Genomic DNA, 57,671 nt, shown 5'->3' with positions numbered 1-57,671 from the left:
ACTCCAGCAGGTTGGCGCCGGCGCTCTCCACCAGATGCAGGAAAGGCAGCTTCTGGGCCAGCGCAATATCCATGACACGCAGCAGTTTGTCCGTGGAGGTGGTGGTCATGGCGCCGGCGTTGATGCCAGCGTCATCCACCACCACCATGCAGCGCGCACCGGCAACGACACCGATGCCGGCAATGTAGGACGCGCCGGGCACAGAGGTATCGGGATCGTCCGAGTCCACCAGGTAGCCGGCCATGTTGGCGATCTCCAGGAACGGGCTGCCGCGGTCGAGCAGGCGAGCCAGGCGCTCCCGGGGCAGCAGCTGTCCGCGTTTTTCGAAGCGCGGACGCGCGGCATTTGACAGCGCCGCGGCCCGGGCCAGGGCAGACTGCAGTTGCTCGATCAGTGCCTGCTGCGCGGCTTCATTGGCCGCAAAATCCGCCGACGGCTTACGCACGCTGGAGACAAATCCGTTGCCCAGTGTCATTGGCTGGCATCCTCTCTGTGGGTGACGGTCAGGCCGTACCGGGAAGCCAGCGACGCCGGCACCGGGACGGCTAGCGCCAGCAGCACCTGCGCGTAGGCCTTGCCCTGGGCATCGAGTCGCAGGCTGGCGATGCCGCCACCGCCGAGCACGTTGTGCAGAAGAAAATTGAGCGAGCTGGTGCCTGGCAGGTAGAAACGCTCCACCGGTCGCGCCTGCCCCGGCGCCAGGAAGTGCGCGAAGCACTCGGCCACAGCCGCCTCCGTCAGGGCTGCCGCGATGTAGGGTAGAAATTCCGGCTTGCGCGCGATAACGCCGATATTGGCCTTGTCACCCTTGTCGCCGCTGCGCGCCCAGGCCAGCGCCTCCAGCGAAACCCTGACCCCCGACTCGTCCGCCGCGGCAGGCAGGGGCAGCTGCGGAGCCGGTGGCAGGGCCGGCGGCGACACGGCGGGCGACGGCACCAGCTCATGCTCACCGTCGTCCATTGCCACCACGGACGGAACACCGGCTGCGGGCACGGTAAACGAAAACAGGCGAACCACCGGTGATGGTCTGGCCCGCGCTCCGGCAAAGCTGCACAGCCCCGGCGGCGCCGCCAGCGCGTGACCGGTCATTTCCTTGAGAAACACGGCCACGCCCTCGGCAGTGGGATGCTTTACCGCAATTTTCACGTTGACCTCGCGCCGGGCTGACTGACGCGACAGCGGCGGAAACTGGGACTCGCCGCCGGGCAGCTCAATGCTGGTTTCGCTCAGCGGCGGCAGCCCGGCGGCCACCAGCGCCTGCTCGGTGCGCTTGAGTACGCCCCGCGCAAAGGCTCTCGCCTTGCCCTCCGCATTGCGCCCGACCAGCGTCCACAGGTGCCCGGCACGAAAGCCGTCGGCCCAGGTGGCACACACCTTGAGAGTTTCGGGCCGCCCGGCGCCACGGGCACCACTCACCCGCACCCGATCCTCGCCGACCTCGGCAAACTGCACCTCGCTGAAATCGCAGATAACGTCGGGCAGGATGTAGCGGCGCGGATCGCCGATCTCGTACAGCATCTGCTCCGCCACCGTGCCTACCGTCACCCGACCACCGGTGTCCGCTGGCCGGGTCACGACGAAATCACCGTCGGCTGCGATCTCCGCCAGCGGGTAGCCCGCAGCCCAGAGGCCCTCCGCCACAGCTTCCCAGTCGGTAAAATTGCCGCCCGTGGCCTGCGTGCCGCACTCCAGAAGATGCCCCGCAAGACTGCCCTGGGCGAGCCGGTCCAGGTCGTCCAGTGACCAGCGGAAATAGTGGAGACAGGCGCCAAGAGTCACGGCGCTGTCCACGCAGCGTCCGGTAATGACGATATCGGCACCGCGATCCAGCGCGGCAGCGATCCCGCTGGCGCCGAGGTAGGCATTCACGCTGGACACACGCTCAGGCGGCGGAAAACCCTCGCCGGTGAACATCTCCCGCACAGGCGCCTGACCGGCGTGCCCGGCAAACTCCGCCGTTCGCATAGCGAGATCGTCGCCTTTCACCACCGCCACTCTGAGAGCGAGCCCCTGTTCCCGCAGCAGGTCCCGCAGCGCCTGCGCGCAGGCATCCGGATTGACGCCGCCCGCGTTACTGATCACGCGAACGCCCTTCTGCGCAATGTGCTGCAGATTCGGCGCCATGGCGGAAGTGACGAAATCCGTTGCGTAACCGGCTTGCGGATCGGCGGCCCGGGCGCGGGCGAGAATCGACAGCGTTATCTCGGCCAGGTAATCATAGACCAGAAAATCCAGGCTCTCGTGAGCCAGCAACTGCGCGGTGGCTCCCGGTGCGTCTCCCCAGTAGCCGGAGGCGCCGCCAATGGTAAGAACCGATCCCGTCACCCGATAACCCCTGTTTGCTGTTCGCTTCACCCCAGATTATGCGTTGCTCGATTTTTATCAAGCACGACTTGATCACAAAGCACACCGCCATGGCCAGCATTCGCCGGCAGTTTACCCGCGGCCCTGCGCAGGCTATGTTGCCTCTTTATTTCGACGCATCGGGAACTGCCCCATGGCCGGCACAGCAAAAACCTCTACCCGTGAGCGCCTCGAGCGGCGTGAGCAGGACATACTGAGGGCCGCTACCGAGCTGTTTGCCAGCGCAGGGTTTCACAGCACGTCCACACGCCGCATCGCCGCGCAGGCAGGCGTTTCCGAGGGCACGGTATTTCACTATTTCGGCAGCAAGCATGAGCTGATGCTGGCGATACTCGACCGCTTCTACACACAGACACTGTGCAAGGGGGCAGAGGCCATCCTCGACGCCGAGATGGACACGCGGCAACGGCTGCAGGACCTGGCAATCCACCATGTGCGGTCTCTGGCGGCAGACCAGGCGCTGATGATGCGACTGCTGCAGGTGTATATCGGCATCGACATAGAGCAGCTCGACCCCGCCGCTCAGTCGCCCGTGCGAACCCTCAATCGCCGGTATGTCGCTTATCTCGATCGCATGCTTCGCGAGGGCATTGAACGCGGGGAAATCGGCGCCGGTACCGATCTTATCGCTTTCCGGGACCTGTTTTTCGGCGGTCTGGAATACGGCATGCGCACCTACCTGTATCGGCACAAGGGCTCGGCAGGAAGCGGTCTGGCCGCCCATGTCAAAGCGCTGGTGGACCCGCTGTGGGTGAGCCTGTCAACGGGCGCATCGTGCGCCGGATCACCAGCAGCAGGTGACAGCCCCGGGCGACTCGATGCGGTGGCGACGCGCCTGGAGGCTGCCGCGCAGCAGCTGGAACAAATGGTGACCGTGTCCCGGCGAGACGTTGATTAATCGGGCTGGCCGTCGGGGCTGACGCGTTTGCGGGTCGCCCGCCGGCGCGCCGGAGTGGTCTTGCGGGCACGGGCAGGCGTCTTCCTGCGCTTCGCCGGCGTTTTTACCCGCCGGGCCGCGGTCGTCCGCTTGCCGCTTTCCGGGGCAGTCTGCAGCGCCTCGCGCATGGCATCCAGCGCCTCGTCGAAGCAGACCATCAGCACATCGATATCCGGGGCAATTTCGCGGGTCGAAATGACGTTGAAACTCACCCGCCCGTTGTAGCTGGGGGTGGCGATAAACAGGCCCATGCCGTCCGCCAGCGGCGCCAGCCCGAAATTCCGCACGGCACAGGCACCGTTCATATACAGCGGTATCTGCGGACCCGGCACGTTGGAGATAAACACGTTGCAAAGGCGCGCTGCGAGGCCGGTCTGCAGCACCAGGCGGCTGGCCAGCACCTGCGTGGCGGCGGGCACATGCTGGGTCAGATCTGTCATCAGTCGTGCGGGGATGCCAGCGCGGGCTTCCTTGCTGCGCCGGGTAGACTGTGAAATCCGCCGCAGCCGCTCCACGGTGTCGGCCTCGTTTGTAAAGATGGGCGCGGTCATGGCCGATATCCGGTTGCCGGCAGCGCCACCGTCGGCATCAGCCCCGGCACGGGCGCGCGCATTGATGGGCACCCAGGCCACCAGGGAGTCTTCCGGCAGCTCATCGTGCCGCTGCAGATAGCGCCGTAGAGCATCGCTGCACACGGCGAGGATAACGTCGTTCACCGTCGCACCGGGCACGAGGACGCGCGCGGCCTGGAGGTCGGCAAGCGGTACAACCCGGGCGTCAAATACCTTGTGTGGTGATACTGCAACGTTGAAGCGCGTATGCGGCACCGGGTAACGGGGCCGCGGCGAACTGCCTTCTTTCCCTCTGGCCGCTTCCCGCGCCGTTTCCAGAAGGCCGGGCACCGTGCGCAGGAGGGCGTTGCCCAGGCGCAGCGGCGAACGCAGGTTGTTGAGCAGCGCACGCCGCGCCAGCGTCCCGAAAGCTGGCATCGGGTCACTGCCCGGCTCGACAGGCTGCAGGGGAATCGCCGGAGTGCCCTGCGGGTCGATATCCGACAGACTGGCAAAGAAGCGCGTGAGTGACGCGCCGTCACCCGCGGCATGGTGGATCTTGGTGGCAATGGCGTAGCAACCGGCGGGCAGCCCGTCGACGTGGTCCAGCCCCTCGACCACGTACATCTCCCAGGGGGGGCGACGCATGTCCAGGGAACGGGAATGATAGCGTGCCATGTGTATGCAGAACTGCCGCCAGTCGCCGGGTTCGGGCAGGCGACCGTGTGTGACGTGATACTCGAGGTCGAAGAACTCATCCTCGATCCAGTAGGGATAATCCAGCTCCAGCGGCAGACGCAGCAGGCGCCGCGTCAGCAGTGGATTGGCGGCAAGACGCCGCTCCACGTGGGCCAGAATATCCTTGAAACGCACGACGCCACCGCCCGGCACCGTGTGCGGATCGTAGACGGAAATGGAGGTGACGTGGGCAAGATTATGCGCCGTCTCCATATAGAGAAACTGTGCATCCTGCGAACTCAGCTGGTGCATGGGACATCCATCGGTCAGGGCAGGGCCTGGGCGCGAATCCGCTCCACGCGACGCTGGAGGGTGCGGAATTCCTGTGCCAGCTCCAGCCGCCGCGCTGCAAGATCAGCCTCTCCGCTGCCGGTCAGGTTGAAATTCGCCATCAGTTTGTAGCCGTTCTGGAACAGCAGCTTGCCGATGGACGCTTCGGAACTGATACGTCGCTGCAGGTAAGCCTGCTTGCCATAGGCCAGGGATTGCGCGATAGCGTCCTTCTCGTCGAGCGCCGCGCCCGCTTCCTGCCGCGCGAGCACATCCGCCACGATGCGATAGGCCTCGATGTAGGGCAGCATGACGCTGTGGGCCACCAATGGCACAAACTGACCCAGCACCACCGCCGCACCGCCCTTCTCATCCAGTGCCGTTTCCCAGTCCTCGCGATACTGGTTCAGCTCCTGGCGGATCTGCAGCCGGAATTCGTCCCGCGGCGCATAGAAAAACTCGAACTTGAACAGGTCGCGCAGGCGCTCGGCCTCGACCCAGAACGCCTCACTGCCCTCCAGCTTGCGAAACGCCATACGCATGAGCGCGAGCTCGGCGATCGACTTGATCACGAAGAAGTGCGCGATGGTGTTGCGGTAGTAGCCAGCAACGCCGTGGTTGTCAGCGGCAATGGCGTACACCCGCTCCGGACCGTCGTCATAGCGGGTGAGCAGGCCGTTGAGAACCATCTTGTCCGTCAACGCATCCATCTGTGCGTCGTCTTCGGTGAGCGCATGTCTCGTGATGCGAATACGACGCGCCTGAGCCCATTGCGTGAGCGCCTGCAGTTCCGCGCGCAGCTCGTCGGCGGTCAGCGCCCTGGGTGCCGAACCCAGCAAGACCATGCTGAGCAGGGAAGGCAGGGTGATGGGGGTCACCCGATTGACCTCCAGCCCCACCCGGAACGCCACTCGCTGCAGCTCACGCTCGTCTGCCACATCCGGGACCTCCGGCAGAATCACAGGCTCGCCGAAATCGAAGTAGATCTGCCCCATGGGCTGGCGCAGCCCGCGCAGGTAGCCGATAAACCAGCGCAGGCTCTCGGGCTGCTTGGTCGCACCGGCCTGTTCCACCGCGTAGTCGCGCACATCGCCAATAAGGTCATAGTTGATGGCAATCGGGATGATGTGCAGGTTGCGGGCATCCGTGGCGTGAGCCGATTCCATCACATATTTCAGCAGACCGTAGCGTGGCGGCATGAGCTTGCCGACGCGCGAACGCGTGCCCTCGAATGCCCAGCTCAGCGGGAAGCGCTTTTCCATGAGGTAGCCGATGTAGTGCCGCAGGACGAGCTTGTACAGCGGATCGTCGCGGAAGCTGCGGCGAATGAAGATGGCGCCGGCCCGGCGCGCGAGAAAGCCAAGTCCGGCAAACGCCATGTTCACACCGCCGAGAATATGCGGGTTGGGAAAATCGTTGTCGAACAGCATGGAATTCACGGCAAAGGCGTCGACATGGGTCTTGTGGGTCCACAGCAGGGCCGCCGGGTATTCCCGTGTCAGCTGGCGGATGCGCTCAAGACCCTCGCGATCGATGACGACATTGGAATCGTAACCCAGCGACATGATGAGATGATTGAGCTGCGCCATGACGTCCAGCCAGAACGGCGCCGGCCGGGCGATGAGTTCGCGCATGATGCCCTCGGCTTCGTGGCGCAGCTGCGGAACGCTCTTGCCGGTTTCGGCATTCAGCGCATTCAGCGCTTCCTTGAACCGCGCGCTGTTGAGGATATTCACGGCAACCCGGCGGGGCACCTTGTAGCGGCTGCCCTGCAGCCTGCGCTCGGCGATATCCAGCGCCAGCCCGGCCTGGGCGGCGATAAAATCTGCCAGACGCATGGGATCCGTTTCGCTTCCGGAGCGCTGCCGGAGCCTCTCTCGCAGCGCACCCAGCGTCGCCGGCTCGCCGGCAATGCACTCGGCGCGCTCCGGGTTCTGTGCCAGCATGCGCCTCGCCCGCCACGGACCGGGTCGACGCGGGTTACCGAACAGCAGGTCCCGGGCTCGGGGCCGGATGCTTTTTTCGTCCAGAGAACAATGCCACACCACTCGTATGGGCAGCACACAGGTGTCATCACCCGACTCCAGCGCCGCCAGCAACGGTGTGGCGTCCAGCTTTTCGGGGGTCCGCGCAATCGGAATCACGATGCGCACGGCGTCGCACTCGTCGAGCCCCTCGGAGGACAGGCAGTCCTGCAGCCAGTCCTCCAGCAGGCGCTGCTCTACTGCATGTGCCGCATCGATAATGATAATGCCAGGCCCCTTGCCGAGTGCCTGCCAGGGCTTGTTGCTCATCTTGTTATTTGACTCCCGCTGCCCGCTGCTACGATGGTATCACGAGAGACGGGCCTGTCATGCTGACGCGTCGTGGCGCGAACAGGGGGTTTTTGATTACCCTTACCGATCGACTGTACCGTCTTGAAGGAGGCGCGGATGGACGATCCGATCAGGGAACAGAAGCGCCTCGGGCTTGGCATGCAGGTGATGGCGTGGCTGGTTGTGCTGGCGCTGCTGACCTACTATTTCACTGGCGTGATTGAGCAGCGCCACAATCCCAATACCTCGGTGGCGACTGATATCACCCAGGATGGGGTACGCGAGGTGGAACTGGAGCGCAATCGTCAGGGCCACTACGTCGCCAGCGGCGAGATCAACGGCAAGCCCGTGGTATTTCTGCTGGATACGGGCGCCACAGGTATCGCTATCCCGGCGGACATCGCTGCGGAGCTGGAGATCCCGCGCGGCCGACCGTTCACAACACGCACCGCCAATGGCAACACCACCAGCTATGCCACACGACTGGCCAGCGTCAGCATCGGCAATATCGAGCTGACCAACGTCGAGGCCGGCATTACGCCGGGGCTGCAGATGCGCGAGATTCTGCTCGGCATGTCCTTCCTGCGGCATATCGAGTTCACCCAGCGCGGCAGCACACTGACCCTGCGCCAGTATCCGCAGGGCGCTCCGGCCGGCGCATGACCCGGATCCGGCAGTGTCAATGCTGCCAGTCCGGCAGGGGTTGGGCGGCTGTCGTCATCGGGATTTCCAGCGTGTTGTCGGCTGCCTGCCAGCGGTGTCCGATCATCTCGTCATAGGCACTGCGCTGCCGCAGAACACAGGCATCCACGCTCATCCCGGCGAAGTGCCGCTTCATCCCCGTCAGGTTGCGCTCCCGAAGCGGCTTGCCGGCGTCATCCACCACCAGATGCACCTCGTCATCGACCGTCGCCTCGGCGATATACAGGCTCAGGTCGACAGACTCGATCACCAGCTTCTGTACGTGGCGGGCACCCAGTTCACGGAGGGTGATTTTCATGGCGCGATCTCCTGATGACTTCACCCACATTATGCCGCAGGGTCAGGGAAGTGCTTCCCGGGACGCCGAGAAGACGGCGACACAACCTGGACGCCGCTGCCAACAAGCCCAGCTATCCTTCATCATCCCAAACATGCGTCCCAGACTGGAAACCGCCAGCCTGACACGGCTGGGAAAACCCATCGACCGGCTGCCGGATTGCGCCGGGATCTACCGCTTTCTGGGCGAGAATGATCAGCTCCTGTACGTCGGGAAAAGTATTGAACTGCGAACCCGGATACTCTCGCACTACACCGCAGCGCGGCAGCCGGGACGACAGCAGCGTATGATGCATGCGGTCGTGCGCGTGGATTGCGAGCCCTGCACCGGGGAATTCGGCGCCCTGCTGCGGGAAAATGCAGCGATCAAACGGGAAATCCCCCTGTACAACCGCCGGCAGCGACGTCGACGCCATCTCTGGACGCTGGCTCTGGTCGCAGGCCGCCACGGTTTTCTGCAGGCACAGCCGCGGCAGCTGGTGGAACGGCATGCGCTTGCAACTGACAGCTACGGCCTCTACCACAGCGCATCCCACGGTGAGGACACCCTGCGACAGCTGGCCCGCGATCGCGGCCTGTGCCTGCAGGTGCTGGGCCTCGAGCATGGCCGCGGACCCTGCTTTGCCTACCAGCTGCAGCGCTGCCTCGGCGCCTGTGCCGGCAGGGAAAGCGCGACGGAGCACGACGGCCGCCTGCGCAACGCACTGCTCGACCAGCGCATACTCGCCTGGCCCTTCCCCTCGGCCGTGCTCATGTGCGAAAGGGCAGCACGCAGCCAGCCGGGTCAGCCAGAAGAGGATTGGCATGTAGTGGATCAGTGGCGCTATATCGGCAGCTTTGCACAGCATCAACGCGCCGCAGCGGCCGCCCTGGCGCCGCCCGCCACGGATACCGACGACAGCCTGATTTTCGACCGCGATGCCTACGTCATCCTGCTGCGCGCACTGCGCAGCGACCGTGTCGACATTCATGGCGCGGACTCCCTGAAGCCACTGGAGAATCCGTTGCGGGGGGACCGCAGCGCAGCATGAGCATCAATGTTGTCTGGTTCAAGCGCGACCTGCGTCTGCAGGACCATGCGCCCCTGAACGCTGCCATCGACGACGGCAGGCCTCTGCTGTTGCTGTATTGCATGGAACCCGCGCTGCTTGCCGACCCGCATTACCGGACGCGCCACTGGCGTTTTATCTGGCAATCTTTGCAGGATATGCAGGCAACCCTGCGCCGCTACAATACCCGCCTCCTGATCACTCGCGGCGACGTGCTGCAGGTGCTCTTGACGCTGCACAGGGAGTTCGGCCTGCACTCCCTGTACTCCCATGAGGAAACGGGTCTGGCAGTGACCTACGAGCGTGACCGTGAGATTGCCGACTGGTGCAGCAGGGCGAACATCCCCTGGCACGAGTTCCCCTGCAATGGCGTGACTCGCGGCCGCCGCGACCGTCGCGGCTGGAATCGCGCCTGGGAGGCCACTATGTCTGCGCCGCTGGCTCAGCCATCGCTGGCGGCGGCCAGATGGGTCTGCGCCACCCGCGTCAGCGGGGTGACGCCCTTGTCGGCCGGAGAAATACCCACTCAGTGGCGGGATGATTCCGGGTTCCAGCGCGGCGGCGAGACGTCTGCCCGGGCGACGCTTGCCGACTTTCTCGGGCAACGCGGCGCACGCTACGCCGCCGACATCTCAAAACCGCAGGCCAGTCGCGAGAGCTGTTCGCGCCTGTCGCCCTATATTGCCTGGGGCAACCTCAGCGTCAGACAGGTCTACCAGGCCCTGAGGCAGCGACAGCGTCAGCCGGGATGGACACGCGCCCTGGCAGCCTTCGAGTCCCGCCTGCACTGGCACTGCCATTTCATACAGAAATTCGAGATGGAGTGCCGCATGCAATTCGAGGACATCAACCGCGGCTACCTTGCCCACCCCCGGGGCCACTCGGACGCCCTCATCACGGCGTGGCGCGACGGCATGACCGGCCTGCCCCTGATCGATGCCAGCATGCGCTGCCTGCGAGCCACCGGTTATATCAACTTTCGCTCCCGGGCCATGCTGGTGAGCTTCCTCTGCCACCACCTCTGGCAGGACTGGCGTGCGGGCGCTGCCTGGCTCGGTTCGCTGTTCCTCGATTTCGAACCCGGCATTCATTATCCGCAGATGCAGATGCAGGCCGGCGTCACCGGCATCAATACCATCCGTATCTACAACCCCCTGAAGCAGTCCCGGGATCACGACCCCGACGGCACCTTTATCCGTCAATGGGTGCCGGAACTCGCGGCCCTGCCGGACCCGCTGATTCACACGCCCTGGGAGCTGACACCCATGGAGCGGCTTATGTACGGCGGGGAACTGGACCGCTACCCGGAGCCGCTGGTGGACATTTCGGAAAGCTATCGATGCGCCCGCGATCGCCTGTGGGCACTGAAGTCAGACGCGCTGGTCGCACGGGAGCGAGAGCGGATTCTCTCGCGCCACGTCGAGCGTCGCGTGATTGACGCGGACGCCTGAGGACAAGGGCAGCGCCCTACTGTCAATGCGGCCCACGTTCCCGCGACAGAGGTTTTGCTCTAGGATGGTGCTACACATTCCGTTTCAGGTGCCATACATGGGACGTATTCTTCTTTATATTATTGCTATCCCCGTCTTGCTGGTGGTGCTGGCAGCATTACTGATACCGCTGCTGGTCAACGAGGAAAAGCTGATCAGCATCGCCGCCAGCCAGCTACAGGACAAGACCGGAGCGGAACTCACGGTGTCGGGACCCGTGTCGCTGTCGCTATTCCCCCGACTGGGGCTGGAGATGGCCGATGTTCGTATCGACGCTCCCGATAGCCGGGCGAGCCTGCAGGCGGGCGAGCTTGGCACCGGGCTGGCCGTCATGCCGCTGTTGCGTGGCAGCGTGGAGATAGACTCGGTGAACCTGCGCGACCTCACTATTACCACCGTAGCGCAAGCCGGGGCCGCAGCCGCCGGGATGTCGACTGCCGACCTGTCGGATGCCGAGCTCGACGCGCTTTACGCGAAGCGTCGCAGCGCGCGGGAAACAGGCAAGTCGGGCGCCGGCGCTGGTGCAGCGCTGGCACTGCCGCTGGCGCTGAACGTCGCGCGTCTGTCGATCGAGAATGCGCGGTTGCTGACCGTCGACGAAGACGGCAGCACACTCTCCACGGTGATACTCGAGAACCTTTCCGCCAGTGATCTCAATACTGCCGGGCGACCTGTGCCCATGACGGCGCTGGTGCGGCTGCCGGGCGCCGACAGCGGAGAGGACCTGGTCATGGATATCAACGGGGAATTCCGCCCCAACCTTGAGGCCGGCAGCGTCAGCGTGACACGCCTGGATATCGACACCACCGGGCTGACCCAACGACCGCTCAATGCTCATATCGAGGGCAGTGTGGACATCAACGCACAGGTAGCGGACCTGACCCTGGCTTTCACCGTGGACCAGATGCTGGGCAATGGCTCGCTGCGTTATGCCGCGTTCGAGAGCCCCCAGATAGATGCCGAACTCAGCGTCAACGAATTCAACCCGGCGCTGCTGGCCCTGGCCGGCCCGGACGCCGCGGCGCAGGCCGAGCCCTCTGCCGAGGCAGGTCCGATCACCCTGCCGTATGACGCCCTTCGCAGCATCGACACTGCCGCACGCCTGAGCCTGGATCGAGTGGTTATCGATCAACACGTTCTGAGTAACGTCACGGCGAGCCTGCGTGCGAAGGATGGCAAGCTGACACTGAAACCGGTAAAGGGCAAACTGCACGACGGCGACATAGACTTCAGCGCCGAGCTCAATGCGCGCTACAACCCCGCCACCCTGAGAACGCAGGGCAGCGTGGAAAACCTGGATATCGCCAGCGCAGTGCGCGCGTTGCGCACCCCGGTTGCGGCGAGCGGCCGTGCGGGACTCGACTGGGAGATCTCCGCCACCGGGGATTCGACCGATGCCCTGGTCGCCTCACTCACCGGCCCGATCCGCCTGCGGACCGATAGCGTTACCGTGGCGGGCGTCAATGCGCAGCGTCAGTTCTGCCAGGCCGTTGCGCTGGTGAACCAGGAGTCCCTGACAGCAACCTTCCAGCCAGACACCGTGTTCTCGGAACTCGAGGCCGACATCAATCTTGCCGATGGTCAGGCGCGGCTGGACCCCCTGTCCGCCTCGCTCCCGGCGCTGGGCCTGACCGGCAACGGCACGCTCGACCTCACGGCAAAGGATTTCAGCGCCAGCATTCGCGCGACTATCCGCGATACCGTGGGACTCGACCCCGCCTGCCGGGTGAATGAGCGGCTGGCGGACCTGCGCTGGCCGGTGGAGTGCGAGGGCAACCTCGCGGATGAGCCGGGGTCCTGGTGCCGGGTCGATACCCGCGAAATCCTGAAGGACCTGGCGGAGGGGGAAGTTCGTCGGACGGTAGAGAAAGAGGCCGGCAAGTTACTGCAGAAGATGCTCGGCGGCGACTCGAAAAGAGACAAGCAATAGTCTGGCCCGACTCGCGCTACCCGACGGAGGTCGGAAACGCCGCAGTCAGGGCGGCTATCAGTTCAGAACGCGGTAGCCGCGCCCTCTCAGACAGCGCTTGATGACCTGCATTTCCTCGCGCTCGCCTGCCGACATGCCGCGAGCGCCACCGGAAACCGCACCCACGCCGGCACCGCGGACGGCGCTGTCGGTGCTGTCGCCCACGATGGCGCCGATGGCCCCACCCACCGCGGCGCCGGAGCCGGCGCCGCGCGCAACCATTTCACCCTTGCGCACCTCTCGCGCATACTCCTTGCACTCCGCCAGATCCTGGCGGTAGCGGTTCATGTCAACACCTTTCTGGTCGATGATGACATTCCTGGTGGTGGTGCATCCCGTCACTAGCATGCAGACGCAGAGCAGGACGAGTGCTCCCGGAGACTGTGCGGAGGGCTGCAGTATCTTCACGCGACTATCCCTCCTCTATCCGATTGCGCCCAAGCTGCTTGGCCCTGTACAGGGCTGAATCGGCGCGACTGATAAAGCTGTCCACAGAGTCGTCGTCGCGCTTTTCCGTCAGGCCGATCGACACGGTGATTTCACCCAGCGACTGATCGTCGGATTTGCGCTTGAGGCGGACCTTTTCCATTTCGCATCGAATGTTTTCCGAAATGTCCCATGCCGTCCTCTTGTCTGTGTCGGGCATGACGATGACCAGCTCTTCACCGCCATAGCGCGCAACGTGATGATGGTCAGCGACATGTTTCTTTACCAGGGACGCCACGTATTTTATGACGCTGTCCCCCATGGGATGCCCCCAGGTATCGTTGACCTGCTTGAAAAAATCGATATCGAGGATTGCCAGCGTCACAGCCCCCCCTCCCTCGTGATCGATAATGTCGTCCATTACGTCCTGGAAAGCGTGGCGGTTGAGCAGACCGGTGAGGCCATCTGTTGTGGCGACTTTACGCACGCTGATCAGCTCGCCTCGGAGCTCTTCCATTTCCGCATTTGCGCGGGTCAGTTCGGCCTGCATCGCCTGGGTCGTCGCGGCGAGTGCGCGGGTCTCACGGATGATGTCGAGGATGATTGCCTGGTGATTGGCAACGTCGGAGGTGTTCTCGAGAAGCGTGGTTTTCTGTTCAAAGCCATCGCCGGCCTGCTCTGCCTGGCTGAAGGTCCTGTCAACCGCATCCGAGGCACGATTGAGGACCTGATGAATCTTTTCCTGGATGGTTTCAAACGACTCCAGCGAAGCACTGCAGACAAAAGAGGCGTAGAGCTCCTGGCTCTCCTTCATCTCCAGTGTCTTCTTCTCGGCCAGCAGGGCATCAATGGCCTTTTTTAATTCCGGGTTCTGGTCGGCGACGTAGTCGTAAAGCAGCGCATAATTGATGGGGTTGGCAGCGATCCTGTGCTGCGTGAACAACGGCAGAATTTTCTCGCGATAGGCGTCGTTCAGTGACAGCGAAAAGTCGTAGACGGGAAGAACTGACTTGCTCTGTGGCATTGTTGGGCCCGCGTCAGGAGGTAGCGTTGGTCGAAGTGGTGTTGTTAACCGTTGACTCTAACCGGAAATGACAAATGTGTATATCCTGCGCAACTTCCCTCCAGAACAACCGCCAGTCTGTCGTGTTTTCGTCCAGATTGTGTGGAAGTTCGGTGGCTCGTCTGTGTAGTGCAGCCGCACCTGACAAGTATAGGGTTGAGTCACATTGGCCGTATCCCGGCCAGCAACAACGCATCAACACAATAGCCTGTGCATTCACCGGGTGGCGTTAGAGGAAGCTGGCGTGTCTCGACAGCAGGAATTACCAGCCGGCAAAGAGCTCGCCTTTTTGCAGGGCATCTACAACTCGGCGGAGATCGGAATCTGTGTCACCGGCTCCGACCGTCGCTTTGTTCTCGTGAACGATGCCTACTGCCGCACCTACGGCTACCCGCGCGAGGAACTGGTGGGCGAACTATTTACCAAGGTGCTCCCGGAGGACCTCAGGGAATACGCCGCCCGCCTGCACGATACCTACCTGGCAGGCGGTGACGAAAGCCCCGGCGAGTGGCGCGTGCTGCACAAGGACGGACGCATCCGAAATGTACTGGTAACCGCTGGACGCGTCACTACCGAGGACGGCGGGTGTTTCAAGGTGACCACGGTGCAGGACGTCACGGAGCTCCGGGCGAAAGAGTCCCGACTTGAAAATCTGTCTCAGGTTGTCGCGCGCACACATCACGGCGTGATTTTTACCGACGCCAACGGCCTTCTGACCTGGGTGAACCGTGGGACCGAGCGCATTAGTGGCTACACCCTGGCGGAGATGCGCGGCCATAAACCCGGTCACCTCCTGCAGGGTGAAAAGTCGGACCCGGATACGGTGGCCCACATGCACCGACAGCTTCAGGCCGGCGAGGGCTTCCAGGTCGAAATCATCAACTACGCCAAAACAGGTCGTGAATACTGGACGCACATCGCCTGCTCGCCGGTCCTGGACCGGGACGGGCAACTGGAAGGCTTCATGGCCCTGCAGACCGACATCACCGAGCAAAAGCATTTCCAGGACCGCATTGAGCAGCTATCCTTCCGCGATGCGCTGACCGGACTGCCTAACCGGCGGCTGGTCGAGGACCAGCTGCGTTACCGCATGGCAGGTTCACAGCGTGGCCGGCTTTATAGCGCCCTGCTGTTCCTCGATCTGGACAACTTCAAGCTCATCAATGAAACCCTGGGGCACCGCCAGGGCGACGATCTGCTGATGAGAGTTGCGCAGACGCTGACGGAGACCCTGGGGGAGAACGATCTTGCGGCGAGACTTGGCGGGGACGAATTCGTCGTGGTTCTCGGCGACCTGTCCCGGGACCCGGTGGAAGCCGCCGAACAGGTTGAGCGTATCGCCGGAGAGATTCTGTCTGCGCTCGCCAGGCCCTTCGGACAGAAACAGCTTGAGCACAGGGTGACTGCCAGCATGGGGGCGCTGCTGTTTATCGGCCAGGAACTGTCGGTCGACGAGCTCATGCAGCAGTCGGATATTGCGATGTACCAGGCCAAATCGGCGGGCAAGAATACCTTCGCTTTCTTTGATCCTGCGGTGCAGTCGGCTCTGCTGCAGCGTCACCGGCTTGAAGTGGACCTGCGCGAGGCCATCCACACACATCAGCTGGTGCCGTTCTACCAGGGGCAGGTTGACGCGAATGGCCGGCTGGTCAGCACCGAACTGCTGATACGCTGGCAGCATCCTTCGCGCGGGCTTCTTTTGCCGGGAGAGTTCATTCAGATTGCCGAGGCAAGCGGCCTGATCGCGGATCTGGGGAACGAAGTCATGCGTCTCGCGGCCAGGCAGCTGTCACTGTGGGCTAAGAATAAACGCACGAGGGACCTGTCGATCTCGGTCAACATCAGCGCAAGACACTTCGAGAAACCCGACTTTGTGGAGAAAGTCGCGGCGGTACTGGCCGAGTACCCGCTGCGGCCGGCCGCACTGAAACTGGAAATCACCGAGAGTGCTCTGGCAGCGAACCTGCAAACCATCTGCGCGCGGATGACGGCACTGCTGGAGCTGGGGGTGAGCCTGTCGCTGGACGACTTCGGCACCGGCTATTCATCGCTCGCCTATCTCAAGCGCCTGCCGATTGGCCAGGTGAAGATCGACCAGGACTTTGTGCGGGATCTGCTGATCGACGACAACGACCGCGGCATTACCGAAGCCATCATTGCGCTGGCGCGGACACTGAAAATGGACGTGGTCGCCGAGGGCGTGGAAACCGCTGCACAGCGCGATCTGCTGCAAGAACTCGGCTGCCCGGTATTCCAGGGTTATTTTTTTGATCGGCCCGCGCCGCTGGCCGATTTTTCGCAGCGCTACCAGCTGATCTAGTGAGCAGCGCGCAGCGCGCGGCCCAGAGGCCGGGCACCCAGCGCATCGCCGAACTCCCCCTGGCACCAGACCGCTTCACCGCGAATGAAAACATGCTCGACAATACCCGGCGGACGATTGACCATCTGGTGGTGCTCGAAGAGATCGCGGTAGACGTACTCTCGTGTGTCGTTACAGTCCCAGTGGCGCAGGACGTCCGGGTCGATAATGACCAGGTCTGCCTGCGCACCGATGTCCAGCGTACCCGCGTCCAGGCCGAAGAACTCCGCCGGCTCGCGCGTCAGGCGCCGGACCATGCGGCCGACGGTTTCCAATCCCTGCTGCTGGGCCAGCTTGAGCGACATGAGGTTGGTATCGAAAAACGCCATGTTGGTGATGTGCGCACCGGAGTCGTTGAAGCCAGGCAGCGCGTGCTCGTGCAGTAGATAGTCGATGGTGGCAGCGTTGCCGATATTGCTCATGTCGGCCCAGAAGCGGAAACCCTTGTCGTACTCGCGCATCAAGTGCAGCATGAAATCGGCGTCGTCCCTGAGCGGTACCGGGAATCGGCTTAGGGCATCACGCTCGGCCTGCGAGCGTGCAGCCTGCTGCTCGCCGGCCTGGAAACGCAGCACCCGCTCGTAGACCTGCTGCATGGTCTCCCCGTCCCAGTCCGCCACAGGGGCGCCGTCGAAATTCAGCCGGTCGAGATCGCGGATGACCAGGTGATCCGGCATGCCCAGCCACGCCTTGAGACGCGCCAGGTTGCGCCCCCGGCGACCGTGATGCCACTCGCGTCGAAAGGCCTCGATAAATGCCGGGTCATCCAGCAGCGCCCGGCGGCCGGCAACATCATCGTATTCCTTTGCGATCAGCTGGCAGGTGGAATCGAGTTCCTCGAACAGCGGACTGACCATGCCGTCGGACCATACCCGGAAATTTGTGCCCAGCGCCTGGAAATGCAGCTGCCCACGAAAGAACCGGCTATTCATGAGACGGGCAAAGCCAAGGAAAGCGTGCGAGGCGCGAGGCGCCAGCACGAACTCCATAACCGACAGTGCTGAGGTTTTCAGGGTGCGGCCGAACAGGCGTCCACTGGTCAGCGTGAAATACAGCAGCGCCGTAACGCGATTTTCGAGGATAGGTGTGGTCTGCCAGACCCGGTTATGCTCACGCACCACCTTGAGCAGGCGCTTCAGTTCGCCGAAGCTCGCAAACTGCGTCGGAATGCGCTGGTCCTTGTGTGGCGCGTTTGCCAGGTAGTGAAACGGCAGGCCATCGGTACTCATGCCGACATAACCCTGCTGCATGGCCCGCTCCAGCAGCATCGCCATACGCTCGAGTTCTTCCGTCGTCGGTTCGCGGCTGATGCTGTCCTCAAGGCCCATCACCTCGATGCGCAGCATGGAGTGTGGAACGAATACGCCGACGTTTGGCCCCAGCGGCAGGGCATCAAGGTGGTCGAGGTAATCGCCCGTGTTATCCCAGTGAATGGCATCCACGCACTTGCGCAGCACGCTCTTCGGAATATTCTCGACGCGGGTGAAGCAGTCCACGATGGGGTCCTGGCCGTTATCGTCCTGGCGGCCGAAACAGGTGCCGAGGCTGCAGTTGCCCACCAGCACCGTGGTGGTGCCGTGGCGCACCACCTCCGGAAGACGCGGATCGAGATCTACCTCGAGGTCCAGATGAGTATGGATATCCAGCAGCCCGGGCATCAGCCACTTGCCGCTGGCATCGACGATCTCGGCCGCGTTGTTTTCCGGCAGGGCACTGCCCTTGGCGGCAATACGCCCCCGCCGCAGGGCCACGTCCAGCTGCCGGGGCGGGGCACCGCTGCCGTCGAAGACGGTGGCATTTCGAATCAGCGTATCCCAGGATTGTGCGGTAGTCATGGCGATGGCACTCGATCGATGGCAGCTCGGTAACCTGGCGGTCGGGGCGGCATTGGCGATAACCGCGCATGACCGCTAAGGTTAACCCTGCCCGCTAACGGAATCCAACAGCAATGCGGTGACCATCTGCCACCGCCAGAGGACAGCATGCCCACACTCGACAGCGTCATCCCCTTCGATAACAGCTATGCACGCCTGCCGCCGCGTCTTTACGCCGCGGTCAGCGCAACGCCGGTGGCCAGCCCCGAGCTGCTGCGGGTCAACGCCCCGCTGTGCGAGCAGCTGGGCATCGATGCCGACTGGCTGGCCTCGGACGCGGGCGTGGCGGTTCTTGCTGGCAACGCCGTTCCCAAGGGCGCCGCCTCCATCGCCACGGTGTATGCGGGACATCAGTTCGGACAGTTCAATCCGCAGCTGGGCGACGGCCGCGCGCTGCTGCTCGGCGAGGTTCTCGACCGCGAGGGCAGGCGTTTTGACATACAGCTCAAGGGCTCCGGACGCACCCCTTACTCCCGCTCCGGCGACGGTCGCTCACCGCTGGGGCCCGTCGTACGCGAGTATCTGGTCAGTGAGGCCATGCATGCGATGGGGGTTCCCAGCACCCGCGCCCTTGCCGCGGTGACCACCGGCGAGAAGGTCATCCGTAACCGGGTAGAGCCCGGGGCCATTCTCGCCCGGGTCGCCAGCAGCCATATCCGCATCGGGACCTTCCAGTTTTTCGCCGCGCGCGAGGACCTGGAGGCACTGCGGACACTGGTCGATCATGTCCTGGCGCGCCACTACCCGGAAGTTGCCGACCACGAGAATCCCGCGCTGGCGATGCTGGAAGCAGTGATTGCCCGCCAGGCGGCGCTGGTCGCGCACTGGCAGCACCTGGGCTTTGTCCACGGCGTCATGAATACGGACAACATGCTGCTCTGCGGCGAAACCGTCGACTATGGCCCCTGCGCCTTTATCGAAGGATTTCAACCGGATGCCGTGTTCAGCTCCATCGACTATGCCGGTCGCTACGCCTACCGCAATCAGCCCGGCATCGCCCACTGGAACCTGGCGCGACTGGCAGAGACCCTGGTGCCGCTCATTGCAGACGACAAGGAACGCGCGGTGGCGCTTGCGCGGGCAGCCATTGAGACCTTCCCGGGACTGTTCTCCGACGCCCATGCGAAAGGACTGGCGGCCAAGCTTGGCCTGTCTGCGATCGACGAGGATGACGCCACGCTGGTTGAGGACCTGTTCGACATCATGGCGCAGCACCGCCTTGACTTCACCCTGACGTTTCGCTACTTGAGCGGGCTGCCCGCGCCGGATGCGGAAACGCGGGCTCTGGAGCCGCTGTACCGTGCGCCCGCGGATCTCGACGACTGGCGCGAGCGCTGGATGGCGCGACTGGACCGTGAGAAAAATGATGCCGCCGCACTGCGGGATGCCATGCGACACCGTAATCCGCTGTTCATTCCGCGCAACCACCTGGTGCAGCGCGCCATTGATGCCGCCGAGAACGGGGATCACGCACCCTTCAACCGCTTCGCCGCGCGTTTCGTTGCGCCGTTCAGCTTCGATGCCCGCGACCTCGAGCTGGCGACGCCCGCAGCCCCGGAAGAGGCGGTGCAACAGACCTTCTGTGGCACCTGAAAGCCACCGCCGGGACCGCTGTGAAGCCGCGGGCAACGGTGGTAGCATCGCCGCCCGGAAGGACAACAACCCCGCCGTGATGGCACCGCGTGAGGCCCCGATGTATACCCGAGACAACCCCAGTCCAGAGTATCTGGAAATGGTGCGCATGTATGAAACCATGCACGAAGAGGGCGAACAGTCCGCCGGCAAGTCGGGGAAGGACACCTTCCCCGGCAAAATGCTGATCAACCACGCGGCGGACATCCGCGCGATGATCACGCACACTGGCGCACGCAGCATCCTCGATTATGGCGCCGGCAAGGGCCTCGCCTACCAGCAGAGCGATATCCGCGTCACACCACAGTTAACGGCAGACAGCATCCAGTCCTACTGGGGCGTCGATGACATTCGCTGCTACGACCCGGGCTACGAGCCTTTCAGCACACTGCCGGACCAGCAGTACGACGGCGTTATCAGCACCGATGTCCTCGAGCACATCACCGAGCCGGACGTGCCCTGGATCATCGAGGAAATGTTCAGCTACGCGCGCAGGTTCGTGTTCGCCAACGTTGCCTGCTTTCCCGCCGTCAAGAACCTGCCCAACGGGCAGAATGCCCACTGCACGCTACACCCCCCCGAGTGGTGGGCGGGGCTGGTACATGGCATTGCCATGCGTCATACCGATATTTCCTACCGGCTGGTCATGTCGACAAAAACCGGCGCGCGCAAGAAAATGGGGCTCAGTAAAAAGCGCCGCACGGTCTATCACACGGTGGAGCGCCTGCTGTGAAAGCGAATGTAAGCACTGACTTCTTCGGCAAGCGTCTTTCAGGGCTGTTTACTATTCCCTCGGGCGTCGTGACCACCGCAGGGCCGATCATCCAGTACGTGTTCGACCATATGCCCCAGGTCGGCGTGATCACCACCAAGAGCATTGGTCTGGAGCCGCGCACGGGCAACCGCGAGCCGGTCTACAGCCAGTACGCCCCGGGCTGCTTCGTCAATGCGGTGGGCCTCACCAATCCCGGTGCCGCGGCATCACTGGAGGTTCTCGGGGCATTGAAAGTGCCTGAGAATCGCTTCCTGCTGACCTCCATCTTTGGCGGCAGCGTCGAGGAATTCGTGGCCGTGGCGAAGCTGCTGGCGCCGGTGTCCGACGGTCTGGAGCTCAACCTGTCCTGTCCCCACGCCCAGGGCTACGGCATGGCGATGGGCCAGGACCCGGAACTGGTGGCCGAGATCGTGCGCGCGGTAAAAGCCGCTGTGGACATCCCGGTCATTCCCAAGCTGACGCCGAATACCCCGGATATCGCCGCCATTGCCCGCGCTGCCGAGGCGGCAGGCGCGGACGGCTTCTGCGCCATCAACACCGTCGGCCCCGGCTACACCTCCTCTCATGGCCACCCCGTGCTGAGCAATGGTGCCGGCGGCATGTCCGGCAAGGGCGTACTGCCCATCGCCCTCAAGTGCATTCGCGAAGTGCGCGCGGTGAGCGATCTGCCGATCATCGGCTGCGGCGGTATCAGCAGCGCGGAAGACGTGCGCGAAAGCCTCGCCGCCGGCGCCAGCATTGTCGGCGTGGGGTCGGCGCTGACCGGGATGGACACGCCGGAGATGGCCGCCTATTTCCGCACGCTGGAAAGCGACCTTGAATCCGGCCGCGACAGCGCCGAATCGCAGGTACAGTACGACACCGACATGCGCTTTAGGCCCGTGACCCTGGTGCGCAATGAGCGCGTCTGCACGGACATCGCCCTGCTCACCTTCGACCGCAGGGTCAACGTGCAGGCAGGCGAGTTTGTCTTCCTGTGGATACCCGGTCTTGGCGAGAAGCCTTTCTCCGTGCTCAGCGACGATCCGTTCACCCTGGTGGCCATCGATGTGGGCCAGTTCACCCACGCCCTGATGGACCTGCCCGCGGGGACGGAAGCCTATGTGCGCGGACCCCATGGTGTACCGGTCGAGCCCCCGGAGGATGCCCGTATCATGGCGGTCGCCGGCGGCACCGGCCTGGCGGCGGTCTACCAGATTGCGCGGGATTTCGGCAACGCCGAGATCTTCACCGGCGCACGCAGCGCGGAGCGCCTGTATTTTCTCGAGGAATGCCGGGACATTGCCACCGTGCACGTGTCGACCGACGACGGCAGCGCGGGCTTCCATGGCCGCGTGACCGAGCTGTTGCGCGAGCGCCTGGCTGGGATGTCCCGGGAAGAGCTGGCGGCACTGGTGTTCTACAACTGCGGCCCGGAGCCCATGGTCCACGCCGCCGTCGCCGTGCAGCGGGAATTCTGCGACGACAGCCAGATTTTCAGCGCCATCGACTACCTGACCAAGTGCGGCGTCGGCATCTGCGGCGCCTGCGCGGCGCCCGACGGCAGGCGCGGCTGCGTGGACGGTCCCTTCCTGTCTCTATAGCTGGTCGCTGCCGGCAAAGCTGCTACTCTGGTCTGAAAAACCCCGGATGAATGATCGAGCCGTGAAGACATCCCCAGACGATTACGGCGAGGAAAGCCTGCGCTTCCTGATGCAGTCACTGGCCCGGGTGTTGACGAGCATCGGTCAACCGCGGGTAGCCGACTGCCTGCCCTGGCAAACGCTGTGGCGCGAGCAGCCCCACGTACCGGTAGCGGAGCTGCCTGCGGACATCGCGGAGGACTGCCTGCAGGCCTTTTCCATTGCCTTTCAATTGCTCAACCTCGCCGAGGAAAACGCGGTGGTGCAGACCCGCCGCGCCACCGAGCGGCGCGGCGCCAAAGCCGGCGAGTCCGGTGCCTGGGAGCAGGCCTTCACGCAGGCGCTCGCCGCGGGACTCGACGGCCGCGCGATGGCAGAGATACTCGCGTCGCTGCGCATCGAGCCCGTACTGACAGCCCACCCCACCGAAGCCAAGCGCCAGACCGTTCTCGAGCACCACCGCCGGCTGTACCAGCTGCTGGTTGCGCGGGAAAACAGCATGTGGACCCCGGCCGAGCAGGCGGCGCTGGCGCGCGACACCGACGCCTGTCTGGAGCGCCTGTGGCGAACCGGCGAAATCTATCTGGAGAAGCCGCGGCTGGCCGATGAGCGACGGCTCATCATGCATTTTCTCGGGAGCGTGTTCCCTCAGGCGACCATGGCTTTCGACGCCCGGCTGCGTCAGGCGTGGACAGCGGCGGGCCTGAAGGAACCCGCCCCTGCCGGCGTCGACGCTCTGCCTCGGGTGGTCTTCGGCAGCTGGGTAGGTGGTGATCGCGACGGCCATCCTGGCGTTACCGGGGACATCACCGCGGAGACGCTCCAGCATCACCGGGAGGCCGCGCTGACACTGCTTGACCGCGACCTCGAGGACCTCGCCAGCAGACTGAGCATTTCTCTTAATGGCCAGCTACCGCCGCCATCACTGCGCGATGCCATTGCCGAACGCAGGCTTGTCCTCGGCGAGCGCGCGACGCCAGCGCTGGAACGCAATGCCGAGGAGCCGTTCCGTCAGTACGTGAATCTGTTGCGGGCAAGCCTGCCGCGGCGCGGAGAAAAAGCGCCGGGAGACTTCCTGCGTGCCGGCGAACTGGACAATGCCCTTGCCCCGCTTGAGCAGGCGTTGCACAGCCTCGGCGCAGCGCGGCTGGTAGACAGCGATATCCTGCCACTGCGCACCCGGCTGCGAAGATTCGGCTTTCACCTCGCTCGCCTCGACGTCCGCCAGAACAGCACGGTCCACGACAGCGCACTGGGGTCCCTGCTCTGCCACGCCGGTGTCGAAGACGGCGCCGCGTACGGCGACTGGTCAGCCGGGCGCAGGCGGCAGCTGCTGGAAAAAGAGCTGCGCAGCTCGCGGCCCTTCACCAGCCCTGCCCGTATTCCTTCCGGGGCGGCACAGACAGCGCTCGACCCCCTGCAGGTGCTGGCGACGCACCTGCGCGAGTGCGGCCCGGACGGCATCGGGGCGCTGATCGTGAGCATGACGCGCAGCGCCGAGGACCTGCTCGCGGTGTACCTGCTGGCGCGCGACGCGGGCCTGCTGGAGGACCTGGACGGCGTTATGGTGTGCCCGCTGGAGGTGGTGCCGTTGTTCGAGACGATAGACGATCTTGAGCGGGCACCCGATATTCTCGACGATTATCTTCGTCACCCGATGGTAGCCCGAAGTCTGCAATACCGGCAGCGCAGGGACGGGGAAACGCAGCCACAGCAGCAGGTCATGGTGGGCTACAGCGACTCGGGCAAGGACGGCGGTATCGTCGCCAGTCTGTGGACCCTGTATCGCGCCCAGCGGGCGCTGGCGGAGATCGGCGACCGTCACGGTGTGCGCGTGCGTTTCTTCCACGGCCGCGGCGGCACCATCGGCCGCGGCGCCGGGCCAACCCATCGCTTTATCCGTGCCCTGCCGCCACACACGGTGCGCGGCGACCTGCGGGTCACGGAACAGGGCGAGACCATCTCGCAGAAGTATGCCAATCAGGGCACGGCGTCTCACCACCTTGAACTGCTCGGCGCCGGCGCATTTGCGGCGGCCGCGTTCGACCGCCTCGGGCGCAACGACCCGCAGGACCTGCCCGCCATCATGGACCGCCTGGCGGCGGAAAGTCGCGCTGCCTACCGGAGGCTGCTGGAGGCCGAGGGCTTTATTGCCTTTTTCGGCCAGGCCACGCCCATTGATGTCCTTGAGGCCAGCCGCATCGGTTCGCGACCCCCGCGCCGCACGGGACAGCGCAGCCTCGCTGACCTCAGGGCCATCCCCTGGGTCTTTGCCTGGAACCAGTCGCGCTTTGTGCTGCCCGGCTGGTATGGCCTCGGCAGCGCCCTCGCGTCACTGCAGCGGGACGCGCCAGAACAGCTGGCGCGCATCATCGAGGCGAAGGCAGAGACGTCGGCGCGCTGGCCACCGCTGCACTACCTGCTCAGCAATATTGCCACTGCGTGGATGACCGCATCGCTGCCGGTGATGCGCGAATACGCAGGGCTGGTCGATGACGCCGGGCAGGGCTCGCGCATTCTCGCGCAAATCGAACAGGAGTACGCTCGCACCGGGGCAATGCTCGAGACGGTCTATGGTGCACCCCTGGCGCAGGCAAGACCGCGCATCCACAGCATTATCCGCCGCCGTACCGAGGCCCTGGCGCCACTGCATCGCCACCAGGTGGGGCTCCTCGCCCACTGGCGCGAGTTGCGGCGAGAGGGCAGGAACGCCGAAGCGGAGGCACTTCTGCCGCAGCTGCTGCTCAGCGTCAACGCCATCGCCGCCGGTCTCGGAGTAACCGGCTAGTCGATGATGCGGTCGGGGTGCGCGGCCATTGTCACGAAACCGTCACATGTCTCGTGCATTCTGTCGTGTCATTTTACGCGTCAGCATCCGTCACTGGCAGTATGGGTTTATGACCGCAAACGCAGAGATTCTCTCCTATACAGAGTCAAAACAGACGCAGTGGCGATCATGGCTGATTGTCGCTGCACTCGTGTATTTGCTGCTCGCCGCTGTCGGCGCCATCGGCGACGGCTTCAAGACTGCCACCGGGGGCAATGCGCGGGAACTGTTTGCGTTCGCCACCAACCCCGTCATCGCACTGATCGTCGGGGTGGTTGCCACGGCACTCATCCAGAGTTCAAGTACGGTCACATCGATTATTGTCGGCATGGTCGCCGGTGGACTGCCGCTGGGCATTGCAATCCCGCTGGCCATGGGCGCGAATATCGGCACCTCGCTGACCAGCACCATTGTCAGCCTCGGCCACGTTCGCAACGGTGAGGAGTTCCGCCGTGCCTTTTCCGCCGCCACGGTGCATGACAGCTTCAACCTGCTCGCCGTCGGTATTCTGCTGCCGCTGGAGCTGTTGTTTCACCCTCTTGAGATAGCTAGCCAGGCTGTCGCAGCCCTGCTGGTGGGCGATGCCAACCTGAGCATGAAAGACGTCAACTTCATGAAAGTGCTGCTGTCACCCGCCAACGATGTTCTTGCCGGTGCCGTGTCCTGGCTACCAACGCTCTGGTCCGGGGTGGCGCTGATTGTTATCGGCATTGCTGCGATCGTGTTTTCCGTCACGACCATCGGCAAGGTATTGCGCCGGGTCATGGTGGGGCGGGCCAAGGAGATAATGCACTCTGCCGTCGGCCGCGGACCGCTCTCGGGCATGCTCTCGGGCGGCATCATTACGGTGGCCGTACAGTCGTCGTCAACCACCACCGCGCTGATCGTTCCGCTTGCCGGCACCGGGGTGTTCACGCTGCGGCAGGTCTACCCGTTCACGCTCGGTGCGAATCTTGGCACCACGGTCACTGCATTGCTCGCCGCCACCGCAATCAGCGGACCCACCGCGGTACTGGCCCTGCAGATCGCGCTGATCCATCTGTCCTTCAATATTCTCGCCATTCTGATCATTTACGGACTGCCCTGGTTACGCCCACTGCCGATCGTCATCGCGGAAGGTCTGGCAGACCTGGCGCAGCGAAACCGACTGTTCGTCCTCGCCTACATTCTCGGCGTGTTCTTTGTGATTCCACTGCTGGCGCTGGCAGTGATCGAGCTGTTCTGAGATCGCCGTGCGAAGAGAATGACTGACATGGCACCTGAGGGAGAATGACGGTGAAACACAAGCACCTTGAAGACAAGACCGAGCATGTCGATGCGTTGAGCGAGGCTGTAGCGGAGCTGGATCAGCAGATACAGCTTAGCCTGGAAAACCAGCAGCATGACATGATCGATCACCTCGACGACTATTTCGATACCGTGGAAACAAGGCTCGCCAGTCTGCGCAATTTCTGCAGGTCGCTCCGGGAGCAGACTGGAAAGGAAAAAAAACCGCAATGAAACGGATCGCGGGGTTCCTGCCAGACGGCAGTCAAAGCGGGACCCTCATCGCGCGGATCGCCGGGATGGGCCTCGCTCTACTGGCCGCAGGGTGCAGCGGTGATCGCGAGACTCCCGAACGCCCCGTCACAGAGCGCACGATTGTCGCGAGTGGTTCCAGCACGGTCTACCCGGTAACGCTCGAGGCCGCGAGGCGCTTCCGGCGAGAGCGACGCGACGCGGATATCCGCGTAGCCTTTGCCGGCACCACCGGGGGTTTTCGGCAATTCTGTGAAGGCAGCATCGACATCGCAGATGCCTCCCGCGCGATCAATGCCGAGGAACAGCAGGCCTGCGCCGATGCCGACGTTGAGTACCTGGAATTCCCGGTAGCTGTGGACACCCTGGCCATCGTCACACACTTCAACAACGACTGGGTGGATTACCTGAGCACCGAGGAACTCAAGCGCATCTGGGAGCCGGCGGCAGAAGGCGCCGTGACACACTGGAACCAGGTGCGGCCGGAGTGGCCGGAACGCCCGCTGGCACTGTATGGCCGCGGCAGGGACTCGGGAACCTACGACTACTTCACGACCGTCATCACCGGCGAGACCCGGGCCAGTCGCGGGGATTATGCCGCCAGCGAAGACGAGGAGTGGCTGGCGGCGAAAATCGCAGAGGACAGCAACAGCCTCGGTTTTTTTGGCATCGGGGCTTATCACCGACACTGGGAGTCACTGCGCGTTATCCCTATCGACAGCGGGGATGGAGCAGTATATCCCTCTGTCGACACGGCAAGCAGCGGCCGCTATCAGCCGCTGTCCCGCCCGCTGTTTCTGTACGTGAATCGCGATGCGCTGCGCAGCAAACCCGATCTCCAGGCATTTCTCGACAGCTATTTCGCCAGCGCTCCCCGCTGGCTGCACCTGACCGGCTATCTGCCGCTGGACGCCAGGACCTATGCGGAGAATCGTGAACGCCTGACCCTACAGTAAAAGGATGGGGTCGGGCAGGCGCGCGCGGGGCGTGGCAGCCTTACTCCGATGTCGCGGGTGTTTATGTACTGCCCTGCCCGTTCTGCCGTCTGTCGTAAATCGCGAGCGCCGCGGTAACCACCGCTTCAACGTCTGCGCGCAGCCGGCCATCGAGACGCCCTTTCCTGCGACAGCTGTCCAGCCCGCGCTGCAGCGTGCGCCGGCTGCGGGCATCGAGTGATTCCAGCCAGTGATCGCTGGCCGGCGGCAGATCCAGCAGATCGCGCCCGGCATGATTGCGATGGCTGATATGCCACCAGTGATCGACGGCGCGGCCCAGAACAACGTAGCCGAACTGGCTGTCCTGCACGGGGCCGAAGGTTGCGGTTTTCAGACCGTCCCGCAGGGGTCCCCACTGCATGGCAGGCAGTGTGAAACGGTCCCCGAACAGATAGGCGCCGGTGCCTCCGACAATCCCGCCAGCCAGGGCGCCAAAGCCAAAGGATGAACCCAGCGTGAGTGCATCGAGACCCACCCCGCCAATGGCGCCGGCACCAAAGCCTGCGGTCGCCAGATAGCGCCTGCTCACGCCCCAGGCGCGACGGCTGTCCTCGCTGAACAGATCGTGATCGCTGTGCCACTCCAGCGCCGCTTCCTGTCGCCGCAGGTGCCGGTGCTGGTAGAGCTGCTCGATATCCCGGCGCAGCGCCTGCTCACGCTGACGCTGGTGCTCATACCAGCGCCGGCGCAGACGCTCCTCCACGACACCATCCTCGCCCTGCGCCAGCTGCGTTTCCGTGAGCGTACTTTGTTCGCGGTAGGTCATCATGTCTATCAGGGCATCAGCAATCAGCCTTGCAGCCTGTACCTGCCGCGAGTGACGCTGCTCTGACAGGAAGCGCACCGCGCGCTCGAGCGGTGCTTCCCACGCCGGCTCCAGCTGCCCGAAGGCGCGCAGCAGCGAGAGATGCTGGGCAAACGGCGCGCGCACCGCATCGAAACGCCGCACGACCTGGAAAAACTGCCCCAGAGCGGCCTTCCAGGCATCGCTGTAGTCATCAGGCCCAATGCTGTTGATCAGCGCAAGGCTCGGTCGCCCGGTCCAGCGCAGGATCGTCATCTCGATCTCGTCCTCCGGACTGTAGGGAACCGACCCGTCCACCACGTAGATGATACCGGCGCCCTCCACCAGCGGCGCAAGCAGCTCGCACTCGTCAGTAAAGCGCGCGTCATCCCGGTGCTCGCTGACAAACGCGGCGACGGTTTCGGCACGGTCCGTTGCCGAGGCGCTGTGCGCCTCCAGCCACTCCAGGGCGCGGCGCGGACGCTGGAAGCCCGGGGTGTCCTCAAGGACATACAGTACCTCACCATCGACCGATAACGGATAGCGGTGTCGCTTGCGCGTGGTCCCCGGCTCCAGTGCAATGGCGATAGCATCATTCTGGGACAGCGTAGCCACCACACTGGACTTGCCCTTGTTGGGATGACCGACGACAGCAAAAACCGGAACTTCAGGCATCGGGTTCACTTTCCGCGGCGTTTGCAGGGAAGGGGTCGATCAGGGCAACGCTGACAAAGCCAGCGGGAAAGCGCTCCTGAAGACGCAACCACTGGGTGAGCTGGTGTTTCGGAACGGGCACTGCAGAATCATGGGAAACGGGAACGACCGTCAGACGGGCCCGCGACGGCCATAGCGACTGCGCCGCCTCCAGGAAATCCTGGAGCTCGCCGGTAGGCGGCTCCCAGCCCCGCGTGACCAGCAGCACGTCATTGTCCCTGCCATTACTATCAGACAGTGTGTCAGCAATCTGCTGCAGGGTCTGACGGTCGGACTCCAGGGTCGCCCGACCACCCGCAGAACAGGTGAGCCTTACCCGCTCTCTGGTGGCGGCGGGCAGGCTGTCGGCCGCAACGCCTCCCCAGTACACCACGACACTGGCCTGTGGCAGCAGCCGCGGCGCCGCACCGTGGAACTCACCGGGCGTGTCCTCGGCATCGTTGTGACCATTGCCGGTGTCGAGGGTTGGCGTTTCCATACGGTACTGCAGCGCACGCCATCCCGGATGGGCATGCAGCGCGCGCCGTGCCCTCAGCACAATATGGCCTTGCGCCACCGCCAGCAGAATCCCACGGGGCAGAACGACGTAGGTCAGCCAGAGCATCATGATGAATGGCCACCAGTCCCCCCAGCGCGAGGGTGGAACATCGGACATTCCCGCTCCCGTGCGATAAAAGCGCGTTGCCTCCACCAGCGACAGGTCGGGCACAGCTGCCGGCCACAGCCCACGCCAGGGCCAGGCGAGCGACGCTGTCAGTCTGGTAAAGCCTGTCGGAGCCGCACTCAGTGTCGTGCTCCAGCCGAAAGCGAGGTCCTGAATCACCAGGGCCACCAGCAGCGTGATCAGTGCCGCAACGGAAAAGCATAGCCCCCCGAGATGCGCCGCGCGGGCCATCAGCAAGGGCTGCATTTGCCGCAGTACGCGAGTCGGCAGCTGCTTCTGGAATCGTGCCAGCAGCGGCCGCCAGGGCTGCCAGCCGAGCGACGCCTGCAGGGTTGTGAGCAAGGCAAGCAGCAGCTGGAGCAGAACAAACGCCATGAGGACGGTAACGTTGATGCGCTGTCCCCCCTCATAGACCAGCAGTCCGAGCATGGTAATAACACCGAACAAGCCCCCGGCGATGCCAAAGCCCGCGGCAATCCGTCGCCACTGCCGGGCAACCTGCACACCCCTGGACGCGCGCGCCCCGTCTCCGCTGAGACGATCGAGGTGATCGAGCCAGGCCCTCGCATCGACTGGCACGTCGCGCTCGGTGCAGGTCAGTGCAAAACGTCGGTCACGCCGGTGCAGGAACTCGGCAGACTGCGACGCCTCGCGCTGTACGCGGGCATCAAAGTCGAGCAATAGCTGTAGGGCGCTGTCGATCATCCGGTAATTGTACCTTACGGGGTCAGGTCCCAATGGGACCTGACCCCGATATACTCCCATCCTGTTGGCATTCCGGAGAATGCGTTGTCGCCGTCCCTGACCGAGAACCCGCAGTGTGTAGAGCCGCTGTACGCTATCATCGCCGACGCCCTGCGCCGCGATGGCTATGCCGTTTGCAGAGGCGCGCTACCGACGACGCACTCGCTCGCACTGCGCGAGCACCTGATGGGCATGGACAGCCGCCTGTATTATCCGGCAGGCATCGGTCGACAGCAGGATCACAGTCTGACACGCAGCGTACGCCAGGACGAGATCTGCTGGATAAACGGCCAATCCGACGCCGGAAGGCACTGGCTGCTGTGGGCCGCCGCGCTGCAGCGAGAGCTGAACCGCAGACTGCTGCTTGGCCTGTTTTCCTTTGAGAGCCATTTCGCCCACTACCGACCCGGGGCGTTTTACCGCCGCCACCTGGATGCCTTTCGCGGCGAGGCAAACCGGGTCCTGTCGCTGGTTGCCTACCTGAATCCAGGCTGGAAGCCAGAGGATGGCGGAGAACTTGTGCTCTATCCTGAAAACGGCGAACCGGTAACCGTGCTGCCCGAAATGGGCACGCTGGTCGTCTTTCTGAGCGAGGAGTTTGCGCATGAGGTGCTGCCCGCGCGGCGGGATCGCTACTCCATTGCCGGCTGGTTCCGGGTAAATACCTCAACGGGAGAGCGCGTTGACCCCCCCGCCTGAACGCGCCAATTGCGCATCATCCCGATAGACGACACCGCCCTTCATCACGAAATCGAGGGTACGCAGAGCACTGATGTCGTCGAGGGGATTAGCGGCTACGGCAACAATATCCGCGTATTTTCCTGGTTTGATAGAACCGATCTCATCCTCCGCATCAAGCATGCGGGCGGTCTGGATAGTCGCGGACTGCAACGTCTGCAAGGCTGTCATGCCCGCCTCAACGTAATATTCCGCCTCCCGCACCATCCACGTCGTGCCGTCACTGGGCTCCTGGGGGAGTCCATCGGTGCCGAGGGCAATATTGACGCCCTCTTCTATCGCCATGCGCAGGGCCTCCCAGTGCTGCCGACCCACGGACTCACGGCGCTGCAGGTACCACGGGGGGGAACCGATGCGCTCGAAGAAGGCAGTTGTCGCGGGCTGACTGACCACAATCGTAGGCACCAGCCAGGTGCCCGCACCCTGCATTTTACGCAGGACATCCCTGTCCAGAACGTAGCCATGTTCTATGCTGTCGACACCGGCATCAACTGCGACGCTGGTTGCCGCAGAAGAGCCGGAATGCGCTGCCACTCTCGCACCAAAGCGATGTGCCGCGTCCACCACGGCGTTGATTTCTTCTGGTGTCATCAGGGCATCGGCAATATCTCCTCCCTCCGTCGCGATGCCACCGGAGATCAGGATCTTGATCCAGGATGCGCCCAGACTGACCTGTCGACGCGCGGCCTTGACCAGCTCATAGGGTCCGTCGGCGTAGGTTTCGCCCGCCTCGGTGCGATGCCCACCCGTAATCACCACCGGCTCTCCTGCAGAGTAGATCCTCGGACCCGTGGACTCTCCCCTGCGAATGGACCGGTCAAGGGCCAGATCGGCATGCCGTTTGTCACCGGGTATGCGGATCGTTGTAATGCCCGCCTGCAGCATCCCGCGAACGGCGCTTGCCATACGCAGGGCGAGGGCCGCGTCTGTCTCATCCGCAAGCTCTGCAGTCAGCTTCCCGGGCAGCACCAGGCCGGGATGAACATGCATGTTCATCAGCCCGGGTATGAGCCACCTGCCGGAGACGTCGATCAGCCGCGCGCCCGCCGGGATAGCCACCTCGGCGCGTGAACCCACGCGGCTGATCCGCTCACCATCCAGCAGGATAACGGCGTCGTGCTGCACCGCTCCGCTCTCTACATCCACCAGGTGGCCGCCGAGCAGTGCGGTCACCTGCGCGCTCGCATTGACCGAAAAAACACAGCACAAAACGGCAACAAGCCCATGGCGCAGCGTCGACATTATGACTTTTCCTCGGTTCACGATTTGGCGCCTGTTGGGTTCAGGTCCCACTCGGACCTGAACCCAACAGGCGTGCCCGGATACTGCGCCCCTTGATTTTACCCCGGGTCATGTAAGCCATGGCATCACGCACACGCTCGCGCGCTATTGCGACGTAGCTGCTGCGATCGTGGATGTCGATCTTGCCAATCACGTCGCCGGCGAGGCCCGCATCGCCGGTGAGCGCGCCCAGAATATCGCCGGGGCGGAGCTTCTGTTTTCTGCCGGCATCGAGCTGAAGGGTGACCATGGGCGCCTGCAGCACATACCCTGCAACTCCTTTGGCGCGCGGCAGGGTCCGACAGCTTATACCGGTTCCCTGTTGTTCCTCGATGGCGCGCAAGCGCGGTGCATCCGCGGGCGCCACCAGGCTCGCCGCACGCCCGCTTTCGCCGGCACGCCCGGTGCGACCGATGCGGTGCAGGTAGATATCGGGGCTCCGCGGCAGCTCGTAATTGATCACCAGCGCCAGCGCACTGATGTCCAGACCTCTGGCGGCGACATCAGTGGCGACAAGCACTGCACAGCTGGCATTGGCAAACTGCACCAGGACCTGGTCACGATCACGCTGCTCGAGATCACCGTGAATCGCCAGCGCCTGAATATCATTTCCGCGCAGCCGTTGCGCCACTTCCTCGCACTGTTGCCGCGTCTGGCAGAACACTAGCGCATTTTCCGGTCGGTAATGAACAAACAGCGCCAGCAGGGCGCTGTCGCGCTGATCCCGCTCAACGTCATAGAAATGTTGCTCGATCACGTCCGAGGCATGCTCGCCTTCAACCGTTACCGCCGCAGGATCGCGCTGGATGGATTGGCTCATGCGCCGGATGGCATTCGGGAACGTCGCCGAAAACAGGAGCGTCTGCCGCGTCGCCGGCGTCTGGCCAATGATCGTTTCCACCGTTTCGGAAAACCCCATGTCCAGCATGCGATCAGCTTCGTCGAGCACCAGCAGTTTCAGGCCATCGAGCTGCAGTGTCTGCTTGCGCAGGTGATCATCGATGCGCCCTGGCGTGCCGACAACAATGTGCGCACCGTGCTCCAGTGAACCGATCTGCGGACCCAGGGGCTTGCCGCCACAGAGCAGCACCAGTTTGATATTGGGCATGCCCCGCGCCAGCCGCCGCATTTCGCCACCCACCTGGTCTGCCAGCTCGCGGGTGGGACACAGCACCAGGGCCTGCACGCCAAAAAAACGCGGATTGATGGACTGCAGGATACCGATGGCGAACGCCGCGGTCTTGCCGCTGCCTGTTCGCGCCTGGGCAATCACGTCGCGCCTGCCGAGAATCAGCGGCAGTGCCTCCGCCTGTACCGGCGTCATGCTGTGATAACCGAGAGCGTCTAGCGTCTGCAGCTGCGCCTCGGCCAGAGGCAGGGATCGGAAGCTGCTCATGATGCGGCCTTGGGGCCAGGTCCCGTTGGGACCTGGCCCCAGAAGAAAAGTGGTAGGACCAGGCGGATTCGAACCGCCGACCTCTACCATGTCAAGGTAGCGCTCTAACCAACTGAGCTATGGTCCTGAAGAACGCGGGATTGTAATACGCGAAACACGCCCGCTCAAGTAAAGCTGGCCGGCACAGCAAAAGGAATGTGTACCGATGACGTTCGGCAGGCCGGCTGATCAGACACATGACAGCATATTCACGAAAACGTCATGTCGCCGTAACCGGCATGTCATTTCACTTCCTTACTGTTCGCCATCCCCTGAGCAGGGGCTTCGCAACAGTACACGTTCACAGGGAGTGACACATGTCAGACATCCGCGCCTTCGCCGGCGAATCACCACGCAACGCTCGCCTTTCAGGTCGCGCCGCCTTGCTTGCCGCCATCACCTTCACACCCACGGTTGCCCTCGCCCAGCAGACCATGCTGGAGGAAATCACCGTTTACGCCCAGAAACGCGAGCAGAGCCTGCAGGACGTGGCAGCATCCGTTTCCACGATCAATGGCGAGGATTTCGACGTACTCAACATCGACAACCCCTTCGATTTCAGCGACCGTATCCCGGGCCTGGTGGCGACAGAAGTCCAGGGCTACCGACGCACCTTCGCCATCCGCGGCATCGGCAACGAAGTCCCCGATAACGCCGCCACCAAGCCGGGGGTTGCCTACCATATCGATGGCGTGTTCATGTCCAACGACTTCGCGCTTTTTCAGGACCTGGTAGACATTGAGCGGGTCGAAGTGATTCGCGGGCCGGACGGCACAATCTATGGCAACAGCTCCTCCGGTGGAGCCGTCAACGTGATTACGCGCAAGCCAGACGCGAGCGGCGCGTCGGGCTTTATCGGTGGCGAGATTGGCAGCTATTCCACGCAGAACGCCCGCGGCAGCTTCAACGTTCCGCTCTCCGATACGCTGGCCGTGCGCGTGAGCGCGTCACAGCGCACCCGGGACGGCTTTACCCGGAACATTCCCAACCCGCAGGCCAGCCCCGATAACGTGCTGGGCGCGTTCGATGACCTGGACGACGAAAACAACACCTCCATCAATGCGCAACTGCTGTGGAATGCCACAGACCGGTTTTCGGCGCTGGTCAGCCTGCAGAGCTTCGACATGGACATCAACGGGCCCGCGCTGAAGGGTGGCTTCGATCAGGTGTCGAGCGACCCGCGAACCGTCTCCCACGACACGACCGAATTCTTCAAGGTGGATAACCAGCACGCCTCGCTGATCCTCGAGTACGATGCGGACATCGCCAACGTTCGCGGCCTGTTCAGCTACCAGAATTACGAGATGAATCGACAGCTGGACGCGGACCGATCCTCTCTTACTGCCAACGATCCGGCACCCCTGCCCACGCCAGCCGGTGGGGAAATCACGCTGCTGGGACAATTACCCATACGCCAGCACGTCGGTGGCCTGACGCAGCGCGACGAGACCTACACCGCCGAGCTCAACGTGGTGTCCAACAACAGTTCGGGAAGTCCACTGGACTGGCAGTTCGGCCTGTTCCACCTGTCCACCGATGTCGACAGTGATACCCGCAACTACGTGGATAATGATCGCGACGGCCGGCCGGTGAATACCGCGCTGATCGGCTTTGGCAACCCGGATCGCGATTTCCAGAACTCCGACCGTCGCTCTTTCGAGTCGAGTGCCGCATTTGGCCAGGTCAGCTACCGCCTTACCGAGCAGCTCACTGCCACCGGCGGCGCCCGCTTTACCCGCAACAAATTCGAAGACATCCGCTGCAACATTTTCAGCGGCTGTCTGACGGCCGAGGGACGCACCGGCACGCCGGCCAGACCCAGCGAAAGCTCAGACAACCTGACCTACAAACTCGCGCTCGATTACGCACTCTCCGACAGCAACATGGTCTACGCCTCGGTCGCAACCGGTATCAAGCCCGCCGCCTCCAACAACGGCTTTGTCGAAGATCCCAACGGCACCGGCTTTTTTCCCGAGGTGTTTGAAGAGGAAGAGGTGACTGCCTGGGAGATCGGCTCGAAAAACACGCTCCTGGACCAGCGCCTGCAGCTGAACCTTTCTGCCTATTACTATGACATTGAAAACTACCTGTTCAACTCCGCGGGCCTCAGCCTGACAGGCAACGGCGTCAGCGGCGGCAGCAACCTGCCGGAATCCGAGGTCTACGGTGTTGAACTCGAGACTATTGCAAACCTGAGCGACCGGCTGCGGGTGGACTTTTCACTCGCTGCTGCACAATCGGAAATCCGCCAGGGGCGACCCGCGGTGGATCGCGCCGAGCAGGTCAACCAGACTGCCGGCCTGTCGGACCCCGCGGTCATCGAAGCCACTATCCGCGGACTGGCACAGGACCTGGACGGCAATGACCTGCCCAAGATCCCGGACCTGGTATCCAATCTGCGCCTGACCTACACACAGCCGGTGACCGGCGCCAGCCTGCAGGGCAATCTCGTGAGCAGCCTGACCTGGACCTATCGCGGCGACTATTACAACCGCGTGTTCAACTCACCACGTGACGAAGTGGATTCCTACAACCTGGTGCACCTCAACTTCCGCTTTCTGCCCAACGATGCCGACTGGGACCTGGAACTGAATATTCAGAATCTGCTGGATAATGACGCCGTGGCCTCGGTACACACCGATGACTTTTTCCAGGGTGTCACCAGTTTTCAGCTGTTGCCGCCGCGCCTTGTCACGCTGGGCGCCCGCTACCGTTTCTGAGCCAGGGAAGACACAATGCAGCAGGGTGGGATACGAGGAACAACCCATGAGTAGACAGCGAGAATCGCGGGGCGGCCTGTCACGCCGCCAGTTGCTGCGCGCTGGCCTGGGCGCTTCTGCGCTCGCCGGCGGCATGGCACCGGCGTTCGTGCGCGCCGCCGGCAATCGGGGCCAGACGCTGCCCGACGCCGGCAGCGGTGTACAGATCGGTGACCTGCGCGGCGACAGTGCGGTCATCTGGTCGCGCACCGACCGCGATGCCCGCATGCGGGTGCGCTGGTCGACGGCACCGGATTTTTCCACCATCGGGGGTGAGCATCAGCTGCACACGCTGCAGGATACCGACCACACCGGCAAGGTGCTGCTCAGCAATCTGCCGGCGGGGAGTGACATCCACTACGCGGTGGATTTCCTCGACCTGGCCGACTATCGCAGCCGCAGCGAACCGCTTCAGGGCAGCTTCCGCACACCGCCTGAGGCCGACCGCGACATTCGCTTCCTGTGGTCCGGCGACACCGTTGGCCAGGGCTGGGGCATCAACCCGGACATCGGCGGCATGCCCATCTATCAGCGCATGGCCGGATTACAGCCGGACTTCTTCATCCACTCGGGCGATGCGATCTACGCCGACAACCCGCTCTCCGCCCGCGTGGAGCTGGACGACGGGCAGGTCTGGCGCAACCTGGTCACGGAGCCTAAATCACGTGTGGCGGAGAGCCTGGACGATTATCGCGGGCAGTACCGCTACAACCTCATGGACGAGGGGCTGCGGGAGTTCTATCGCCATGTGCCGGTGATCGCGCAGTGGGACGATCACGAGGTCACCAACAACTGGTATTGGGAGATGCGCAAGAGCGAGGACCCACGCTACCGGGAGCCCTCGGTGGCGAAGCTGGCAGCGCGGGCCATGCGCGCTTTTCAGGAGTACACCCCGACACGCCGCCATCCGCTGGATCCGGAGCGCATCTACGACCGCTTCCCCTATGGTCCGGCGCTGGAGGTGTTTCGCATTGACCTGCGTTCCTACCGCGGACCCAACAGCGACGAACAGCCCACGACACTGTCTCCCGAGTCGCGGATCCTCGGCGCCGCGCAGCTGCGCTGGCTCAAGCGTGCGCTGGTGGAATCCACCGCCACCTGGAAGGTCATCGCCTCGGACATGCCGCTGGGCATCATTGTTTACGACGACTGGCAGGAACAGCGCGGTGCGGAGGCCATTGCGCTCAGGGACGGCCCGCCCGCGGGGCGTGAGCTGGAAATCGCCGACCTTCTCACGCACCTGCGGGACAACGCCGTGGAGAACCTTGTCTGGCTGACCGCCGATGTCCACTATACCGCGGCCCATTACTACGACCCCGCCAGGGCGGTGTACCGTGACTTTGCGCCCTTCTGGGAATTCGTCAGCGGCCCGCTGAACGCCGGCACCTTCGGCGGCAATCCCATGGACAACACCTTCGGGCCGCAGGTGGTCTACCAGCGTGGCGCGCCGGAGGGGACAGCGAATCTGTCGCCGCTGTCCGGCAGGCAGTTCTTCGGGCAGGTCGACATCGCCGCCGACACCCACACCATGACGGTAACCCTCAAGGACACCGCCGGCACCGCCCTGTTCACACAGGTTCTTAAGCCCGCCTGAGAACGGCCGGCTCCGGCCGGTCTCCTTCCCCGACCGCATTCTTTCCTGCATTACGATCCGGTCGCATTTTCCCGCAGTCTGACGCAGAATAAGAGAGTTCGCGGATTGTCCGGTCGCCACTCAAAAAAAGCGGCGAATACAAAATGAGGAATCGAACATGAACCTGAGCAACGTCAGAATCCTGTCAGCAGGAATTGGCTTTCTGCTGGCATTTACCGGCCTGGTCTCCACCGCAGGCGCGCAGACCGGTGATAGCCGGCCCGACAGCTACTCTGCCCTGACCGAACTGTTCACGGAATGGCGCGAGTTCGAGACGCCGCCGCTGCGCGATGGCGCGCCGGATTACACGGCCGAGCGCTTCGACAGCGCCTATCCCGAGTTCGAGGCACTGCGTGATCGCCTGGCTGCGATCGATACGTCCACCTGGCCCGTCGAGCAGCAGGTCGACTGGCACATGGTGCGTGCGGAAATGAACGGCTTTGAGTTTAACCACAAGGTCCTCAAGCCCTGGGTGCGCGACCCGGCTTTCTACCAGACTATCTGGGACCACAAGAGTGATGTCCCTGCGCACGAGGGACCGACCCACCACGCCATTCTGGAGCTGTGGACCTACGAGTTCCCGCTGTCCCAGGCTGAGGAGCAGCGAATGCTGTCAGAGCTGGCGGTCATTCCACCGCTCATGCAGCAGGCCAGGCAGAACCTGACCGGTAATGCACGCGATCTGTGGCGTGCCGGCATCCGCAACATCGAGGGCCAGGGCGATCTTCTTGACCAGATCCGGGAACAGATTGCCTCGCCCAGCGAAGCGATGACCGCCGCCCTCGACGAGGCCAGTGCCGCGACAGCGGAACTGGTCAGCTGGCTGAACGAAGAGCTGCCCTCCAAGGATGGTCCATCCGGCGTTGGCCGAGACAACTACAGCTGGCTTCTGCAGCAGGTTCACTATGTTCCGATGACCTGGATGGACGAAGTACGCCTGCTCGAGCGGGAAGTCGATCGGTCCTGGTCTTCACTCAAGCTCGAGGAGCACGCCAACCGCAAACTGCCGCCGGCACGCGCGGCAGACACGAAGGAAGAGCTTGACGCGCTGGCAGACCGCAAGGCCGGCGAATTCATCCGCTGGCTGATTGACGAGGATATCCTGCCCGAGAAGGACTACCTGGAGCCCGCACTGCGCGAACACCTGGTGGAATACGTGCCTGCGGAGACGCGCAACTTCTTCTCCATCGGTGCTCACATCGACCCGACGCCGCTGTACTCCCACTTCTACCACTGGTTTGACCTGGCACAGATGGAGTACGAGCCGCACCCGAGCCCGATCCGCCGCGGCCCTCTGCTCTACAACATCTTTGACAGCCGCAACGAGGGTACCGCCACCGGCGTGGAGGAGATGTTCATGCACGCCGGTCTGTACGCGGACAGCCCGCGCTCCCGGGAGCTCGTCTGGATCATGCTTGCGCAGCGCGCCGCGCGCGGCCTGGGTTCGCTGTATGCCCACGCCAACGAGATGGACATGGCCGAGGCCAGCCAGGTACACGTGAAGTGGACTCCCCGGGGCTGGATGGACAACGAGCCCGATCTGCTCCAGTTCGAGCAGCATCTCTATCTGCGACAGCCGGGCTATGGCACCAGCTACGTGACCGGCAAGTATCTGCTCGAGCGCCTGCTGGCACACCGTCACCGCCAGACCGAGAACCAGGACTATACGGTCAAGGACTTCTTCCGCGAATTGAACAGCGCGGGCAGCGTACCGACCTCTCTGGTGCACTGGCAGCTGACGGGAGATGACTCTGAGATCCGGCGGATCATGCAGAACGCCGGGAACAAGCCGTTCTGACAACCACCGCGGCCTGCCCCGCCTTAGCCAGGGAGAAAGCACGGTGACAGGAAACGGAACAAGACTGGCGCTGGCGGGGATACTGGCTGCCGCGGCACTGAGCGCCGCGGCACAGATCCATCTGGTCAGCGATACCGTCCGCCGCGAAGCGCTGGCGCAAGAGTCAGTCATAGAGCGCGCGCTGATGGTGCCCATGCGAGACGGCGTGCGCCTGGCCACCCGCGTCTACCTGCCGAAAGATGCAGACGGACCGCTGCCGGCCATCCTCTGGCGCTCGCCCTACAACTTCAGTGAAAAGATGGAGCCCACCCCGGGCTATTCCGATGCCAACCTGAAGTTTGCGCTGGATGCGGTCCGCCACGGCTACGCCTTTGTCATGCAGAACGAGCGCGGCAAGTTCTTCTCCGAGGGAGACTGGGAAATCCTCGGCCGCCCGCGTACCGACGGTCACGATTCACTGACGTGGATCGCCGAACAGGCGTGGTCGAACGGCAAGGTCGGCACCATCGGCTGCTCATCAACGGCGGAGTGGATCATGGGCCTGGGCAGTGAACCCCACCCCGCGCACGCGGCCGCCGTCCCCATGGGTATGGGCGCCGGTATCGGCCGTATGGGCTCCTACTACGAGCAGGGCAATTTCTACCGCGGCGGCGTCATCCAGCTACCCATGATGGCCTGGCTCTACAACGAGCAGAACCTGCTGCGGCCGCAGTTTCCCGCGGAGATGTCTGAGGAGGAACGCCTTCGCGCAGAGCGATACTATGACCTGGCGCCGACGATCCCCGGTCCCGACTGGCGCTCGGCGGCAAGTCACCTGCCGGTGGCAGAGATGATCACGGCAAACGGCGGTCCGCCCGGTGTTTTCGACGAGATGGTCAGGCGCGGCCCGAATCATCCGGACTGGTACCAGGGCGGTCTCTACCACGACGATGAGGATTTCACCGTGCCGGCACTGTGGGTGAACTCCTGGTTCGATCTCTCCGTAGCGCCCAATCTGGCCCTCTACAACCACGTGCGCGAGAACGCCAGCTCCGCTGAGGTGCGCGACGCGCAGTACATGATCGTCGCCCCTACCGAGCACTGCCACATGTACCGGCTGCGTCAGCCCCATGTGGTCGGCGAACGCAGCATGGGCGTGGTGGATTTCGGCCTTGACGAGATTGTCTACGAGTTCTTCGATCACTACATGAAGGGCGAGAACAACAGCTTCGCCCGCGGCGAGCAGCCCAAAGTCCGTTATTTTGCCATGGGCAGCAACACCTGGCGCAGCGCCGGGACCTGGCCGCCAGAGAACGCCACGACCCGCACCCTGTTCCTGTCCAGCAGCGGCAACGCCAACGGGCTGGCAGGGGACGGACGGCTGGCAAGTACAGCGCCGGAGGCCGCTGCGGCAGACCGCTTCCGCTACGATCCGCGCAATCCTGTTCCGTCCCTCGGCGGCAACGTCTGCTGTCTGGGTGACACGTTGGTCCCGGGCAGCTTTGACCAGCGTCCGATCGAGGCGCGGCAGGACGTGCTGGTCTACACCAGCGAGCCACTGCAGAAGGATCTGGAAGTGAGTGGTGCCGTCGAGGTGGTGCTGTATGTGTCATCGGATGCCAGCGACACCGACTTCACCGCCAAACTGGTGGATGTCGAGCCGGATGGCACAGCCTGGAATCTGGACGAGACCATTCAGCGGGCACGCTATCGCGAGGGCTACGATAAACCGGTATTCCTCAGTGACGGCGAGGTTGTCGAACTGCGGATCGGCCCCATGGCTACCAGCAACGTTTTCCGCGCTGGACACCGCATCCGCCTGGAAGTCTCCAGCAGCAGCTTTCCACGCTTCGCCCGCAACCTGAACACCGGCGGCGAGAACGCCATGGAAACGCAGCCCGTGACGGCGGTGAATGCCGTGCATCAGGGCCCTGAATTCCCCTCCCGCATTGTATTGACTGCTGTCCCCGCGGACGGCCCATAACGAGGATCCCCGAAAATGAAAACCCATAGTCTGATCGCAGGGCTGGCACTGCTGGGTGCCGGCATCGCTGCCAACGTGACTGCCGACGCCACGGCCTATGTCCACGCCAAAGGCGAAGCCCAGCGGCGCTGGGAGTTCATGAACCAGATTCGCGTGGAGAAGTTTGACCTGGTGCTGCCCGAGGTGATGCAGGAGAACGAGGTCGACATGTGGATTACCGTGAACCGCGAAGGCTTCGACGATCCGCTCACGGAAGACCTCGGCAAGGGCTATGTCGGCTCCTACGGCTACTACATTTTCACTGACCGCGGTGACGGGCGCATAGAGCGTGCCGTCCTTGGCGTGGGCACAGCCCTGGTGGAGGATAACGGCGCCTATGATATCTTCGGCAGCCCCGACGACCTGAAGGCCTTCGTCGAGGAGCGCGACCCGCAGACCATCGCCCTCAACATGGCCGAGCACATCGGCGCGGCCGACGGCCTCAGCCATACCAGCTACCAGAAACTCAGCGACGAGCTCGGCCCGCGCTATGCCGGGCGTTTTGTCTCGGCACAGAAGCTGGTGTCGGACTTCCGCTCCCGCCGCGTGGCCACGGAAATCGCCGGCTTTGCCCGCGCCGGCGAACTGTCGCGCAATATCGCCGAGCGCGCATTCTCCAACGAGGTCATCACGCCGGGACGCACCACCCTCGCGGATGTGGCCTGGTGGATGCGCGAACAGCAGTTCCAGAACAACCTGGGCACCTCATTCGGCATGCCCTCGGTATACGCCACCGGGCCTGACGGCATCGTCGCCACGTCCGACGATTACGTGATCCAGCGGGGTGACTTCCTGGCCATTGACTGGGGCGTCGGGTATCTCAATTTCTACACCGACATCAAGCGCCATGCCTACGTGCTGAAAGACGGCGAGACACACCTGCCCGACAGCATCCAGAAAGCCTTCGACAACGGCCGCCGCGTGCGCGATATCCTCAAGGCCAATATCAAGGCGGGACGCACGGCGGGAGACACCTACGAATTCCTCAAGACGCGGATCAACGAAAGCGGCTTCACCTACATGGAGTCCTTCAATAGTCCCGTCGACGATCCGGATGTGGTCGACGTGATCATTGGCTGTCACTCGGTCGGCAATCTCGGGCACGGCATCGGGCCCTCCATCGCATGGTTCAATCCGGAGCGCATGACCTACATGCTCAAGGAGAGCAATCTGCTGTCCATCGAACTGTTCGCCTATACCGCGATTCCCGAGTGGGGCGGCAAAAAGCTGCGCATACCGCTGGAAGATGACGCCGTTGTCACGTCGCGCGGCATCGAGTGGCTGTACCCGGTCAACCAGAAGGTGCGACTGATCCGCTAAGCTCCGGCGTTTTCCGGCGAACGTGACCGCCCTGTCCACCACAAACGGACAGGGCGGCATGAGGGATCACTGCGGCAGTGTCGCCTGCTGGCGCGGCACCAGGGTGATCTCTTTCTGGCGCCCATCCAGGTAGCGCACCGTCTCACCGTCCCAGTAGGCGTCTTCTTCCGTCATGAAGCGCACGACCTGGCCACCCCACTCGGGCACAGCCTTTTGCGCATTCAGCTCAATCGACCAGCCGGTGTTGTCACGCAGCTTATAATCGCCGCGCCCGCCGGCAATCGGCTTCTGGCTGTCCCAGGAGCCGAGCCAGGCGCCCGCGCCGTGGCCGTGAAAACCGATCGGGTGCGAATAGATCGTGCCGTCGATATTCTCACGCTCGATCGTGCTGCGCGCCGCCATGAAGATGTCATTGCCGCTGCGGCCCGTCTCAAAGGCGTCCAGGAGGGCGTCCTGGACCCGGTTGGCCGCGGCCAGTCCGTCGCGCAGCCCCAGCGGGGCTTCCGTCTCCCCTGGGCGGAGGACGTAGGCATGATGCTGCGTATCGGTGTTCAGACGCAGGTAGGTGATCCCGAAATCGACGTGCAGAAAGTCGCCGGGACGAATCACGTCACCCTCGTCGAGGCTCATGTTGGCAATGGAAAAGGCCCCTTGATCGGCACGCTGTACGTGCACGCTGGGGTGGAACCAGGTATCCAGTCCGAGATCGACCACGCGCTGACGCAGGCTCCAGCGCAGGTCGTTGGTGGTAGTCACTCCCGGCGTGATGGAGGCTTCCGAGAAGGTCTCGGCGATGATGGCATGGGCAATGCGCACAATATGCGGATAGGCCATCATCTCGGATTCCGTGCGGGTTTCCAGCCAGCCGATGGCGAGATCGTGGTTCTCGACCAGACGCCCGGCGTCATCGCCCAGCGCGTCGCGCAGCTTGCGTGACATGCCGACGCTGAGACCGTCAGCCAGCGGGAAATCCGGCGACGTATTCACGGCAACGGCTTCCGGATTGCGCTCGCGCACAATCTCCGCAACGCGCTGCCACTGGTCCGGCTGCGCTTCCGGATCCCAGGCGGCGGGGAACAGGTCGGCAACGGGGTAGCGCGCCACCGCCATGCGCTCCACGCCCTGCTCTTCCCCGCGGTCATGGAAAATCAGGATAGTGGTACGCCGCGCCGCCAGCCAGGTTGCCGGCAGCATGGTCTTCACCACCGGGTCCTCGTCGTATTCACCGGCGACAAGAATCCACATATCCACGCCCACTTCACGCATCAGTGGCGCCACCAGGGTATCGAGACGCTCTTTCAGCCACTGGTCGACGATGGCCGCCCGTTCCTTGACCGGGAGGATGTGCGGCACACGCGGATCTACAAGCTCGTGGACCTCGGCAGAAGCCAGGCTCGAAGTGGTCATTGCCACGGCCAGAGCCACGGGGGAAAGAACGTGTCGGAGTCGTGCTGTCATATCAGGGTTACCTTGTTGTTCAGCGCTGCCAGCCGTATTCCCTGGCCATGCGCGTATAGCGATCAATGTTGTACTGCACCTGTTCTTCCGTCTGTTCGTCGCAGGAGCCGATGATCGGCAGGTTGCGCAGAATCTCACTGCGAGGATCGATGATGACCCTGGCGCCCGCCGGGACAGCAATGCTGCCCGTCGCCTCGGCCATGGCAACACGAATGATCTCTCCGTCAATGCTGACGCTGACCGGCATCGGGAAGGGACGATCGCTGGGGGTGTTCCAGGTGAGCTCAATCCGCTCGTCGCTGCGTTCCACCTGCAGGTCCGGCATGCCCGCCTCGTACAGATAGGTCTCCACCAGCCAGGCCACGTCCTGTCCCGCCTCCTCACTCATGATGCGTGTGAAATCTTCGGTCGTGCGGTAGCGAGGCGCTATCGGGTAGGGCAGATCCCAGGGCTCCGAAGTACCGAACACCAGCCGGCGTGTGCCGGCCCAGAAGGCCTCCTCCCCGATATAGTTGCGCAGCGTATGCAACAGCCACGCACCCTTGGTGTAGATATCGCGATTATCAAAAGCTTCGCCGACATCCGCCACCGCGGGATTGACTACCGGCAGGCAGTGCTCATTGTTGGTGTAGGCGCCATACATGCGATCGAAGTAGCCCATATCACCGGTGGTTTCCTCGGCATACACTGATTGCATATAGGCACCGTAACCCTCGTGCAGCCAGGAATCCTGCGGTCGTGCGTGGGTCATCACATTGCCGAACCATTCATGGGCCAGTTCGTGGTGCAGCAGCTGGTCAAAACCGTGCTTGCCACGCTTGTAGCCTTCGCCGTAGCCGTTAATGGTCTGGTGCTCCATGCCCAGGTGAGGGGTTTCCACAAAGCCGACCTTCTCGTCCCCCCAGGGATAGGGACCGACCATGCGCTCGAAGAACTCGAGATCGGCAAACACCTCTGTCTCTACCAGCCTGCGCGCCTTGTCGGCGTTCGCGGCCAATGCCCAGAACTGGATCGGGTAGGTCGTGCCGTTGATGCCCGTGTAGGACTCCTCGATGACCTCGTAGGGGCCGCCGTTGATGGCTATCGCATAGCCGGTGTAGGGATGGCGCGACACCCAGCGCCAGGTATCAAAGCCGTCGTCGCCCTCCTCCACGCCATCAAGGGTTCCCACCGAGGCCACCTTCACGCCGCGGGGTGCGCTGATCGCAACCTCCACACCGTCATCCGGCTTGTCGGCGTAGGTGTCCTTGCAGGGCCACCAGAGATCACAGCCTTCGGTCTGCACGGCGGTCGCAAACCAGGGCGTGCCGTCCACCTCGGACCACACGAAGCCGCCGTGCCAGGGCGGGGCCAGCGCAATGTGCGGCTTGCCGCCGTAGTTGACGGTGACCGTGGCCGTCTCACCGGCCGCCACGGACGCCGGCAGGGTCACGGTAAAGCTGTCTTCGTTGCGGGCTACCTCAGCGGCCTGTCCTGCGACAGTCGCCCCATGCACGGACAGACCCGGATCGAGGTCCAGTTCAATGGCAGTCAGTGACTCGAGCGCCTCGAAGGTGACCGCCAGACTGCCGTCAATCGTCCTCGTCTCGGGCATGATGCGCAGGGACAGCGCATAATGCCTGACATCAAAGGCCTGCTGTAGCGAAGACAGTGCCTTGCCGGTCTTGGCGGTTTCAGGGTGCAGCGAATCCTCGAAGGCCTGGCCGCGGGCGGCAGCTTCCAGTGCTGCCACCACGGCAGGCGCCAGCGACTCTTCATCACCTTTCGACGCAGCAGGGGTTTCGGCCTGCGCGCTTTCCGCTGCCGAGGTCTGTGCGACTGCCGCGCTGCTGTCATTGTCGGCACCGCAGCCCGCCAGGGCTGCCATAACGCTCGCTATCACAAGTGCACCTGCACGGCGCGGGAGGTGTGGAAGATTCACGAACAGGCTCCTGATTTCAAGTGGCGATCGAAGTGCTCGATCAGTTTTCCAAAAAGAAAGCGGGCGTAGGGTAACTCACTGCGCCAGCCGTGGGTGGCTCCGGGCGCGATCGCAAAATCGAAATTGCGTCCCTCGCGGATAAATGCCTCTGCCAGCTGGGCCACCGTCCTGAAGGGCACCACCTGATCCTGCAGACCATGAATCAGCAGGAGATGATCTTCGAGGTTGCCTGCCAGCTCACTGGCGCGACGCGCAAAGATGGCGGGCTCGTCAGCGGGGCGGCGCACGATGGCGACATCGTCGGTGCCGAAATAGGCCGGATCCACCGCCGAGGCGGCGGCAACGCCGGCGCAGAACAGACCGGGCCGGGTGAGCAGGGTGTAAACCGTCAGCGTGCCGCCATAGCTGCTGCCCCAGATGCCGAGTCGCTCCGCGTCGACATAGGGCAGCGTGCGCACGTAATCCACGGCGCTGGCAATATCGTCAATGTCCTCGCCGGCAAAGTCCGCCAGAAACTCCTCGCGGAAGTCACGTCCGTAGCCGGTGCTGCCGCGCACATCCACCTGAACCACGATGTAGCCCTGCTGGACCAGCAGCTGCTGCGACTCGGTATACACGCCCGCCCAGCGATTGCGCACCGTGTTCGAGTACATGGGCCCGAACAGCACCGGGTAGCGACGATCGGGCTCGAGTTGCGCAGGCTCAAGGATGCGCGCATGCAGCGTGTAATCGTCGATGCCGCTGGGAAAGCTGACGTAGCGCGCACGGGCCCAGTCACGCCGATGGAACTCTGGCAGCGGCGAGGCGGTCACCTGCTGCAGATCCGTGCCAGCGGCATCCCCTATGTACAGCTCGGGTGGGCTGGTGTCGTCGCTGCTGACGATGGCGATGGCGCCTCCGTCGGGTGAAGGATAGCCGTCGTGGTGACCGGGGCGCTGACTGACGCGTACCGGCTCGCCACCGTCCAGCGTCGCCCGATAGATATGCCGTTCGTAGGGCAGCCCTCCCGTCGCCGGGTAGTACAGCTCACCGCTGTTTGTGGCCAGCCTCGGGGGCGCGAGGACATCCGCACCGGGGTCGCTGATGCGACGCGCGACCGGCTCTGGCGCGGTCGTATCCAGCGCATACAGGCCGTAATGGTCGGATTGGTCGCTGAGAAAGACAACCTCGCTGCCATCGGCACTCCAGACCGCGCCGAACTGCGTGTAAATGCGGCTGTCGCGGCGATGGTGCCAGATTTCGCGCAGCACGCCCTCCGCCGGCCTTACCGTATACAGCCAGCGATCAACCGACGTATCGGAGGCAGCGTCAATCAGCAGCACGCCGTTTGTCGACCAGGAGAACCCCACCACCTGGTTGGCCGTTGTATCCGCCATGTCCAGGAGCTGCAGCCTGCCGCTGTCCAGCGAGATGAAACCAACGCTGCGCGACTCGTTGGGATCACCGGGATAGCCCCGGCGCACGTAGTTCGGATCGGTATCGTCCGCCGCCAGGTAATCCGGGAAGGACACGCGGCGCATACCGCGCCGGTCAACGTGGTGCACGGCAATAGTGCGGCTATCCGGTGACCAGGCGTAGGTAGGGCCACCCCAGATACCGGGGCCGATTTCGCGATCCGGCCGCCGGTAGCGACCCTTATTCAGCGCAGAAATAGACGGCAGGCCGACATCCGTGAGTGCCCGGACCTCGCCGCTGTCCAGATCAAGCAGCCAGAGATCGCCCTCGCGCAGCCAGCTGACGTGCTTTCCATCTGGCGCAACAGCAAGGCTTGCTGCGCCATTCTGCGACGAGGCGAGTGAACGTTTGCTGCCGTCCAGGGTGGTCAGCCAGACGGCATCGCCCTGCAGGCTGACCAGTGTCTTGCCATCGGGCAGCCAGGCAATGTCCCGGACCGCGGCGGAATCTGCAGATGTTCCGCTATCCAGTCGCGACAGCCCGGAGCCATCGCGGCGTGCAATCCAGAGCTCTCGCTGCGTCTGCCCCGGTTCGCTCCAGAGAAAGGCGAGGTGCTCGCTGTCCGGTGACCATACGGGACGGGAGGGGGGCGTACCGAACAGGCTCGGCGTCTCGAATATCCGATCGAGGGTCAGGGGCGGCGGCTCTGCTGACACCGCGAGCACAGCTGGAAAAGTCAGCGCCAGTGCGGCGGCAGCGGCAGCCCGGCGCAGAACCGACGGGCAGCAGAAAGACCACTTGCCCACAAGAGAGGTCGCTTGCGGTAGCTTCATAGGGAAAGGCCTGTTTGTCGAGGTTTCAACCCGGTGAAAGAGACTCAGCCCACGGGCTTGTCGATACTCGGCGGCGGATCCGAGAAATAGCGCGGGCCGTCCGCCGTGATGTACAGACAATCTTCCAGGCGCACGCCGTAATCACCGGGGGCATACAGGCCGGGCTCGTTCGACAGACACATGCCTGGCTCCAGCGGAGCCGTCTCATTGCCCACGAAGTTGATCGGCTCATGCACATCCATGCCGATGCCGTGTCCGGTGCGATGCGACAAACCCGGCAGCTGATAGCCGGGACCGAAGCCTTCGGCCTCATAGAATTCCCGCACCGCAGCGTCCACCTTGCCGGCAGGCGTGCCCGGCTGAGCCGCGGCAAACGCGATTTCCTGCCCGCGGTGAACCAGATTCCACAGGCGCCGCTGGCGCGCGTCGGCCTCACCATAGACAAAGGTGCGCGAGATGTCGGAGCGGTAGCCCCCCACCGAACAGCCAAAGTCCATGAGCACGACCATGCCCTCGGCGACATACTCTGGCTCGCGTGAACCGTGCGGCAGTGCGCTGCCCTTGCCCACCTGCGTGCCGCCGGCGGGATCGTCGGCGCCCAGCCTCGCCTGCGCACTGTGCATCAGTGCACTGATATCGGGACCGGACATGCCCTTGTCGATCAGCGGATACACCGCACGATACGCCGCAACCGTTACATCGTTGGCAAGCTGCATCAGGGCAAGTTCCGTCGGCGACTTGATCATGCGACAGGCGTTGACCTCGGCCGCGGCAGAACGTACCTCCCACTCCGGGGCCGCCTCGGACAGGCGGTAGGCAATGAAGTGGCGCACCGCCTCATCCAGCGCGACCCGCTTCGGCCCTTGCCCGGAGGCTTTGAGCCAGTTCGCGAGAATGACGAAGGGGTCCTCGTCCTCCTCCCAGGTGAGCACCTCCACCGGAACGTCAACCAGCTCCCGGAGCCGGGACTCCTCGAAGGCGGGTGTGATGAAGGCCAGCCCACCTTCGGCAGTAATGAGCGCCGCGGTAATGCGCTCGCTGATCCACCACTCGACGCCGGTGAAGTAGCGCAGGCTCGAACCCGGCTCGATCAGCGCGGCGAAAACGCCGTTTTCACGCAGCAGTCGGCTGAGTTTGTCGCGTCGACTCTGCCGCTCGGCGCCGGTAATGAAGCGCGCCTCCGAGGTGATCGACGACAGACCTGTCAGTCCGGATACCGGTGGCGCCATAGAGGTGCCCGGGGCGGCGCCAGCCCGCGCCAGAAGGGGTGTGGCGACGGCAAATGCCGCCCCTGCGCGCAGGAATCCGCGGCGGGATGAGAACTTCATCGAACGTTCTCCCCACCCACGCGCCGCACCACGTAGTCCCAGTAGTCCATTTCACGGTAGAAGGATTGCAGCGGTATGCGCTCGTTGATGCCGTGGGCGCGACTGTCATCGGGCCGCACCAGCGCCAGGCTGCCGGCGCCATAGGCAGGAATGCCCGCCCGGCGATACTCGCGGCTCTCGGTGCCGCCGGAGGACATGGTTGGCTGCAGGGTAATGCCGGGGTAGTTGAGCGCCACACCGGCCTGCAGGATTTCTGTCACATCCTCGCGGATGGGTGAGGCGGGGCTCTCCACCGCCTCACGCGTCAGTGACATGCTGATGGCGTCATTGCCGATCGCACTGGCAAAGCGCTCGCGCACGTGATCAACGCCGCCGGTACCGGGCAGAATCCGACAGTTGACGGCGGCGCTCGCATCCTGGGGCAGCGCGTTTTCGGTGCGACCGGCCTCAAGCATGGTCGCAACGCAGGTCGTCCAGAGGATATTGGAATACTGCGGATATCGCTGCATCACGGCGATCGCCTGCGTATCCTCGGGATCCTTCAGCAGCGCTCTGAGCGCATCAGCCAGCTCACCCCCTTCGCGCTCGGCGATGTTTTCTGCCATCGAGCGGGTGATGTCGTTGAACTGCACCGGGAAACGCAGCTCCTCGATGGCGACCAGTGCGCGGGCGAGATCATAGATGGCGTTCTGTGGCTGGGGCACCGAGCTGTGTCCGCCGGTCCCTTTCACCTTGAGCATGAACGTGGCATAGGTTTTCTCTGCCGCCTGCATGCTGAAAGCCACCGGCGTGCCGTCAGCTTTCATGCTGCCACCACCGGCATCCGAGTTCAGCGCGTATTCCGCGTTTTTCACGTAGGGATGCTTGAGAATCTCGCGAGTGGTCTCCATTCCGGTCTCTTCATCCCCCGCAAAGGCAAGCACCAGGTCGCGGTTCGGTTCGAATCCTGCTTCGCGCAAATCGGCAAAGGTCGACACCAGCAGGGCAACGCCGAACTTGTTGTCCTGCGTACCGCGTCCGTAAAGGTAGCCGTCGATGGTGGTGGGGGTGAACGGATCTGTCTCCCAGTTCTCGGGGATAGCATCAACCACGTCCATATGGGCCATGAAGACAACCGGCGGCGCCTCGGGGATGCCCGCAGCGGGGTAGCGCACGATCAGGCCGCTGGTCATCTCACCATCAATCTCCAGCGGCACCCGCACGATGTCCTCGTCGCTGAAACCTGCCGCACCCAGTCGCTGCTCCAGCAGATCGATGAGCGCGGGGACCTGCCCATAGCCCTTTGCCGTGCGCAGAGGGATCATCGATTCCAGCAGCTCCCTTGCCTGCTCCTTGCTCTCCTGGGATACGGCGGCACGGCTGTCCGGTGCCAGCGTGGCCGACAGGCCGATACACAGTGCCAGGGACGTCGCCGCCAGAGACCTGTTTTTTTTCAGTACATACATCATTGCCTTCCTGTTCTCCCGCTCAGTAACGCCAGCTGGTCAGGTCGGCGCCCTCGGGGGCAGCCTCCTGGATTCGCTGTAGGATACGTGGCACATAGAGTGTGTTGTAGCGCAGGCGTGACACGGCGTTGGGGTTCTCGTGATCACCATTCCAGCAGTGCTCGGCGCGATCGCCATAGTCGACAACTCCCTGATAGGACGGCTGAGCGCTCTCCAGGAAGTCCTCCGTGAGGTATACCGCATTGTTCAGGTAGTAGTTGTCCATGTCGCCGACATAGAGATGAATCTTGCCCTGAAGCTTGGGTCCCAGTTCCTTCCAGTCGCGCTCCATGATGTAGCGCAGGTCGTAATTCTCGCGCCAGTACTCAGCCACCTCGGGGTCTATCTCGCCGCTACGCTTGTCCCAGATTGGCTTCGGATAACCGTCGTCTCCGTTGGGGGAGAACACCGCCTGCCAGATGTCGTACTGCTGGCCAGAGCGGGTGTTGTCGCCAAGGACCAGTTCCCAGCGGTTCTCCATTTCCATGAAGCGCGAGATATGGCCCAGATAATTGCGGCGCGACGGACGCTCGATCCGGCCGAAGGGACCTTCACGGTAATAGGCGTTGTCATCCTCGTAGATATTGACGGTGACGAACTGGCGGAAGTCGATCGGGTCGGGGCAGGCGGCGAAGGCGCCGTTGTACTCATCCGGATACTTCACCTGAACGGCCAGAGCCTCCCAGCCACCGGTGGAGCCACCGTAAACGAAGCGCGACCAGCCCTCGCCAATGCCGCGGAAAGCGTCTTCGATAGCGGGAACCAGCTCATAGGTAATGGCGTCGCCATAGGGGCCGATATTGTCGGAATTCACCGCATAGCTGTCGTCATAATAGGGGTTGCTGTGGTCGATTTCGGTAATCAGCATGCGCGGCGCGTCGTCCGAAATCCAGTACTGGTAGAAATCGTAAGCCTCCTGCTCCTGAATGCGGTTGTAGCAATCCAGGTCAAAGCGCTTGCTATAGACACACTCGGCCTCAGGGTCCGGTGGTGTCGTCTGGAAACCGCCAAAATCTGCCGGGAAATGGCCGTGAAAGATGGCCAGGGGAAAGCGTGCATCGGGCTGATCGTCGAAACCGTGGGGAACAAGAACGTGAGCGCGCAGATAAACGTCCGTACCCCAGAACTCGGACAGCAGTTCACTGCGGATCTTGATGTGCCGGACATATTCCGTATCCTCCGGCTCGTCGATCGGCGGATTGACTTCACTCAGGACAAGTCGCTCGACATCCTTGCTGTCCGGGCGGATGCTCAGCTTCACGGGCTTGCTGTAGAGGTTCCCCGGCTCCTTGCGCCAGTTCTGGCCAGCGCCCCTCGCGGCTGGCAGCTGCACCGTCTTGCCGTTACTCAGGTTGAAGGTGTCGTACTTGTGCAGCACTGCCTGCACGTAATACTCGCCCTCGGGCATATCCTTGATGCTGCGCGCCGGGAAACCGAGAACATCGCTGTCGATGAGCTCGCGACTGCCAGGCTGCCAGTCCTCGACATTGATGCCAAAAATCTGCGCCGCGTCATAGTCGGGGCTGACCTGGTCGAGCGGGTCTTTGTCGTCACTCGCAGCAATGATCAGGATGAGCCGGCCATCGTAGCTCTCTTCCGGTGATTCCCGCGGCAGTTCCACGTCGAAAATAACGGCTTGCGATCCCACTCCAGAAACAGCTAGGGCGATGGCCAGAGCCGCTTTGAAGGCGAGGCGTTTCGGTAGAGTCATGACTTTCCCCCGGACGTTAGTGACTGCGGAGCCCCCGCAAAATAGCAGCAATGCCTGTGCTGCCGACAAGAGACGGGATTCCATGGTTTTCAGGCGTCATCAACGCTATTCATATAACCACGCCGCTATCGTTGCAAACAAGTGTCAGCACTTGTGGGGTCAGGCCCCGCTGGGACCTGACCCCGATTGGGGACGCTACAGCGCCGCCCGCACGCCAGCGAAGAAGTTGCGACCCTGTGGGTCGTAAAGATTCACGTTGACGTTGAGGTCGCCGGCTGCCTGGAATGCCCAGACTGGCGGCTGCTTGTCAAACAGATTGTTGATACCGAAAAACACGTTGATCTTCTCGGTAATGTCCCAGCCACCGTTCAGGTTGACATAGACCACCGCATCCTGCGTGCCGCGCTCGTTTGGCGTCGAGTTTTCGGCCAGCTTCAGATCCCCGATGTAATTGACCTCGGGGCTCAGGCGCAGCGGGCCGGACCGGTAGTTAAAGCGCAGCAGGCTGCGGAAGTCCGGGTCCGGACGCACCGGGCCGCTGGAGCAGGTGCCGCTGTAGCGACCCGCACAATCAATCGGATCAAGGCTTTCCAGCACCTGGGTCTCGTTCGTGAACTGCCATGACGAGAAGGACTGGACGTCTAGCGTTGCACCGTGATTCGGCAGCGCCAGGAAGGCCGGCAGCGATTCAAATGCGTAGTTGATCGCCAGGTCCATGCCCTCCACCTCGCGACTCGCCAGGTTCAGCAGCGGAGCGTTGACCTCGAAGATGTTGCCATTCGAATCCCGCGTGATCGACTGGCAGGATGTGCCGTCGATGGCGCCGGTTGCGAAACAGTCGTTCAGCAGCAGCTGGCCATCCACCTGCGAGATCGCACCTTCCAGCTCGACTCGGTAGTAGTCCAACGACAGTGACAGGCCCGGCAGCATGGACGGCATCAGCACGAAGCCTGCGGTAAGGGTGTCCGCTTCTTCCTCTTCAAGGTTGGGATTGCCGCCGCTGATCAGGTCGTAGCCTGAGCGCGCACTGTCAACCAGCGTGTCGATAATGTTGGACGGTACGCCCTGCTGGACACAGAGCTGCTTGACGGCTGCCGACGGATTGTTCACCGCCAGACAGGGGTCGTTCACCGGACGGAAGCCAGCGCTCACCGGACGCAACAGCTCATCCAGGTTCGGTGCGCGGATGGCGCGGCTGTAGCCGGTGCGCAGCTTGACCTGTTCGTTGACGTCCACGTCCAGAGACCCGCTATAGGTGGACACCTTGCCAATGGTCGAGTAGTCGGCGTAGCGTGCCGCGCCTTCCACTGCCAGGCCCTGCAGCCCGAACTGGTCGTTGAGCAGCGGTATGCGCGTCTCCGCGAACACCTCGAAGATGTCGTACGCACCGTTCACGACTTCCGGGGCGATAGCCTGTGCCGCGAGGTCATTGGTCAGCTGCGCCTCGTTCGGCACAACGGAGATGGTTTCCTCGCGATATTCCGCGCCGAATGCGGCAGCGACCATGCCGGCCGGCAGTTCGAACAGGTCACCGGCGATGCTGGCGCCAGCCACTTCGCGCTCAAAGCGATTGTCGGTCACGCTCTCGCTCTGCAGGTAGGCGGCCATTTCCGGCGTCAGTGTGTCCGTGCCGAAGATGTTGACCGGAACACAGCCGCGCACCTGGGTGCGACAGCTGACGTTGCCACTGTCGTCGATGACCGCGTCAAGGCCCAGTGTGATGCCGGACTTCGACAGCAGACCGACGTTGGTCAGCGTGGTTTCATTCCTGGAGTACTGGTAGAAGGTGTCCCACGCCCAGTTGCGGTCACCAAACTCAAGGTCGCCTCGGAAGCCGCCGGTCAGCATGAACGAATCAATGTTGAACGAGAAGTTGCGCGGGCCGAATTCCTCGAATCGGCGACCGGTGTTGTTGACCACGTAATCGCCATCACCGTCGGCATCCCAGAATGCGGCGTTCTGCGCCCAGAAGCTCTGCAACTGCGGGCTGAACAGCGGGTTGGTGGCCGCCTGGGGAATCACGATCGTACCGCCGCCCTGGCCGAAGCTGGTGGGGGCCACAGATTCGGGCGCCATCTGGTAGGCCTGCTCGTACTTGTTGTAGAAGAACTGCGCGTAGGCTTCCACCTGGCTGTTGATCTGGTATCTGCCGAGGGTGCTGATCTGGTAGCGCTCCATCGGGCGCATCAGGAAGTTGTCCGCCGCGTAGTTGAACTGGTCTTCCGGCCGACAGAAGGGCACCGGCTGGCCGCCGGCGTCGAAGCGCACGCCCTGGATGGGTCCGGGGCAGGAACCGTCTGAATTGCTCAGATCGACGCCGTTGATGAGCGGGAACTGGGCCGGCTGCAGCGAAATGACCGTGCCGGGAATGTTGCCCGACCCGAAGGGCACGTATTCGCCGGTTGAACTGGTCACCAGCGGAATCGCCGAGAAGTCGCGCGCGTCACCCATGATGGTGCCGCGTTCCGAGTAGGACGCCGCGAACGTGACATTGCCGCGTCCATCGTCCGTGCCGGCGCCGAGCAGGAAGTCGAAGCGTTCCGTATCGCCGTCGCCTTCACTGGTCTCGCCACGCTGGTAGCGGAATTCGGCACCTTGGAAGTCATCGCGCAGGCGGAAGTTGATGGCACCCGCAATGGCGTCGGAACCATAGACCGCCGAGGCACCCCCGGTCACGATCTCGACACTTTCCACGAGCATATCCGGGATGGTCGCAAGGTCGGCGATACCGGTGTTTTCCGCAGGAATGTAGCGACGGCCATCAACGAGAACCAGCGTGCGCACTGCGCCCAGCCCCCGCAGGTTGGCGCTCATGGCGGCGCCACCGTACTGGTTGGTCGCACTGGTGGTATCCGGCACCAGCTGAGGCATGCGGTTGACCGTCTGCTCCAGCGTCAGGTTGCCCAGGCCCTGTATCTGCTCCATGTCCAACGTCGCGACCGGGCTCACCTCCACAAAATCGCGGTCACGGCGCAAGCGCGAACCCGTAATGACCACCTCTTCCAGTGCCGTGTCCTGTTGCGCGTACGCAGATCCGGCGAATCCTGCACCGGCACTGACCGTGCCTGCTATTACGGCGCCATGCACTGCCCGCGCCATCAAAGATCGACGATGATTCATAAGCTGACTCTCCCCGCTGTGGTTTCTTTTTTTACTGCCAACCGTAAATCTCGGCCATGATGGGGAACATGTCAACAAAATATGGTCGTATAAAGCACTTCAGGTCGCTAAGCGCACGAAATGGGCGGGAGGTAGGCGGGCCACCGCAGCGGTGGCCGAGTAACGCCGGCACTACGCGCGACAGGGGATGTCGCGTGTAGTGCCGGACAGGAAGCAAATCAGTCGAGGCCCAGGAGAGCCTCGGGCCGCAGCGCCGGTGGCTCGCGTCGCAGGGCTTCCACCTCATCAATTTCAATCGGAATGAAGCGGGTCAGCCACTCGTAGCCATCCTCTGTCACCAGTACATCATCCTCAAAGGCAACTCGCGTACCGTCAACCACCGCGCCCTGCTCGATGGCCAGCACCATGCCCGGCTGCAGCGGCTCCAGATAATCGCCGTGCTCATGCACTTCCATGCCGATAAAGTGACCTATACCGTAGGTATAGCTTTCATCCCAGCCACCGGCCTCTTTCAGCAGGCGCATGGTCATTTCCTGCAGCTCGTTCCAGGTCACGCCGGGCCGCACAGCCGCAATGACCGCCTTCTGCACATCCAGCACACCCTGATAGACCCTTCGCTGCTCGGCGGTGAAGCGACCATCGGCGGGCACCGTGCGCTGAATGTCCGCGGAGTAGTGGTTCATGCTGGCGCCAGTGTCAAAGTGCACCAGGGAGCCTTTCGTTATGCGGGCATCGCC

The 57,671-nt window shown here is 63.3% G+C and carries 39 protein-coding genes and 1 tRNA gene (2 of these 40 cut by a window edge); 19 read left to right on the top strand and 21 right to left on the bottom strand.

Annotated elements, in window-relative coordinates; genetic code table 11:
* A protein-coding gene (locus tag EV688_RS04385; RefSeq protein WP_117317381.1) for an acyl-CoA carboxylase subunit beta crosses the window boundary here: on the bottom strand, nucleotides 1-475 show its beginning. It extends 1,157 nt beyond the left edge of the window; only the first 475 of its 1,632 coding nucleotides appear in the window; its start codon is at nucleotides 473-475; its stop codon lies beyond the left edge, outside the window.
* Entirely contained in the window at nucleotides 472-2,325 is a 1,854-nt protein-coding gene (locus tag EV688_RS04380) for an acyclic terpene utilization AtuA family protein (protein WP_117317382.1), read from the bottom strand. Before EV688_RS04380 ends, EV688_RS04385 begins: the two co-directional genes overlap by 4 nt.
* Before the next feature lie 172 nt (nucleotides 2,326-2,497).
* On the opposite strand from EV688_RS04380, the gene EV688_RS04375 reads away from it, so the two are divergent.
* On the top strand, nucleotides 2,498-3,262 hold the full coding sequence (locus tag EV688_RS04375) for a TetR/AcrR family transcriptional regulator (RefSeq protein WP_117317384.1): 765 nt from the start codon (nucleotides 2,498-2,500) through the stop codon (nucleotides 3,260-3,262).
* On the opposite strand, the gene EV688_RS04370 is transcribed toward EV688_RS04375, so the two are convergent.
* Both EV688_RS04370 and EV688_RS04365 read right to left on the bottom strand, forming a co-directional pair.
* Nucleotides 3,259-4,842: a wax ester/triacylglycerol synthase family O-acyltransferase gene (locus EV688_RS04370; protein WP_117317386.1), complete on the bottom strand. Its 1,584-nt coding sequence runs from the start codon at nucleotides 4,840-4,842 to the stop codon at nucleotides 3,259-3,261. The genes EV688_RS04375 and EV688_RS04370 overlap by 4 nt on opposite strands.
* 14 nt (nucleotides 4,843-4,856) lie before the next feature.
* A complete protein-coding gene (locus EV688_RS04365) occupies nucleotides 4,857-7,154 on the bottom strand; it encodes a glycerol-3-phosphate 1-O-acyltransferase (RefSeq protein ID WP_117317388.1) in 2,298 nt (765 codons plus the stop codon).
* Between the two features lie 138 nt (nucleotides 7,155-7,292).
* Between EV688_RS04365 and EV688_RS04360 the strand changes: the two genes are divergently transcribed.
* Nucleotides 7,293-7,838: a retropepsin-like aspartic protease family protein gene (locus tag EV688_RS04360; RefSeq protein WP_117317390.1), complete on the top strand. Its 546-nt coding sequence runs from the start codon at nucleotides 7,293-7,295 to the stop codon at nucleotides 7,836-7,838.
* A 16-nt stretch (nucleotides 7,839-7,854) separates the two neighbouring features.
* Here the strand turns inward: EV688_RS04360 and EV688_RS04355 are convergent, their stop codons facing one another.
* On the bottom strand, nucleotides 7,855-8,175 hold the full coding sequence (locus EV688_RS04355; RefSeq protein ID WP_117317392.1) for a DUF6482 family protein: 321 nt from the start codon (nucleotides 8,173-8,175) through the stop codon (nucleotides 7,855-7,857).
* A 133-nt stretch (nucleotides 8,176-8,308) separates the two neighbouring features.
* Between EV688_RS04355 and EV688_RS04350 the strand changes: the two genes are divergently transcribed.
* The 3 genes from EV688_RS04350 (at nucleotide 8,309) to EV688_RS04340 (ending at nucleotide 12,682) form a co-directional block, all read left to right on the top strand.
* Nucleotides 8,309-9,244 (top strand): GIY-YIG nuclease family protein, encoded by a 936-nt coding sequence (locus tag EV688_RS04350; protein ID WP_117317394.1) that lies wholly within the window; start codon nucleotides 8,309-8,311, stop codon nucleotides 9,242-9,244.
* Nucleotides 9,241-10,713, top strand: coding sequence for an FAD-binding domain-containing protein (locus EV688_RS04345; protein WP_117317396.1), 1,473 nt, complete (start codon nucleotides 9,241-9,243; stop codon nucleotides 10,711-10,713). The genes EV688_RS04350 and EV688_RS04345 overlap by 4 nt, the downstream gene beginning before the upstream one ends.
* Before the next feature lie 97 nt (nucleotides 10,714-10,810).
* Nucleotides 10,811-12,682, top strand: a complete 1,872-nt coding sequence (locus tag EV688_RS04340; RefSeq protein WP_162883889.1) for an AsmA family protein — start codon at nucleotides 10,811-10,813, stop codon at nucleotides 12,680-12,682.
* A gap of 57 nt (nucleotides 12,683-12,739) precedes the next feature.
* Here EV688_RS04340 and EV688_RS04335 read toward each other — a convergent pair whose 3' ends face one another.
* Both EV688_RS04335 and EV688_RS04330 read right to left on the bottom strand, forming a co-directional pair.
* Nucleotides 12,740-13,129: a glycine zipper domain-containing protein gene (locus EV688_RS04335; RefSeq protein WP_240624338.1), complete on the bottom strand. Its 390-nt coding sequence runs from the start codon at nucleotides 13,127-13,129 to the stop codon at nucleotides 12,740-12,742.
* Nucleotides 13,130-13,133: 4 nt separating this feature from the next.
* On the bottom strand, nucleotides 13,134-14,171 hold the full coding sequence (locus EV688_RS04330) for a GGDEF domain-containing protein (RefSeq protein ID WP_117317400.1): 1,038 nt from the start codon (nucleotides 14,169-14,171) through the stop codon (nucleotides 13,134-13,136).
* A gap of 283 nt (nucleotides 14,172-14,454) precedes the next feature.
* On the opposite strand from EV688_RS04330, the gene EV688_RS04325 reads away from it, so the two are divergent.
* Nucleotides 14,455-16,530 (top strand): putative bifunctional diguanylate cyclase/phosphodiesterase, encoded by a 2,076-nt coding sequence (locus EV688_RS04325; RefSeq protein ID WP_162883890.1) that lies wholly within the window; start codon nucleotides 14,455-14,457, stop codon nucleotides 16,528-16,530.
* On the opposite strand, the gene EV688_RS04320 is transcribed toward EV688_RS04325, so the two are convergent.
* Entirely contained in the window at nucleotides 16,527-18,404 is a 1,878-nt protein-coding gene (locus EV688_RS04320; protein ID WP_117317403.1) for an N-acyl-D-amino-acid deacylase family protein, read from the bottom strand. The genes EV688_RS04325 and EV688_RS04320 overlap by 4 nt on opposite strands.
* A 147-nt stretch (nucleotides 18,405-18,551) precedes the next feature.
* Here EV688_RS04320 and EV688_RS04315 point away from each other — a divergent pair, with 147 nt between their 5' ends.
* From EV688_RS04315 to EV688_RS04285, 7 genes are all read left to right on the top strand, one after another.
* The gene (locus EV688_RS04315) at nucleotides 18,552-20,036 is read left to right on the top strand and encodes a protein adenylyltransferase SelO (protein WP_117317406.1); all 1,485 of its coding nucleotides are present in this window, start codon (nucleotides 18,552-18,554) and stop codon (nucleotides 20,034-20,036) included.
* Nucleotides 20,026-20,808, top strand: coding sequence for a class I SAM-dependent methyltransferase (locus tag EV688_RS04310; RefSeq protein ID WP_205686612.1), 783 nt, complete (start codon nucleotides 20,026-20,028; stop codon nucleotides 20,806-20,808). The genes EV688_RS04315 and EV688_RS04310 overlap by 11 nt, the downstream gene beginning before the upstream one ends.
* Nucleotides 20,805-22,433: a tRNA-dihydrouridine synthase gene (locus tag EV688_RS04305; RefSeq protein ID WP_117317408.1), complete on the top strand. Its 1,629-nt coding sequence runs from the start codon at nucleotides 20,805-20,807 to the stop codon at nucleotides 22,431-22,433. The genes EV688_RS04310 and EV688_RS04305 overlap by 4 nt, the downstream gene beginning before the upstream one ends.
* 61 nt (nucleotides 22,434-22,494) lie before the next feature.
* Nucleotides 22,495-25,260 (top strand): phosphoenolpyruvate carboxylase, encoded by a 2,766-nt coding sequence (locus tag EV688_RS04300; protein ID WP_205686613.1) that lies wholly within the window; start codon nucleotides 22,495-22,497, stop codon nucleotides 25,258-25,260.
* Between the two features lie 109 nt (nucleotides 25,261-25,369).
* Nucleotides 25,370-26,524 carry a Na/Pi cotransporter family protein gene (locus tag EV688_RS04295; RefSeq protein WP_117317412.1) on the top strand — a complete coding sequence of 385 codons (1,155 nt, stop codon included), beginning with the start codon at nucleotides 25,370-25,372 and terminating at the stop codon, nucleotides 26,522-26,524.
* Nucleotides 26,525-26,574: 50 nt separating this feature from the next.
* Nucleotides 26,575-26,799, top strand: a complete 225-nt coding sequence (locus EV688_RS04290) for a hypothetical protein (RefSeq protein WP_131917551.1) — start codon at nucleotides 26,575-26,577, stop codon at nucleotides 26,797-26,799.
* Nucleotides 26,796-27,773 (top strand): PstS family phosphate ABC transporter substrate-binding protein, encoded by a 978-nt coding sequence (locus EV688_RS04285; RefSeq protein ID WP_117317416.1) that lies wholly within the window; start codon nucleotides 26,796-26,798, stop codon nucleotides 27,771-27,773. The genes EV688_RS04290 and EV688_RS04285 overlap by 4 nt, the downstream gene beginning before the upstream one ends.
* 61 nt (nucleotides 27,774-27,834) lie before the next feature.
* Here the strand turns inward: EV688_RS04285 and EV688_RS04280 are convergent, their stop codons facing one another.
* Nucleotides 27,835-29,271: a GTPase/DUF3482 domain-containing protein gene (locus EV688_RS04280; protein ID WP_117317418.1), complete on the bottom strand. Its 1,437-nt coding sequence runs from the start codon at nucleotides 29,269-29,271 to the stop codon at nucleotides 27,835-27,837.
* Entirely contained in the window at nucleotides 29,264-30,679 is a 1,416-nt protein-coding gene (locus EV688_RS04275; protein ID WP_117317420.1) for a DUF2868 domain-containing protein, read from the bottom strand. The genes EV688_RS04280 and EV688_RS04275 overlap by 8 nt, the downstream gene beginning before the upstream one ends.
* 84 nt (nucleotides 30,680-30,763) lie before the next feature.
* On the opposite strand from EV688_RS04275, the gene EV688_RS04270 reads away from it, so the two are divergent.
* Complete coding sequence (locus EV688_RS04270; RefSeq protein WP_240624339.1) at nucleotides 30,764-31,417, top strand: 2OG-Fe(II) oxygenase; 654 nt, start codon at nucleotides 30,764-30,766, stop codon at nucleotides 31,415-31,417.
* Here the strand turns inward: EV688_RS04270 and EV688_RS04265 are convergent.
* The 3 genes from EV688_RS04265 to EV688_RS04255 all read right to left on the bottom strand — a co-directional run bounded on the left by EV688_RS04265 (nucleotide 31,385) and on the right by EV688_RS04255 (nucleotide 34,260).
* A complete protein-coding gene (locus EV688_RS04265) occupies nucleotides 31,385-32,698 on the bottom strand; it encodes an amidohydrolase family protein (RefSeq protein WP_117317424.1) in 1,314 nt (437 codons plus the stop codon). The genes EV688_RS04270 and EV688_RS04265 overlap by 33 nt on opposite strands.
* Before the next feature lie 40 nt (nucleotides 32,699-32,738).
* Nucleotides 32,739-34,133 carry an ATP-dependent RNA helicase DbpA gene (gene dbpA / locus EV688_RS04260; protein WP_117317426.1) on the bottom strand — a complete coding sequence of 465 codons (1,395 nt, stop codon included), beginning with the start codon at nucleotides 34,131-34,133 and terminating at the stop codon, nucleotides 32,739-32,741.
* Between the two features lie 50 nt (nucleotides 34,134-34,183).
* Nucleotides 34,184-34,260 (bottom strand) — tRNA-Val (locus EV688_RS04255).
* A 229-nt stretch (nucleotides 34,261-34,489) separates the two neighbouring features.
* Here EV688_RS04255 and EV688_RS04250 point away from each other — a divergent pair.
* The 5 genes from EV688_RS04250 to EV688_RS04230 all read left to right on the top strand — a co-directional run bounded on the left by EV688_RS04250 (nucleotide 34,490) and on the right by EV688_RS04230 (nucleotide 43,684).
* On the top strand, nucleotides 34,490-36,892 hold the full coding sequence (locus EV688_RS04250) for a TonB-dependent receptor (protein WP_117317428.1): 2,403 nt from the start codon (nucleotides 34,490-34,492) through the stop codon (nucleotides 36,890-36,892).
* 46 nt (nucleotides 36,893-36,938) lie between these two features.
* Nucleotides 36,939-38,525 carry an alkaline phosphatase D family protein gene (locus tag EV688_RS04245; protein WP_117317430.1) on the top strand — a complete coding sequence of 529 codons (1,587 nt, stop codon included), beginning with the start codon at nucleotides 36,939-36,941 and terminating at the stop codon, nucleotides 38,523-38,525.
* A gap of 157 nt (nucleotides 38,526-38,682) precedes the next feature.
* Complete coding sequence (locus tag EV688_RS04240; RefSeq protein WP_117317432.1) at nucleotides 38,683-40,362, top strand: DUF885 family protein; 1,680 nt, start codon at nucleotides 38,683-38,685, stop codon at nucleotides 40,360-40,362.
* Nucleotides 40,363-40,405: 43 nt separating this feature from the next.
* A complete protein-coding gene (locus tag EV688_RS04235) occupies nucleotides 40,406-42,325 on the top strand; it encodes a CocE/NonD family hydrolase (protein ID WP_205686614.1) in 1,920 nt (639 codons plus the stop codon).
* A gap of 15 nt (nucleotides 42,326-42,340) precedes the next feature.
* On the top strand, nucleotides 42,341-43,684 hold the full coding sequence (locus EV688_RS04230; RefSeq protein WP_117317435.1) for a M24 family metallopeptidase: 1,344 nt from the start codon (nucleotides 42,341-42,343) through the stop codon (nucleotides 43,682-43,684).
* A gap of 66 nt (nucleotides 43,685-43,750) precedes the next feature.
* Here the strand turns inward: EV688_RS04230 and EV688_RS04225 are convergent, their stop codons facing one another.
* The 8 genes from EV688_RS04225 to EV688_RS04190 all read right to left on the bottom strand — a co-directional run.
* Nucleotides 43,751-45,142: a M24 family metallopeptidase gene (locus tag EV688_RS04225; protein WP_117317437.1), complete on the bottom strand. Its 1,392-nt coding sequence runs from the start codon at nucleotides 45,140-45,142 to the stop codon at nucleotides 43,751-43,753.
* 19 nt (nucleotides 45,143-45,161) lie between these two features.
* Entirely contained in the window at nucleotides 45,162-47,063 is a 1,902-nt protein-coding gene (locus tag EV688_RS04220; protein ID WP_240624340.1) for a M1 family metallopeptidase, read from the bottom strand.
* Nucleotides 47,060-49,291, bottom strand: coding sequence for a prolyl oligopeptidase family serine peptidase (locus tag EV688_RS04215; RefSeq protein WP_117317443.1), 2,232 nt, complete (start codon nucleotides 49,289-49,291; stop codon nucleotides 47,060-47,062). The genes EV688_RS04220 and EV688_RS04215 overlap by 4 nt, the downstream gene beginning before the upstream one ends.
* A 44-nt stretch (nucleotides 49,292-49,335) precedes the next feature.
* A complete protein-coding gene (locus EV688_RS04210; protein WP_117317445.1) occupies nucleotides 49,336-50,619 on the bottom strand; it encodes a M24 family metallopeptidase in 1,284 nt (427 codons plus the stop codon).
* Nucleotides 50,616-52,067, bottom strand: coding sequence for a M20/M25/M40 family metallo-hydrolase (locus tag EV688_RS04205; RefSeq protein ID WP_117317448.1), 1,452 nt, complete (start codon nucleotides 52,065-52,067; stop codon nucleotides 50,616-50,618). Before EV688_RS04205 ends, EV688_RS04210 begins: the two co-directional genes overlap by 4 nt.
* Nucleotides 52,068-52,086: 19 nt before the next feature.
* Nucleotides 52,087-53,814, bottom strand: a complete 1,728-nt coding sequence (locus EV688_RS04200) for an alpha/beta hydrolase-fold protein (RefSeq protein WP_117317450.1) — start codon at nucleotides 53,812-53,814, stop codon at nucleotides 52,087-52,089.
* A 195-nt stretch (nucleotides 53,815-54,009) separates the two neighbouring features.
* Nucleotides 54,010-56,934: a TonB-dependent receptor domain-containing protein gene (locus tag EV688_RS04195; RefSeq protein ID WP_117317452.1), complete on the bottom strand. Its 2,925-nt coding sequence runs from the start codon at nucleotides 56,932-56,934 to the stop codon at nucleotides 54,010-54,012.
* A gap of 218 nt (nucleotides 56,935-57,152) precedes the next feature.
* Nucleotides 57,153-57,671, bottom strand: the 3' end of a protein-coding gene (locus EV688_RS04190; protein ID WP_131917550.1) for a M24 family metallopeptidase. The gene runs 948 nt beyond the window's last position; 519 of the gene's 1,467 nt are visible here — the last part of the coding sequence; its start codon lies beyond the right edge, outside the window; its stop codon occupies nucleotides 57,153-57,155.

This window comes from Chromatocurvus halotolerans (genome assembly GCF_004340525.1).
Classification (GTDB): domain Bacteria; phylum Pseudomonadota; class Gammaproteobacteria; order Pseudomonadales; family Halieaceae; genus Chromatocurvus; species Chromatocurvus halotolerans.
The sequence above is the reverse complement of the archived record's forward strand: the minus strand, read 5'-3'. Positions and strand labels throughout refer to the sequence as shown.

Excerpts from the sequence above, each read along its gene's own strand:
- EV688_RS04205 (WP_117317448.1), bottom strand. The coding sequence starts at position 52,067 with ATGATGTATGTACTGAAAAAAAACAGGTCTCTGGCGGCGACGTCCCTG.
- EV688_RS04215 (WP_117317443.1), bottom strand. The coding sequence starts at position 49,291 with ATGAAGCTACCGCAAGCGACCTCTCTTGTGGGCAAGTGGTCTTTCTGC.
- EV688_RS04360 (WP_117317390.1), top strand. The coding sequence starts at position 7,293 with ATGGACGATCCGATCAGGGAACAGAAGCGCCTCGGGCTTGGCATGCAG.
- EV688_RS04375 (WP_117317384.1), top strand. The coding sequence starts at position 2,498 with ATGGCCGGCACAGCAAAAACCTCTACCCGTGAGCGCCTCGAGCGGCGT.
- EV688_RS04320 (WP_117317403.1), bottom strand. The coding sequence starts at position 18,404 with ATGACTACCGCACAATCCTGGGATACGCTGATTCGAAATGCCACCGTC.
- EV688_RS04345 (WP_117317396.1), top strand. The coding sequence starts at position 9,241 with ATGAGCATCAATGTTGTCTGGTTCAAGCGCGACCTGCGTCTGCAGGAC.
- EV688_RS04230 (WP_117317435.1), top strand. The coding sequence starts at position 42,341 with ATGAAAACCCATAGTCTGATCGCAGGGCTGGCACTGCTGGGTGCCGGC.
- dbpA (WP_117317426.1), bottom strand. The coding sequence starts at position 34,133 with ATGAGCAGCTTCCGATCCCTGCCTCTGGCCGAGGCGCAGCTGCAGACG.
- EV688_RS04370 (WP_117317386.1), bottom strand. The coding sequence starts at position 4,842 with ATGCACCAGCTGAGTTCGCAGGATGCACAGTTTCTCTATATGGAGACG.
- EV688_RS04250 (WP_117317428.1), top strand. The coding sequence starts at position 34,490 with ATGTCAGACATCCGCGCCTTCGCCGGCGAATCACCACGCAACGCTCGC.
- EV688_RS04340 (WP_162883889.1), top strand. The coding sequence starts at position 10,811 with ATGGGACGTATTCTTCTTTATATTATTGCTATCCCCGTCTTGCTGGTG.
- EV688_RS04195 (WP_117317452.1), bottom strand. The coding sequence starts at position 56,934 with ATGAATCATCGTCGATCTTTGATGGCGCGGGCAGTGCATGGCGCCGTA.
- EV688_RS04280 (WP_117317418.1), bottom strand. The coding sequence starts at position 29,271 with ATGCCTGAAGTTCCGGTTTTTGCTGTCGTCGGTCATCCCAACAAGGGC.
- EV688_RS04350 (WP_117317394.1), top strand. The coding sequence starts at position 8,309 with ATGCGTCCCAGACTGGAAACCGCCAGCCTGACACGGCTGGGAAAACCC.
- EV688_RS04315 (WP_117317406.1), top strand. The coding sequence starts at position 18,552 with ATGCCCACACTCGACAGCGTCATCCCCTTCGATAACAGCTATGCACGC.
- EV688_RS04275 (WP_117317420.1), bottom strand. The coding sequence starts at position 30,679 with ATGATCGACAGCGCCCTACAGCTATTGCTCGACTTTGATGCCCGCGTA.
- EV688_RS04285 (WP_117317416.1), top strand. The coding sequence starts at position 26,796 with ATGAAACGGATCGCGGGGTTCCTGCCAGACGGCAGTCAAAGCGGGACC.
- EV688_RS04365 (WP_117317388.1), bottom strand. The coding sequence starts at position 7,154 with ATGAGCAACAAGCCCTGGCAGGCACTCGGCAAGGGGCCTGGCATTATC.
- EV688_RS04210 (WP_117317445.1), bottom strand. The coding sequence starts at position 50,619 with ATGAAGTTCTCATCCCGCCGCGGATTCCTGCGCGCAGGGGCGGCATTT.
- EV688_RS04200 (WP_117317450.1), bottom strand. The coding sequence starts at position 53,814 with ATGACTCTACCGAAACGCCTCGCCTTCAAAGCGGCTCTGGCCATCGCC.
- EV688_RS04355 (WP_117317392.1), bottom strand. The coding sequence starts at position 8,175 with ATGAAAATCACCCTCCGTGAACTGGGTGCCCGCCACGTACAGAAGCTG.
- EV688_RS04330 (WP_117317400.1), bottom strand. The coding sequence starts at position 14,171 with ATGCCACAGAGCAAGTCAGTTCTTCCCGTCTACGACTTTTCGCTGTCA.
- EV688_RS04240 (WP_117317432.1), top strand. The coding sequence starts at position 38,683 with ATGAACCTGAGCAACGTCAGAATCCTGTCAGCAGGAATTGGCTTTCTG.
- EV688_RS04295 (WP_117317412.1), top strand. The coding sequence starts at position 25,370 with ATGACCGCAAACGCAGAGATTCTCTCCTATACAGAGTCAAAACAGACG.
- EV688_RS04265 (WP_117317424.1), bottom strand. The coding sequence starts at position 32,698 with ATGTCGACGCTGCGCCATGGGCTTGTTGCCGTTTTGTGCTGTGTTTTT.
- EV688_RS04245 (WP_117317430.1), top strand. The coding sequence starts at position 36,939 with ATGAGTAGACAGCGAGAATCGCGGGGCGGCCTGTCACGCCGCCAGTTG.
- EV688_RS04225 (WP_117317437.1), bottom strand. The coding sequence starts at position 45,142 with ATGACAGCACGACTCCGACACGTTCTTTCCCCCGTGGCTCTGGCCGTG.